At 55.0% G+C, this 40,890-nt stretch carries 38 protein-coding genes and 3 pseudogenes; 14 read left to right on the top strand and 27 right to left on the bottom strand.

Annotated elements, in window-relative coordinates; all coding sequences use genetic code 11:
• Positions 1-135: 135 nt before the first annotated feature.
• Complete coding sequence (locus RYB66_RS22625) at positions 136-2,310, bottom strand: TonB-dependent siderophore receptor (RefSeq protein ID WP_005746263.1); 2,175 nt, start codon at positions 2,308-2,310, stop codon at positions 136-138.
• Positions 2,311-2,611: 301 nt separating this feature from the next.
• Here RYB66_RS22625 and RYB66_RS22630 point away from each other — a divergent pair, with 301 nt between their 5' ends.
• Complete coding sequence (locus tag RYB66_RS22630) at positions 2,612-2,920, top strand: PepSY domain-containing protein (protein ID WP_004657615.1); 309 nt, start codon at positions 2,612-2,614, stop codon at positions 2,918-2,920.
• A 92-nt stretch (positions 2,921-3,012) separates the two neighbouring features.
• Here RYB66_RS22630 and RYB66_RS22635 read toward each other — a convergent pair whose 3' ends face one another.
• The 8 genes from RYB66_RS22635 to RYB66_RS22670 all read right to left on the bottom strand — a co-directional run bounded on the left by RYB66_RS22635 (position 3,013) and on the right by RYB66_RS22670 (position 10,540).
• Positions 3,013-4,176 (bottom strand): PQQ-dependent sugar dehydrogenase, encoded by a 1,164-nt coding sequence (locus RYB66_RS22635; protein ID WP_005746264.1) that lies wholly within the window; start codon positions 4,174-4,176, stop codon positions 3,013-3,015.
• A 62-nt stretch (positions 4,177-4,238) separates the two neighbouring features.
• Positions 4,239-4,559, bottom strand: coding sequence for a hypothetical protein (locus RYB66_RS22640; protein WP_002552537.1), 321 nt, complete (start codon positions 4,557-4,559; stop codon positions 4,239-4,241).
• Positions 4,560-4,799: 240 nt separating this feature from the next.
• Positions 4,800-5,984 carry a GAF domain-containing sensor histidine kinase gene (locus RYB66_RS22645; protein ID WP_005746265.1) on the bottom strand — a complete coding sequence of 395 codons (1,185 nt, stop codon included), beginning with the start codon at positions 5,982-5,984 and terminating at the stop codon, positions 4,800-4,802.
• A gap of 116 nt (positions 5,985-6,100) precedes the next feature.
• Positions 6,101-7,276 (bottom strand): PAS domain-containing sensor histidine kinase, encoded by a 1,176-nt coding sequence (locus RYB66_RS22650; protein WP_005779559.1) that lies wholly within the window; start codon positions 7,274-7,276, stop codon positions 6,101-6,103.
• On the bottom strand, positions 7,266-8,087 hold the full coding sequence (locus RYB66_RS22655) for an alpha/beta fold hydrolase (RefSeq protein ID WP_005746268.1): 822 nt from the start codon (positions 8,085-8,087) through the stop codon (positions 7,266-7,268). Before RYB66_RS22655 ends, RYB66_RS22650 begins: the two co-directional genes overlap by 11 nt.
• Positions 8,088-8,425: 338 nt before the next feature.
• Positions 8,426-8,863 carry a nucleoside deaminase gene (locus tag RYB66_RS22660; protein ID WP_002554393.1) on the bottom strand — a complete coding sequence of 146 codons (438 nt, stop codon included), beginning with the start codon at positions 8,861-8,863 and terminating at the stop codon, positions 8,426-8,428.
• A gap of 28 nt (positions 8,864-8,891) precedes the next feature.
• Entirely contained in the window at positions 8,892-9,392 is a 501-nt protein-coding gene (locus RYB66_RS22665) for a hypothetical protein (RefSeq protein WP_005746270.1), read from the bottom strand.
• A gap of 134 nt (positions 9,393-9,526) precedes the next feature.
• Positions 9,527-10,540 carry an ABC transporter substrate-binding protein gene (locus RYB66_RS22670; RefSeq protein WP_005746271.1) on the bottom strand — a complete coding sequence of 338 codons (1,014 nt, stop codon included), beginning with the start codon at positions 10,538-10,540 and terminating at the stop codon, positions 9,527-9,529.
• Between the two features lie 121 nt (positions 10,541-10,661).
• Between RYB66_RS22670 and RYB66_RS22675 the strand changes: the two genes are divergently transcribed.
• Entirely contained in the window at positions 10,662-11,072 is a 411-nt protein-coding gene (locus RYB66_RS22675; protein ID WP_002554396.1) for a GNAT family N-acetyltransferase, read from the top strand.
• 24 nt (positions 11,073-11,096) lie between these two features.
• On the opposite strand, the gene def is transcribed toward RYB66_RS22675, so the two are convergent.
• The 3 genes from def to RYB66_RS22690 form a co-directional block, all read right to left on the bottom strand.
• Positions 11,097-11,636 carry a peptide deformylase gene (gene def, locus RYB66_RS22680; protein WP_005746272.1) on the bottom strand — a complete coding sequence of 180 codons (540 nt, stop codon included), beginning with the start codon at positions 11,634-11,636 and terminating at the stop codon, positions 11,097-11,099.
• 46 nt (positions 11,637-11,682) lie between these two features.
• Positions 11,683-12,651, bottom strand: a complete 969-nt coding sequence (locus tag RYB66_RS22685) for a YihY/virulence factor BrkB family protein (RefSeq protein WP_002554398.1) — start codon at positions 12,649-12,651, stop codon at positions 11,683-11,685.
• Between the two features lie 226 nt (positions 12,652-12,877).
• Positions 12,878-13,069: a CsbD family protein gene (locus RYB66_RS22690; RefSeq protein WP_002554399.1), complete on the bottom strand. Its 192-nt coding sequence runs from the start codon at positions 13,067-13,069 to the stop codon at positions 12,878-12,880.
• A 245-nt stretch (positions 13,070-13,314) separates the two neighbouring features.
• Here RYB66_RS22690 and RYB66_RS22695 point away from each other — a divergent pair, with 245 nt between their 5' ends.
• Positions 13,315-13,695, top strand: a complete 381-nt coding sequence (locus tag RYB66_RS22695; RefSeq protein ID WP_002554400.1) for a hypothetical protein — start codon at positions 13,315-13,317, stop codon at positions 13,693-13,695.
• Between the two features lie 78 nt (positions 13,696-13,773).
• On the opposite strand, the gene RYB66_RS22700 is transcribed toward RYB66_RS22695, so the two are convergent.
• Both RYB66_RS22700 and RYB66_RS22705 read right to left on the bottom strand, forming a co-directional pair.
• The gene (locus tag RYB66_RS22700) at positions 13,774-14,175 is read right to left on the bottom strand and encodes a DUF2177 family protein (protein WP_002554401.1); all 402 of its coding nucleotides are present in this window, start codon (positions 14,173-14,175) and stop codon (positions 13,774-13,776) included.
• Positions 14,176-14,213: 38 nt separating this feature from the next.
• On the bottom strand, positions 14,214-15,050 hold the full coding sequence (locus RYB66_RS22705; protein WP_002554402.1) for a S1 RNA-binding domain-containing protein: 837 nt from the start codon (positions 15,048-15,050) through the stop codon (positions 14,214-14,216).
• A 306-nt stretch (positions 15,051-15,356) separates the two neighbouring features.
• On the opposite strand from RYB66_RS22705, the gene RYB66_RS22710 reads away from it, so the two are divergent.
• The 4 genes from RYB66_RS22710 to RYB66_RS22725 all read left to right on the top strand — a co-directional run bounded on the left by RYB66_RS22710 (position 15,357) and on the right by RYB66_RS22725 (position 18,031).
• On the top strand, positions 15,357-15,545 hold the full coding sequence (locus RYB66_RS22710) for a hypothetical protein (protein WP_002554403.1): 189 nt from the start codon (positions 15,357-15,359) through the stop codon (positions 15,543-15,545).
• Positions 15,546-15,712: 167 nt separating this feature from the next.
• The gene (locus RYB66_RS22715; protein ID WP_004657591.1) at positions 15,713-16,225 is read left to right on the top strand and encodes a hypothetical protein; all 513 of its coding nucleotides are present in this window, start codon (positions 15,713-15,715) and stop codon (positions 16,223-16,225) included.
• A 144-nt stretch (positions 16,226-16,369) separates the two neighbouring features.
• Positions 16,370-17,098: a TorF family putative porin gene (locus RYB66_RS22720; RefSeq protein WP_005734007.1), complete on the top strand. Its 729-nt coding sequence runs from the start codon at positions 16,370-16,372 to the stop codon at positions 17,096-17,098.
• A gap of 69 nt (positions 17,099-17,167) precedes the next feature.
• A complete protein-coding gene (locus tag RYB66_RS22725) occupies positions 17,168-18,031 on the top strand; it encodes a DUF6279 family lipoprotein (RefSeq protein WP_316895512.1) in 864 nt (287 codons plus the stop codon).
• 254 nt (positions 18,032-18,285) lie between these two features.
• On the opposite strand, the gene RYB66_RS22730 is transcribed toward RYB66_RS22725, so the two are convergent.
• From RYB66_RS22730 to RYB66_RS22745, 4 genes are all read right to left on the bottom strand, one after another.
• Positions 18,286-18,588 (bottom strand): hypothetical protein, encoded by a 303-nt coding sequence (locus RYB66_RS22730; RefSeq protein ID WP_005734009.1) that lies wholly within the window; start codon positions 18,586-18,588, stop codon positions 18,286-18,288.
• Between the two features lie 198 nt (positions 18,589-18,786).
• Entirely contained in the window at positions 18,787-20,124 is a 1,338-nt protein-coding gene (locus tag RYB66_RS22735) for a DEAD/DEAH box helicase (protein WP_002554408.1), read from the bottom strand.
• Between the two features lie 168 nt (positions 20,125-20,292).
• Entirely contained in the window at positions 20,293-21,528 is a 1,236-nt protein-coding gene (locus RYB66_RS22740) for a HAMP domain-containing sensor histidine kinase (protein WP_316895532.1), read from the bottom strand.
• A gap of 11 nt (positions 21,529-21,539) precedes the next feature.
• The gene (locus RYB66_RS22745) at positions 21,540-22,229 is read right to left on the bottom strand and encodes a response regulator transcription factor (RefSeq protein ID WP_002554410.1); all 690 of its coding nucleotides are present in this window, start codon (positions 22,227-22,229) and stop codon (positions 21,540-21,542) included.
• A gap of 216 nt (positions 22,230-22,445) precedes the next feature.
• On the opposite strand from RYB66_RS22745, the gene bamA reads away from it, so the two are divergent.
• Complete coding sequence (gene bamA / locus RYB66_RS22750) at positions 22,446-24,818, top strand: outer membrane protein assembly factor BamA (protein ID WP_010201095.1); 2,373 nt, start codon at positions 22,446-22,448, stop codon at positions 24,816-24,818.
• A 120-nt stretch (positions 24,819-24,938) separates the two neighbouring features.
• Complete coding sequence (locus RYB66_RS22755; RefSeq protein ID WP_057405538.1) at positions 24,939-25,352, top strand: hypothetical protein; 414 nt, start codon at positions 24,939-24,941, stop codon at positions 25,350-25,352.
• A gap of 19 nt (positions 25,353-25,371) precedes the next feature.
• On the opposite strand, the gene RYB66_RS22760 is transcribed toward RYB66_RS22755, so the two are convergent.
• On the bottom strand, positions 25,372-26,271 hold the full coding sequence (locus tag RYB66_RS22760; protein ID WP_057405536.1) for a LysR family transcriptional regulator: 900 nt from the start codon (positions 26,269-26,271) through the stop codon (positions 25,372-25,374).
• A gap of 88 nt (positions 26,272-26,359) precedes the next feature.
• Here RYB66_RS22760 and RYB66_RS22765 point away from each other — a divergent pair, with 88 nt between their 5' ends.
• Complete coding sequence (locus tag RYB66_RS22765) at positions 26,360-27,160, top strand: NAD(P)H-dependent oxidoreductase (protein WP_002554414.1); 801 nt, start codon at positions 26,360-26,362, stop codon at positions 27,158-27,160.
• Positions 27,161-27,242: 82 nt separating this feature from the next.
• On the opposite strand, the gene RYB66_RS22770 is transcribed toward RYB66_RS22765, so the two are convergent.
• Entirely contained in the window at positions 27,243-28,271 is a 1,029-nt protein-coding gene (locus RYB66_RS22770) for an alpha/beta hydrolase (protein ID WP_316895517.1), read from the bottom strand.
• Positions 28,268-29,530 (bottom strand): MFS transporter, encoded by a 1,263-nt coding sequence (locus RYB66_RS22775; protein ID WP_316895519.1) that lies wholly within the window; start codon positions 29,528-29,530, stop codon positions 28,268-28,270. Before RYB66_RS22775 ends, RYB66_RS22770 begins: the two co-directional genes overlap by 4 nt.
• A 106-nt stretch (positions 29,531-29,636) precedes the next feature.
• Between RYB66_RS22775 and RYB66_RS22780 the strand changes: the two genes are divergently transcribed.
• On the top strand, positions 29,637-30,530 hold the full coding sequence (locus RYB66_RS22780; RefSeq protein ID WP_003363413.1) for a LysR family transcriptional regulator: 894 nt from the start codon (positions 29,637-29,639) through the stop codon (positions 30,528-30,530).
• Positions 30,531-30,604: 74 nt separating this feature from the next.
• Here RYB66_RS22780 and RYB66_RS22785 read toward each other — a convergent pair whose 3' ends face one another.
• A complete protein-coding gene (locus RYB66_RS22785; RefSeq protein WP_144433533.1) occupies positions 30,605-31,522 on the bottom strand; it encodes a hypothetical protein in 918 nt (305 codons plus the stop codon).
• 277 nt (positions 31,523-31,799) lie between these two features.
• Here RYB66_RS22785 and RYB66_RS22790 point away from each other — a divergent pair.
• Together RYB66_RS22790 and RYB66_RS22795 are read left to right on the top strand one after the other, a co-directional pair.
• Positions 31,800-32,504, top strand: a pseudogene (locus RYB66_RS22790) (mechanosensitive ion channel domain-containing protein); the annotation flags it as partial.
• Between the two features lie 395 nt (positions 32,505-32,899).
• Positions 32,900-33,019, top strand: a pseudogene (locus tag RYB66_RS22795) (IS5/IS1182 family transposase); the annotation flags it as partial.
• 702 nt (positions 33,020-33,721) lie between these two features.
• Here the strand turns inward: RYB66_RS22795 and drt3b are convergent.
• The 3 genes and pseudogenes from drt3b to RYB66_RS22810 form a co-directional block, all read right to left on the bottom strand.
• On the bottom strand, positions 33,722-35,701 hold the full coding sequence (gene drt3b / locus RYB66_RS22800; protein WP_316895523.1) for an antiviral reverse transcriptase Drt3b: 1,980 nt from the start codon (positions 35,699-35,701) through the stop codon (positions 33,722-33,724).
• Positions 35,701-36,963 carry an antiviral reverse transcriptase Drt3a gene (drt3a, locus tag RYB66_RS22805; RefSeq protein WP_316895525.1) on the bottom strand — a complete coding sequence of 421 codons (1,263 nt, stop codon included), beginning with the start codon at positions 36,961-36,963 and terminating at the stop codon, positions 35,701-35,703. Before drt3a ends, drt3b begins: the two co-directional genes overlap by 1 nt.
• Positions 36,964-37,192: 229 nt before the next feature.
• Positions 37,193-37,500, bottom strand: a pseudogene (locus tag RYB66_RS22810) (transposase); the annotation flags it as partial.
• A 469-nt stretch (positions 37,501-37,969) separates the two neighbouring features.
• Here RYB66_RS22810 and RYB66_RS22815 point away from each other — a divergent pair.
• Complete coding sequence (locus RYB66_RS22815) at positions 37,970-38,551, top strand: hypothetical protein (RefSeq protein WP_316895527.1); 582 nt, start codon at positions 37,970-37,972, stop codon at positions 38,549-38,551.
• An 82-nt stretch (positions 38,552-38,633) separates the two neighbouring features.
• On the opposite strand, the gene RYB66_RS22820 is transcribed toward RYB66_RS22815, so the two are convergent.
• Positions 38,634-39,053 carry a hypothetical protein gene (locus RYB66_RS22820; protein ID WP_316895529.1) on the bottom strand — a complete coding sequence of 140 codons (420 nt, stop codon included), beginning with the start codon at positions 39,051-39,053 and terminating at the stop codon, positions 38,634-38,636.
• A gap of 166 nt (positions 39,054-39,219) precedes the next feature.
• Complete coding sequence (locus tag RYB66_RS22825; protein WP_316895530.1) at positions 39,220-40,818, bottom strand: hypothetical protein; 1,599 nt, start codon at positions 40,816-40,818, stop codon at positions 39,220-39,222.
• Positions 40,819-40,890 lie beyond the last annotated feature (72 nt).

A 40,890-nucleotide genomic window follows, 5' to 3' on the forward strand; every position in this document is an offset into this window, starting at 1 on the left:
CGCGTCGCATGCCGTTTCTGGACGCTCCGCGTCCTCTTGACGACGCAGAGCGTCGAGAACTGCACTCCCACGCTGGAGCGTGTGGAACGAGAATCCCGACGATCGTGCCAACGCTCCGTGCAGTAGAGCCCGTCACTAAAAGTTGACAGTGGCCGACAATCTCGCCGTTCTGGGTGCGCCCATGAATAGGTAGTCGTCACCCAGATACTCCCCGGCATCACGCCAGTAGCGTTTGTCGAAAAGGTTGTCGACGGTCAGGCGCAGGACAGTGTCGTAGCCGCTGATTCGGGTGCTGTAACGGCTGCCGATATTGAACAGTGTGTAGCCATTGACCTGCACGGAGCCTTCACGGTCAGCGTACTTGCTGGCGCTATACTGCATCCCGCCGAGTAAGGCGAGCCCGGTCACCGGCAGGCTATAGTCAGCTTGCAGGGTGCCACGGTATTTGGGCACATTGAGGGCCTGGTGATCGTCGTAGGCGTCGGTGCCGCTGCCCTCGACTCGCGCCCGGATGGCCGCCGCACTGGCGGATATCTGCAGGCGGTCGGTCACCCAGCCACTCGCGCCCAGTTCAAGCCCGGTGTTTTTCTGCTCGCCTTGCTGCACATAGGTAAACGTGCCGTCATCGTTGGGCCTGGAATACTGGTAAGCCTGACGGGCTTGAAACACTGCGGCCGTCAGGCTCATACGCTGCCAGTCATACTTGATACCCGCTTCCAGTTGTCGAGACACGGTGGGCGCAAGAATTTCACTGGCGTTGGTAGTAAACCAGGCAGCTGTCCCGCCCAGCGAGAGGCCTTTGCTGTAGCTGGTGTAGAGCGAAACGTTGTCCACCGGTTTGTAGATCAATGCCGCCTGCGGCAGGAACACGTAACGCTCGGTGTGTCTTGCGTCGCTGCCGTCTTCGGTAAACGCCTGCTCGTCGAGCCGCACTTGTCGCCCGCCCAGCACGGTCTGCCAGTGCTCGTTGAAACTGATCCGGTCGGTGATAAACAGCCCGTACTGGCGGCTGTCCAGACGGCGCTCGGTATGTGGCAGTGTCAAAGGCGACGGTGCCACCGATTCAGGCGACTCGTTGATCGTGCCTGAGCCGACGAATTCATTGAAGGTCCCGCGCGTGTCCACGGTGCGGCGGTAGGCGCTGGTGCCGAAGGTCAGCTCGTGCCCCAGTGATCCGGTATTGAACGTACCGGACATTGCCGCTTCGACCTCGTCGTTACGGCGCGTGTCGTCCGGGCTGCGGAAGTCGTAGATGTCGTAGCCACCCTCGGCGCTGAAGTGGTTGGGTACCGCTTCGGCTGCGCAGCTGGCCGAGCCGTAACAGCCCCACGCGAAGGCGCTGTAGTCATCAATGACCACGCGACTGCGCGACGCACTCAGGCTGCCCTTCCAGCTGTCGTTGAACCGGTATTCGAAACGCCCGTTCATGTTCAGCGAGTCGATGCCCACCGGGTTGGACCAGTGTTGATAGCCCAGCAGCTTGCGTGGCGAGGCGTCGTGAGGCAGCACCGTGCCGCCGAGCAATTGATAACCGGGCACCGAGCGCTGCTCTTTGCTCTGATACTCGATGTCGAGTTGCAGCAAGGCGCGCTCGCTGATGTTCCAGTCGAAGGCCAGCGAGGCGAAATCACGCTGGCCATCGGCGTGCTCGACGTACGAGCGAATGTCTTCATGGGCCAGGTTGGCGCGCAGCCCGAACTGCTGTTCGCTGCCGAACCAGCCGCCGACATCGGTCGCGAGGTAGCGCTCGCCGTGTTCGTTGGTAGAGACCGTTACCGAGCGGACATCCTGCGCGCGCTTGGTCTGGTAGTTGATGACACCACCGGGCTCTGAAACGCCGCTCTGCAAGCCGGACAGCCCCTTGAGCAACTCGACCTGCTGCTTGTTCTCCAGCGCCACGTTCTGCTCGCCGGCAATGCTGCGGCCGTTGATGCGATAACTGTTGGCCGCGTTCAACGAGAAGCCGCGCACCACAAAGTTTTCGTAATAGCCTACCGGCGCATAGCCGTCGCCGACCGAGGCATCGTTGCGCAGCACGTCACTCAGCAGTTTTGCCTGACGGTCCTTGATCAGCGCTTCGCTGAACACTGAAACCGAGGCAGGCGTGTCCAGCAGCGAAGCCTGATCAAACCCGTAAATCGACGCCCGACCAGCTTTATAGTCGCTGGCACCTTCCTGTTCGCTGAACCCGGTCACGTTGACCGCGTCCAGAGTGAGCGGATCCGCAGCCATTAGCGGCGAGGCAACAGCCATGCCCAACGGTAACAATCGCCAGGCATGACGCATGGCAGGTCGGTAGGGCGTACTCATCGATCAGACTCCGCAAGGACAGGTGCCTGGACAGACGCGATGCACCTTCCGGCAGGGGGCCAACCTTTTACGTTCACTGCCGGTTTTTTTCAACCTTTACGTGACGGTCTGCCGGTAAACGAATGACGCGGAAAAACTCTACTTACGTATCAGGGGAAAGAAGCCACCGCAAAACACGTTGCGCACCGGAATAATTAAGCGTGAATTAAGTAAGTGTGGCTAATCTGAATTCAACAAAACCGCTGAACCAATCAGCGTGTCACGAATCCATTGAAACAGATCAATCAGAAAGGAATACCCTATGAAACTTATGCCTGCCGTCTTCGCCGCTGTTGCCCTCACTGCTGTTGCAGGTGCCGCCCAGGCCGACGTTGGTCCCGATGAAGTGATCCGCCTTTACAAGTCTCAGGCATTGGGTGACTTTGAACAGTTCAACAAGCAGGCCGTTGCCAAGCACACAGGCTTCACGGTCCACGATACCGAGCTGGAAAAAGAACGCGACGGCCGCCTGGTCTATAAGATCGAACTGAAAGACGCCAAGGGTGTGGAATGGAACTACGACGTCGATGCCAAGACGGGCGAAGTAGTACGTGACGCAAAGGATAACTGATCCGACTGCCCCAACAGTTATCGCTCCGAGAAACAATAAGAAAACTCCCACTACATTGTGGGAGTTTTCTTTTTCAAAGGTTTAACAGGCTATTACTGAGCCAACCCGACTTTCAGTAACTTCCCCTTGTCTTCATCCGTCAACAAATACAAGTAACCGTCAGGCCCCTGACGCACATCGCGTATCCGCTGTTTCATGCCTTTCAACAGCCGTTCTTCATGAACGATCTTGTCGCCATCAAATTGCAGCCTGATCAATTCCTCAGTGGCCAGCGCGCCGATGAACAGATTGTGATCCCACGCCTTGAACAGGCTGTGGTCATAGAACGCCATACCGCTGATGCCCGGTGACACTTCCCAGACCTGAAACGGTACTTTTGTGCCTTCGACAAACTTGCCTTTGGCTTCCGGAATCGGCTCGCCCGAATAATTGATACCGTGGGTCGCAATCGGCCAGCCGTAATTCTGGCCACGCTCGATGATGTTCAATTCATCGCCGCCCTTGGGCCCATGCTCGTTGGTCCACAACGTACCGGTCCACGGGTTGAGCGCTGCGCCCTGCTGGTTGCGATGGCCGTAGGACCAGATCTCGGGCCGGACGTTTTTCTGCCCGACAAAAGGGTTGTCTTTCGGCACACTACCATCCGGGTAGATACGTACGATCTTGCCTTGCAGCTTGTCCAGGTCTTGCGCAGTAGGACGATCATTGTTTTCGCCCAGCGCGATAAACAGATAACCGTCGCGATCGAATACCATCCGCGCGCCGAAGTGGTTGCCCACCGAGAGTTTCGGTTCCTGGCGGAAGATAACCTCGAAGTCTTCCAAACGGGTCATGTCTTTGGACAGACGACCACGCCCTGCCGCAGTACCCGCAGTATCTCCCTCGGCAGCGGTTTTGCCACTGCCTTCGGAGTAGGTCAGATAGACCATGCGGTCCTTGGCGAAGTCCGGGGAAAGCACAACGTCGAGCAGACCACCCTGCTTTCTTGCCCAGACTTGCGGCACACCGGAAAGCGGCTCGGATAATTTGCCGTCCGCCGACACGATACGCAGGTTGCCGGAGCGCTCCGTCACCAGAATGCCCTGCTTGTCAGGCAGAAATGCCAGTGCCCATGGGTGATCCAGACCTTCGGCAACCGGGGTGACCGTGACGGTGCCTTGTTCGCTTTTGTAGGTTTCCGGGGCGGCGCTTGCCGTCAGCGGCAGGCTCAGAATGGCAGCAGCACACCAAGTGGCGATCAGGGTTTTTCTAAGCATGAGCGTTTCCTTATGCATTGAGTCGACGTCCCGCGGTGAAACGGGCTCGCTTGGTTGAAGATTCAGTTGGCGCGGCTGGGGTCGGTTGTCGGCGTAGAGGGACGCGGAGCATTCTGGCGCGTGGGGTAGCCGTTGCCGATACCGCCGTTCTCCAGCGTAGGCCTGCGCACAGGCGGCGCAATATTGGAGCCGGGCGCGCGGGGCGTGATTGACTCGGTGCCCTGACGGCTGTTGGGGTTGGAGCGCTTGATCGGGCTGTTATAGGGGTTGCTGCTGGCGCCGTTGTTGAGTGTGCTGTTTGGCAGTGTCTGCGCCTGAACAGCACCGATGCCACATGACGCAACCAGCACGCCCCCTACAAGATTGCGCAAAAAACTGTTCATCACTACCTCTTGACAAAGGTGAAACTGCGGGGTAACCGTGAAGACTCAGGCCTTTGACGGCAGCCCAGGCCTCAGGTTCGACCCGACAGTGTCGATGAGCAAGCATAGCGGTGTGAGAGTTTGTAACAAGGATGGTCAAAGCGCATACCTTCAGCCATGCGCGACGCCACGCAGGCTTGGCCCTGGCGCAGGGCAAGGAAGCGCCACGCACAGATCACACATCGTGGTTTGCGGGCGTATCTACGCCGACTTCAAAGGCATCCTGAACGTGAAGACAGTGCCCTGCTCTTGTGTCGAGCACACTTCAAGCGTACCGCCATGCGCCACGGCTATCTCGCTGGCGATATAGAGCCCCAGGCCTAGCCCGGCTTGCGGCGCGTCGGTGATTGGCCGTGAGTAAGGGAGGAACAACTGCGAACGAACGGACTCGGGTATCGGCTCGCCCTGATTGGTAACGCTGAGTAGAAACAGATCACCGCGCACGCCCGCTGTCACCTCGACCGGGCTTTGGGGATCGCCGTGACTGATCGCGTTGGACACCAGATTGGACAGCAATTGTGCGATCCGCTCGTGGTCGCAGCGAATACGCTCCAGCATCTTTATATCCGACTTGATCAGCCGGGACGGGTGAACGCGGCGTATCTCTGACACAACATGCTCAAGCGTTTCATCCAGCCCGTGTGCATCGTGCATGCTCAGCGGAATACCATGTCCCATGCGGCCACGGGCAAAGTCGAGCACGTCGTCGACCAGTTGCGAGGCGCGTTTGCCAGACGTCAGGATGTGTTGCACGACTTGCAGGGCCTTTTCATCCAGTGGCCGACGCAGCAGCAATTCGGCACTGGCATTGATCGCAAACAAAGGGTTGCGCAGGTCGTGCCCCAGAACGGCGATGAACTGCTCGCGCAGCTCTGCCACCTCACGCTCGGCCAGAAGGTCTTCACGCACTTGCTGCAGGTTTTCCTCGGCCTCGATCTGCAGTGCCAGAAGACGCGCAAAAGACGCCATCATCGACTCGATGGGGGTACCCGTCAGCTTGGCGGGTTTGGGGTCCAGCGCACAGATAGTGCCGAAAAAGGTGCCATTGGAGAGGAAGATCGGCACCGATATGTAACTCTGGAAGTTGTATAACCGCGGCGTATGGTGCTCACAAAACAGCGGATCCTCAGCGACATGATCAATCACCACAGCCTTCTGGGAGCTGCGAATCTCGTGGCAGATTGTGCTGCTGAGTTCCAGCTCGCCGCCGGGTTTCAAACCAAAATCCAGCTTGTCCAGAACCGCGCAGGCCATCCAGGTACTTTCGGTGACACGCGCCACGGCGGCAAAGCCCAGGCCGGTTGATTCGGTGATGACTTGCAGGATGGCCGGAACCGCGCTGATCCGGCTTATTTTGGCTACATCATTTGAAATGGATTGCCGCATGGAGAACCTGTATCAGCCTTGAGGTAATAGCGCAGCGTTTAGTTTAGGTCTGTAACGATCATTGTGCACCCGTGAATACGCCACGTTGACCGAAAAAAACCTGGCCGCACGTTCACTCATGCAGGAGGACGCGGGAAGGCCACGGTGAACGTTGTACCCTCCTCAACCGACGAGCGAACCGTCACCTCACCCAGATGGGCTCGAACGATCTCACGAACAATGAACAGGCCAAGCCCGACTGTGCGGGTTTCGTCACTGTCACTGACCACCCGTACGACGGGTTCGTACAGGTCGTCCACCTTCTCCATCGGTATCGGTTCGCCGACGTTGTGCACCGACAGCTTGATCAGCCAGGTATCGAAGGACGACGTGATCAAAACCTCGCTGCCGTCCGTGCCATAGTTGATGGCGTTGCTCACCAGATTGCCGAGCATTTGCAGGAGACGATCCGGATCCGCCAAGCACGCACCCTGTCCTTCGCTGCGATGCGTCAGCACCCTGTGCGGGAAAACCTGGCGCAGCTCTTCGACGCCTCGAGCAACAACCGCGTGCAGATCGATAGCCTGAGGGACCACGGCAATACCGCTGCCGACGCGGGCATGAGTAAAATCCAGCAGATCCACAATCATGCGGTCGGCCCGATCAGTGGAGTGGTGGATGTGCCCGAGGATTCGTTCTTGTCGCGACTCGAGTTGCGTGCGCTCCAGCAGCCCGGCCGCCATCTTGATTGCCGCCAGCGGGTTACGCAGGTCGTGGCTGACGATGCCAATCATCTGCTCGGCAAAAATGGCCCGTATTTCAGCCTCGGCGTGAGCCAGACGCAGGCGATTGCGTGCCGAGGTAAGTTCTGTCTGAACAGTCATCTGTTGCTGCAACAGCTCTTCGGCGATCTTGCGCGCAGCAAGCAGTTCACGTTCGTACTTGTTGCGCTCCTCGGCCATGAACACCGCCACTTCATGCAAAACCCCGGTCGGATGCTCGCGGCGTACGGCATTGAGCATCATGGGAATGGCGCGGCCATCGGCATGGATCAATTCAACCTTGACCTCGGCAATCGACCCTTGGGTCTGTAACAGCGGCGCCCAGTGGGTTTGCAGGAAGACTTTGCCTGCCAGACTCAGCAGGTCTTGAAAGCGGCGACCCAGAACAGTTTCACGCTCAAGGCCCAGCCAGCGGCAGAACGTCAGATTGGCACGCTCAATGGTGCCATTGGGCAAGGTAACCAACAGACCGCAGGCCGCATGTTCGTACAGGTCTTCTGGGACTGGCAGACTCACCTGTTCAACCGTCATGTGCAGCGCTCTCGTAAGACGCCAGAAACTGATTCATGGCGGTTATGCATTCCTGCGGCGCGCTCATGTGCGGGTAATGCCCCACGTTGTCGATCATGTGCAAGGTGCTGTCGGCAATGACACGGTGCAGGTACTCGCCAACCTGCACCGGCACCACCAGATCGTCACTGCTTTGCATGATCAGCGTCTTGCTTTTGAGTTTCGCGACATCGGCACGATGGTCGGAAAGAAAGGTTACGCGGGCAAACTGCCTGGCAATCTCGGCATTGGTACGACGGAAGCTGCTGGCAAGCTCTTCACCCAGTTCAGGCCGGTCAGAGGCGCCCATGAGTGTCGGCGCCATGGTGCTGGACCAGCCCAGGTAATTGCTTTCCAGCGTCTCAAGCAACGAGTCGATATCAGCGCGAGTGAAGCCGCCGACGTAATCACCGTCGTTGAGGTAATGAGGCGATGGACCCACCATGATATGGCCGTCGAACCGGCCGGGTGACTGAAGTTCAGCAAGCACCGCAATCATGCAACTGACCGAGTGCCCGACATGCACAATCGGCCCGTCTCCGGCGAACTCGTCGACCAGTTCCAGTAAGTCGCTTGCATAGCCCTTGAGTGACGCATATTTGTGCGGGTACCAGGCCGACACGTCGGAATCTCCGCTGCCTACCAGGTCGAACAGAATAACCTTGAAGCGTTCGGCGAAGTGCGGAGCCATGAAGCGCCACATGTGCTGATCACAGCCGAATCCATGAGCAAAAATCAGAGTGGCCGGTCCGTCGCCCACGATATTGACGTTATTGCGCTGTTGGACCGACATATCGGGCTCCGAAAATAACCAGGCAATCGGCCTGTTGTGTATACCGTAATGATGATGAGAGGAGATTATCACCGTTAAAGGCACACTAGTGGCACAAACAGCACTTTAAGTCCGGAGCGGAAGAAGATTATTGATCGATGATCAGGGTCGGGCCATTGAGGCCTGAGCGTCGGTTATGCACGCTGCCTCGCCAGGCTGAGGATGTGTGACGCAGAATCTCACCAAAGGCATGCCAACGCAGAGCATTGGCACGGCAGGCAAGTATCGCGATGACTATTGTGGCAATTGCGCTGGTCCGAGCCCGTTCTCGGACTCATGACCTGGAGGTTTCACCCCCCTTACTCGCCGATATCTTCGTTCCACAACTCAGGCTTGCTGGCGATGAAGCCCTGCATCATGTGCTTGCACTCCTGGTTATCAAGCACCTCGATCTGCACGCCACGCGAGCGTAGCAATTCTTCCTCGCCCATGAACGACTGGTTCTCGCCGACGATCACCTTGCGAATGCCGTAGAGCAGGATCGCCCCGCTGCACATCGCACAAGGAGACAGCGTGGTATAGAGCACCGCGTCACGGTACACGCGGGCCGGTTGGCGACCGGCGTTTTCGAGGGCATCCATTTCGCCGTGCCTGGTTGCACTGCCCTCTTGCACACGGCGGTTATGCCCCCGACCAATGATCTTGCCCTCGTGAACAATGACCGAGCCGATGGGGATTCCACCTTCCTTCAGCCCTAGTTGTGCCTCATCGATTGCAGCCTGCATGAATGCGTCCATGGTTTTGCCTCATATCATCGAATGGATGTCAGCGTTGCAGTGCTGCCTGAGCGTTGCCCAGCGCACGACTTACGAATTGTCCCAGCAGCTCCGAGGACCGGGCTTTCATGTCGGCACTGACCTGGGTGTTTCTGGCTCTGAATCTGCTCACCAGGGAAGGCGAGTCCTCGCCCTGATTGAGCGAACGCAATTCCTCGGCCGTAAATGAATGGGCATAGGCCGCTGCCAGATTGCGGTCCCATTGCGATTGATACTCAGGTTTCAGGCGCTGCAACTCTTTTTGCACCAGTTCCTGAGCTTCGGTCTTGCCAATTGCTTGCACGATACCGGCAAACGTCGCTGTGCGCGAGGCGACCTGATAACCCAGCCACGCCAGACCTTCGCCCAGATTTCGCTGTTCCACCAACGCCAGCGCCATGTCATCCGCTTCTTCAGCATTGACCGGGTGCATCGCGTCCAGGCACAGGCAGGCCATGAGTGCCAGACAGGTCTGCCACGCACCTCGCGAGCCCTGGATGTAATCAGCCATGGCTCCTCCTGAGCATGAATTGACTGAGTCTTGAACTTAACAGCTCGGCAGGGCTTTACCACCCGACACGTCGTATACCGGCCATTGATGACGTTATCAGCTATGCCCCTTCCATGATCCTTGCAGCGCAACAGTCACAGACTGTGACTGACTTTGGCGGCAACATCGGCTGGTAACCAGGCTTTCCAGACCTCGGGGTGCTGCTTGAGGAACCTGGCGGAGGCCACGCCGGGGTCCTCATGTTTGTCACTCATTTCACCCAATGTCCGGTTGAGCAGATCAATCGGGAAATCGACGTTTTTGAAAACACTCACCAGCTCAGGGTATTGCTTGCTGAATTCTGCCGACACACCAATAGACAGCGTCGCCGCCAGCGAAGAGGTGCCACGCGGGTTGGGATTACTGGCGTCGGTCAGGGTTTTCCAGGCTTCTGCATCGAAAGCGGGCTCTTCCAGCTTGATCAGCTTGTACTTGCCCAGCAGGGGTGTGGGTGACCAGTAATAGAACAGCACTGGTTTGCCACGGCGGATGGCCGATGCGACTTCGGCGTCCAGCGCCGCGCCCGAGCCGGTGCGAAAGTTGACGAAGCTGTCTGTCAAGCCATAAGCCTTGAGCTTCTGGGTGTTGACGATCTCCGAAGTCCAACCGCTCGGGCTGTTCAGAAAACGGCCCTTGTCGGGCGATTCAGGGTCTTTGAAAACGTCCTTGTAACGCGCCAGGTCAGCAACAGACTTCAAATCGGGCGCTACAGGTTTGATACCTTTGGCGGCATCGCCCTTGATCACGTACTCAGGCACCCACCAGCCTTCGGTCGCGCCTTTGACGATGTTGCCCAGGCCGAGCACCTTGCCGTCAGCTTCAGCCTTGACCCACACCGGGCTGCGTCCGGTCCACTCTTCAGCGATCACCTGAATGTCGTTTTTCGCCAGCGCGGTTTCCAGGCTGACGGTGCTGCCGGGCAAGGTATCAGTACGGTAGCCATAGCCTTTCTCGACAAGGGTACGCAGCACCTCGGTGATCAGGCTGCCACTTTCCCAGGTAAGCGCACCGAACTGGATAGGCGCGTTTTTTTCAGCCGCCCCTGCTGTCTGCCCAAGCAGCCCCAGCGCCAGAAGTGAACAGCCCAACAGTCGTGTTATCGATTTCATGCTCACCTCAAATGGCGCGAAAAAAAACGGGTCTGAAACTATCGACAGCAGCCGTTGGCGATTAGTTGTGACGGCTTTAGCCTCTGTATGATGCGCAGCCCACGTACCGAGCCTGTCCGCGATGTCTGAAATCCGCTTTTACCCGTTACCCGATGCGTGCCGCCCGCTGTTGGGCAAGTTTTACCGCGAGCACCAGTCATCGATGCGTGCGGCCAGCAAGGGGCAGGCGTGGGTGGCGAAGCAGGCAGAAATCATCGGTGCCTTGTGCCTGACGCCCGTCGCTGAGGGACATTGGCTGACCGGGCTGTTCGTAGCGCCCCCCATGCGCGGGAAGACAGTGGCGCGAAGCTTGATCGATGCCGCGCTGCAACCGCTGGCCGGGCCGGTGTGGCTGTTCTGCCATCCTGATTTGCTGGGGTTTTACCAGCTCGCCGGGTTTGAGACAGCACAACGTCTACCACACACCCTCGGCGAGAAATTCATGCGCTACAGCCGCAGCAAACCGCTGATTGCGCTCTGTCGGGAAGCCTGACGGTTTTGCAGAGCCGTCGGGTGATCACTCATCGGCATTGGGGTCCATGTCCGGGAACATTACGTCCATGAAGCCGAACTTGCTGAAATCGGTAATGCGCGACGGGTAGAGACGACCAATCAGGTGGTCGCATTCATGCTGCACGACCCGCGCATGAAACCCATGGGCAACACGCTCGACAGGCTGGCCTTCAGGGTCAAAACCTTCATAGCGAATGCTCTGGTAACGATTCACCATACCCCGTAACCCGGGCACCGACAGGCACCCTTCCCAACCCTCTTCCAGGCTCGGGCTCAATGGGGTAATCAGTGGGTTAAGCAGGATCGTCTGCGGGACCGCCTCGGCCTGGGGATAGCGCTCGCTGCGCTCGAAACCGAAAATGACCAGTTGCAGATCAATGCCGATCTGCGGTGCGGCAAGGCCCACACCGCCCACGCTGTGCATGGTCTCGAACATATCGGCAATCAGCGTGTTGAGTTTGCTGCTGCCGAACATGTCTGCGGGCACCGGAGGGGCGATGCGCAACAGGCGCTCATCGCCCATTTTCAGGATGCTACGGATCATGGCTGCGTGTTCCTTGCCTAAAAAGCAATCTTGCCACAGAACGCGATCAGGTTTCGTCAGCCTTCTGCAGTGGCACCGAGTGATCGCGGCCCAGGCCGGAAACGTGCTGTTTGCCTGTTTCGCTGCTTTCCTCGCCCAGCCCGTCACCGGCTTCCTTCTCGCCTGCGTCCTTGCCTTCGGCGGACATATGCTCGATCACCGCATTCATTTCAGCCCCCAGCAACAGCACGGCAGCCGAAATATAGAAGTACAGCAACAGGACAATGATCGCGCCGATACTGCCGTACATCGCGTTGTAATCGGCAAAGGTCTTGACGTAAAAACCAAACGCCAGTGAAGCAACGATCCATACCACCACCGCCAGCACCGAGCCTGGGGTAATAAAGCGAAACTCCTGTTTGACGTCAGGCATCACGTAATAGATCAGCGCCACCGCAACCATCAGCAGAATGATGATCGCCGGCCAGCGCAGGATGGTCCACAGCGTCACGATGAAGTCTTCCATGCCGATCTGGGCTGCAATCCAGTTCATCACTTGCGGCCCCAGCACCATGAAAGCTGCGGCCGCGAGCAACATGCCGGCAATGCCTACGGTATACAGGATCGACAGCGGGAGGCGCTTCCAGATAGGCCGCCCTTCGACCACGTCGTAGGCAGCGTTCATGGCACTCATCATCAGGCGCACACCTGCTGAAGCAGTCCACAGCGCGATCACGATACCGATGGACAGCAGGCCACCCTTGGACTGTTGCAACTGGTCGATGACCGGGTTGACCTGCTCGAGCGCCTGGGGCGGCAAGAGGAATTCCGATTGCAGCCGCAACCAGGAAAAAAAGTCCGGCAGGTGCAGAAAGCCGATCAATGCGATCAGAAACAGCAGAAACGGAAACAGAGAGAACAGCATCTGATAAGCCAGTGCCGAGGCGTAGGTGGACATCTCGTCGTCGAGGAACTCGTTGACGGTTCTCACCAGCACCTTGCTGACTTTCAATTTACGCAAATGGGGGAAAATCATGGCGCTTCCTCTCGCTCCCTTACTGGAAAACCTCACATCCTGAAAACCGGTACTTCATGCATGCAGTGTCCCGTATGTGGCGCAGAGATGCGAATACCGATGGCACATTGACTGGACAGGTCGTGAAAGGTTTCAGTCCCGCAGAGCAGAAAGCATAACGGCCATCCGCGGATGGCCGTTATCGGTCTTGCCTGATCCCGAAATGAAAGCCCCGGGACCACTCGACTCAAGCCTTGTCCACGCCCTTCTTGATCGCGTCCTTGGCTTTGCCTTTGGCTTGCTGGCCTTCGCCTTTCAGCTCTTGCGCCTTGCCTTCAGCCCGCAGTTTGGTGTTGTCGGTAGCCTTGCCAACAGCCTGCTTGACGTTACCAACGGCTTCGTTGGCCATACCTTTGGCTTTATCGCTGGTGCTGCTCATCGTGAATCTCCTGGGTCTGAAGACCGCGCTGGAATCGGATGTCGTACTCGACAAAATGGTTGACCTGCGGCTGTCGCGAAGAGTTTCAACTATTTTCTGGCCGGCTGATGCCACTCGTCTGCCATGTGCAATGGCGCGTTTTTAGCGCCGCCGACGGCGAGTTTGCATCGAAGTTTGTGCGAGAATGCGCGCCACTGTTGTCCGGCAGGGCCGACACGCTGAACAAACCGATGCACAGGAACGTTATGAAACTCGATAAAAAGCTGGCCATTGCACGCAGAAACCAGGACTTGGGCGGCGCGGTGCTCGGCGTCAATAACACGCACTTCGCCGTGCTGGACCCAAAAAGAAACATCTGGTGGTTCGACCTGCCTGTGCCGCGCCTGCAAGTGGGTCAGTACGAATGGCTGCACTTGCTGCTGCACACACCTGAAACCGACCAGTTGCTGCACCTGAAAGTGACCACGGTGTTCATGCGCGATCACATGGAAGGCCTTGAAGTGCGCAATGCGGACAAACGCAAGCCGACCGTCAGCCTGGAGCTGAGCGCCGACAAGGATTCATTCCTCAAGGACATGCGCCCCAAGGGCAGCAACCTGGGTTTTGCCGCCTTCTTGCAAAAATAGCTCCACCAGCAGTCGTCACGTTCCCGCACGGCTCGGGATGAAAGTTGCCAATCGGCAACCTCATCCCGGCCTGCCGCTTCACGTAAACCGACGCACCGCCAGATACCCCGCCGTCCCGGCCAATGCCGACACCACCGTGCCCCACGCAAGGTCTATCAGCGCCAGTTGCGCAGGCCAGCCCTGCAAGGTGGCCCAGTTGGTCAGGTCATAAGTACCGTAGGCAACCAGCCCCAGCAGCCCGCTGAACAAGGTCGCACGGCTCAGTCGCTGCTCTCTGACCGCGGGCATTACGCCGAAAACCACGACGCCTGCCCCGTAGAGCAGATAGAACGCTATTGCAGGCCCAGCCACGGGCGTGGCAAGCATCAGCGGTCCGAGCCATTCACGGTAGGTCGGCCCCATGAGGACGCCCAGCCACAACCCGTCGAGGATCAGAAACGCCAGTAACGTGCCGAGGTAAGCCGTGAGTATTCTTTTCATGGGACGTCCTTGATGAAATTCCGGGCCCGGGCGATCTATCAGACCAGGTCGATACGGTCAGCGTGAATCACGATCTGCCCCTGTTTGTACAACGCACCGATAGCTTTCTTGAAGTTACCTTTGCTGACCCCGAACAGGCCGCTGATGACCTGCGGATCGCTTTTGTCGCTGACTGGCAATGTACCGTTGTTCTCACGCAGCTTTGAGAGAATTTTCGAATTCAGGCTGCTCGCTGCTTCTGCGCCCACCGGCTGCAGGCTCAGGCTGATATTGCCGTCGGCACGGATTTCCTTGATGTAGCCCTTTTCCTGCTTGCCGGCGCGCATGAACTTGAACACTTCGTTCTTGTGAATCAAGCCCCAATGCTTGTTGTTGATAATCGCCTTGAAACCCATATCGGTCGCTTCGGCGACCAGCAGGTCAACCTCCTGGCCGACGCTGTAACTGGCCGGGGTTTTGTCCAGATAGCGATCCAGGCGCGCGGTGGCGGTAATGCGCCGCGTGTGCTTATCGAGGTAAACATGAACCACGCAGTATTCACCGGCCTGCAAGGTACGCTTCTCTTCGGAGTACGGCAGCAACAGGTCCTTGGGCAGGCCCCAGTCGAGGAACACGCCGATGCTGTTGACTTCAACCACCTTGAGGCTGGCAAACTCACCGACCTGCACTTTGGGTTTTTCAGTGGTGGCGATCAGCTTGTCTTCGCTGTCCAGATAGATGAACACATTGAGCCAGTCTTCATCTTCAGTAGGAATATCCTTGGGGATGTACCGATTGGGCAGAAGGATTTCACCATCCTGCGCACCGTCCAGATACAGACCGAAGTTCGTGTGCTTGACGATTTGCAAGCTGTTGTAGCGCCCGATTAAAGCCATTTCCAGATACCCTCATTGCGTGGGCGGCATTCTACCCGACTTTACCGCCGGGTTCGCGCCGCGTGGCAGAAGGTGCCGACATAGCCTCCACTCGTCAGTTTCCCCGATCGAAACGGCTTGACTCGCTCGGGCAGCACAAAGGCTACCAGTCATAAACTTGTCTTTTAAAACAGAGTGTTAGATTTAAATCGCGCAGAGCCCAGGCAGCTCCGCCAAACGGCCGACCTCGGGCGAATGCCATATTTGCCAAGCAATAATCAAGCGTTTCCTGTACTCTGGCTGGCCGTATTACGTTTATGAAGGTAAATGGCAGCCATGCGTATCAAAGCATCCCACTCGAAAGCCAAACCCGCCCCAGCCGTTGAAACGAGCGATTCGATCAACGCGCAGATTGCAGCTTTCCTGAAGTCCGGCGGTGAAATCCAGCAAATTGCCAAAGGCGTGAGTGGCCAGACCTTCGCACCTTCCAAGCAGATCAATCTCGGTAAAAAGTAAAACCGCGCCCTGCCTGTCGATCTCTATGCGCCTTGACGCTCAAGGCGCTAGATTGACGATCCTTCGCTGGATATTCTTCCGGTCACGCTGCTACTCTCTCCTCTGATATCACTATGACCACGAGCTGGATCACGCTCTGGACGTTATCTCCTTTGTGGAATGCTCGAATGAAGAACTGGATGCTTTTCGGCGCACTTGTCTACCTTGGCGGCTGCGCATCGCACCACTGCGAAAACGGTCCCAATGACAGTCAGCTCACCGACAGCCCATGCCGGGCGGGGCATCTGCTTTATCAGAACGACATGCTCCAGGCCAAGTTGCTGATCAGCGAAGATGACCGCGAAAACTACGAGCTGGCCGAAGCCATGCTGCGCCGTGCCGCACTCGACGACGCATCGGGCGAAGCCGAGTTCTACCAGGCCGTACTGTTGATCCGCCAGCAGGCCGATCAAAAACAGATTATCGAACTGCTGCAGACTGCGGCAAAGCACAAGCATCCACTGGCCATCGCCCTGCTCTCGCAACAGCTGAGCGTCAGCGACCCGAAGCTTGCTGAACGTTACCAGGCCGAGTACTCCCAACTGGACGTTGCCAAGAGCGGCTACCCGTCATTTCAACAGGCGCTGGTAGTGATTCGCGGCCTGGTCATCCCCTCGGCGCGCACCACTGCGGCTAACTGACACACAACGGATCGACGAACGGTGCGCCCGCGGTCCATTTCAACGGTATCCTTGCGAGGCTCTAGCTCGCGGCTTGTGTCGGCTCCTGAGCCATTTTTGATACGCCATCCCTGACCACACTCCTCGCAGATCAAGGAGTGAGCCATGCTCAGCCATCGCTTACATGTGCTGTCTTTCAGCGCCATGCTTGTCTGTCAGTCTGTCTCTGCCCAGGTTCTGGAGCGGGATTTGGGCGACTTCGACCTGAAACTGGCAACTACGCCCACGCGCAGCATGGCGCAAGGCCTTGTGACGCCCAGCGGCGGCTCGGGCTCTTTTCATGGCGGACTGGACCTGACCCACGAGAGCGGCTTCTACTTCGGCCAATGGGCACCGAACATGGGTTTTGCTTCCGATTCAGGGATGGAACTTGACTCCTACATGGGCTTCAAGAAACCCTTCGATAATACCTTGGGCTATGAACTGGGGATGATTCGTTACAGCTACCCCGATACCAGCCAGATCGACAGTCACGAGTTCTACGCCGGACTGCGCATGCGAAACAGCCGCATCGGCGCAGCATTCAGTAACGATGTTGGCACACGCGACAGCACGGTATTTGTCGACCTTGGGGCTATCGAGCAACTGGGTGTGGGCGTGCGCATGCAATACGCCAATCATCAGTTCGACACCCCGCAGTCTTCCGCCGACGGCGGGTTGATCAACGGTTTCAACGACTGGTCGCTTAACCTGTCACGCCCCTGGCTGGGCATTGACATGAACCTCATCTACAGCGGCTCAAGCCTGAGCGGCGGCGATTGCAGTGTCTACAGCGGCCACAACGCGCGCTGTGAAGGGACGTTTACGCTCAAAGCGGTGCGCTCGTTCTTTTAAAGGCTCAAACCGGTTGAACTGCCAGACGCTACACTCCTCTACTGCACGTCAGTACGCCAAGGAGTTGTCATGCAGTCTTTATTCAAAGCCCTCATCACCCTGTTGATGACCGTTGCGCTGCTTGCAGGATGCAATCAGGTTGGACTGGCGTATCGCAATCTCGACGTCATCATCCCGTGGACGCTCAGCGACTACCTGGACATGAATTCGGAACAGAAAAGCTGGCTGGATGTGCGCCTCAAGCAACACTTGAGCTGGCATTGCAGTACCCAGTTGCCGGAATACCTGACCTGGCTGGACAAGCTTGAAGACATGGTCAAGACCGACCAGGTGACTTACGAAGGGCTGCAAGCCCGTACCAGCGAAGCCAAAGAGGCGATAGCCAAGATCTCGAAGGAAATCACCCCGTCTGCCGTGGAGTTGCTGTCGCGCTTTGACGACAAGCAAGTGCAGGAGATGCAGGAGTCGTTCGCCAAGGACCAGCGCAAGCGCGAAAACAAGTACCTCGACCAGCCACTGGAGCGCCAGATTGCAGAGCGTGCCGACCGGATGGAGAAACGCGTGACACCGTGGGTCGGCAAGCTTAATCAGGCGCAGAAGGATCGCATTCAGGTATGGTCTGCATCACTGGGCGAGCAGAACAAGGCGTGGATTGAAAACCGTACGCGCTGGCAGAACCTGTTCCTGTCCACGGTCCAGCAGCGTCAGGCCAGTGACTTCCCGCAACGCATCGCCGCGCTGCTGCAGGACCGCGAGACGTTCTGGACCCCTGAATACCGCAAGGCCTACGACCAGACCGAGAAGGCCGCGATATCGCTGATCGTCGACATCACCGTCCTGAGCACCCCGGAACAGCGCGCCAAACTGCTGAGCCGCATCGCCGACATGCGCAAGGACTTCACTGACCTGGATTGCCTGAAGTCGCAGAAGTAGTCCGCTAGCCCTATCACCATGACTATCGTGCCCATGCTCTGAAGTGGGCATGCCGTTCCGGACGCTCTGCGTTCTGCCTTGAGTGCGCGGCGCAGGATCGTGACGCAGAGCGTCACCCAATGCATTCCCACGCTGGAGCGTGAGGAACGATGGTCATTTCAGCACAACTATGACTATCGTACCCATGCTCCGCGTGGGTATGCCGTTCTGGACGCTCTGCGTCCTCAGAATCGGCATGTGCAGTGTCAGCGGTTTCAGGCGATCTGCGGCTTTTTAGCGATGGTGTCGAAGAGCGCGGGGTCAAGCGGGTCGCCTGCCTGCTCATTCAGCACCTGACGAGGGTGATCATTTCCCGGAATGCTGCTGTCGATCAAAGAAAGCAGGCTTGCGCCGCGCTTTGTCAGCATGTAGCTCGAGCCATCACCGCCCTCCTCGCCAGGACGAGGTTCGATGTAACCGCGATTAAGCAGTGTCTCAAATTCAGTGGCTGTCGATTTGGCGCCGTCGTTCTGCACTTCGTGCAACAAACGCTCGATAAGGTCCCAGTTGTAAGTCATTTTTCTAAACCTCCGTCCAGCATGGATTGATCGCCCATGACATCCAGCCACAGGCATACGACTCAGAAAATGTGACCTGCGGGGTTTGTCGCGGTTCAGAGAAGCTGCTGGAGGGTATAACGGGGGGGGTTGTTCTGCGCAGGTGGCAGACAGAGGAGAAGCTGACCGCTCCCGCCTGCGCGGGAGCGATCATGGCAATCACTCGGCAGCCGGGGCCGGGGTGCTGCGTTTTTTCAGCGGCGCCATACCGTCCTGGCTGACCAGATCGGACTTGGGACGGTTGACCGTCTTGCGCTTGGTCGGCCCCTTGGCCGCTGTCTTTTTCTTGTCGCCCTTGGCGTCAGTCTTTTTCTTCTTCACGCCTACAGCCTTGCCCGATGCCTTGACCTTCTTCGGCCCGCCGTAGGTGCCTTTGACTTCCTTGATGACACGACGCTCAAAGCTCTGCTTGAGGTAGCGCTCGACGCTCGACATCAGGTTCCAGTCGCCATGACAGATCAGCGAGATCGCCAGACCGTCGCTACCCGCACGGCCGGTACGACCGACGCGGTGGACGTAATCGTCACCGCTGCGCGGCATGTCGAAGTTGATCACCATGTCCAGACCTTCAACATCAAGACCGCGAGCCGCCACATCGGTCGCGACCATGATCTTGGCGCCGCCCTGCTTAAGACGGTCGATGGCCGCCTTACGGTCCTTCTGGTCCTTGTCGCCGTGCAGCACGAACGCCTTGTATTCCAGCGCAACCAGACGGCCGTACAAACGGTCGGCCATAGCCTTGGTATTGGTGAAGATAATGGCTTTCTGGTAAGTCTCGTTGGCCAGCAGCCAGTTGAGGACCTGCTCTTTGTGCACGTTGTGATCGGCGGTGATGATCTGGTGGCGTGTGCCGGAAGCCAGCTCACTGACGCTGTTCACTTGCAGGTGCTGTGGATCCTTGAGCACCTTGCCGATCATTTCCCGCAGGCCAGCGCCGCCGGTGGTCGCCGAGAACAGCATGGTCTGCTCACGACCGGCACATTCGCCGGCCAGACGCTCGACGTCTTCGGAGAAGCCCATGTCCAGCATGCGGTCGGCTTCGTCCAGTACCAGCACTTCAACGTGCTTGAGGTCCAGATTGCCTGCGTTCAACTGCTCCAGCAGACGACCCGGCGTGCCGATCAGAATGTCCGGCACCTTGCGCAGCATCGCGGCCTGAACCTTGAAGTCCTCGCCACCGGTGATCAAACCGGCCTTGACGAATGTGAACTGCGAGAAGCGCTCGACTTCCTTGAGGGTTTGCTGAGCCAGCTCACGGGTCGGCAGCAGGATCACCGCACGGATGTCGACGCGAACCTTGGCCGGGCCGATCAGACGGTTGAGGATCGGCAGCACAAATGCGGCGGTCTTACCGCTACCGGTTTGCGCTGTCACCCGCAGGTCACGCCCTTGCAGTGCGAGCGGAATGGCGGCCGCCTGCACAGGCGTAGGCTCGACAAATTTAAGCTCGGCCACAGCTTTAAGCAGGCGTTCGTGCAGGGCGAATTCGGAAAACACGGGTGCTACCTCGACGAAAAACAAAAATACAGCTGCATAGCGTAACGGTTTCGAGCGCCGGGGCCGAGTTTCTTTACCACCAAAGGTCGATTTTGTTTATGAATTGCCCGGTGAAGCACCGCCGCAAGCAGCACAATCGAACCGCTGAAGGTGATCAACCAGCACGCCTCAGCACACCGGCAGCACAATATCCACAACCAACCCACCGCCCGGCCGATTGCGCGCAGCAATCTGGCCACCGTGCATTTCAACGGCACGCTGCGCGATGGCCAGGCCCAGACCGAAGCCTTGCGCGGTATTGTCGGGGCCACGCTCAAAGGGCTGAAAAATACGTTGCAGGCAATCGTCATCCACGCCCGGCCCCTGATCAATGACATTGACCGTCAAGCACGGCGGCTGCGCCTGAACATTGGCAACCACCACTACATCAGTGCCCACCGCCGTGTGGCGAACCGCGTTGCGGATCACGTTTTCGAATGCCCGGTAAAGCAATTCGCTGTCGACCTGTGCCACAAAAGGTTCGGGGGCCTGCAGCCTGACCCGACACTGTTTCAGGCCAGCCTCGAACGCGGCATCCTCGACGATGGCGGCCAGCAGGCTGATGACATCGACCGTCTCTCGCTCCAGGCTTTCGGCATCGCTCTGCATGCGCGCCAGGGTCAGCAGCTCCTCGATGAGTGCGTCCATCCGTTCCGACTCGCGCTCGATCCGCTCGAGCATGTCCAGTTGCGTCGGCGCCTGGCGCAGCAGGCCAATGGCGGCGCTCATGCGGGTCAGCGGTGAACGCAGCTCATGGGAAATGTCATGCAATAGTTGCTGCTGAGAGTCGGCCATGACTTTGAGCTGATTGGCCATACGGTCGCAGTCCTCGGCCAGATCGACTATTTCATCGCGCCGGCCGCCCATGTCGGGTTTCACCCTGGTGTCGAAACGACCTCTGGCGACCTTGCCCATCGCCTCACGCAACTTAATCAGCGGTGCCACCAGATAGGCGCTGAGGAACCAGCTGAACAGCGCACTCATGAAGGTGCCGGTGATCAGTGGGTTAAGGTGGGAAGGCCGATCTTCGTGGTTGGGCCGTTGGGTGGCCCTGATGTTTACAACTGTGCCTTCCCTAGTGTGCACGGCCATTTCGAAACGCGGATTATCTACCGGCTCGCCCGCCAGCAACCGGGCCTTTTCATCGTACAGCCCGACCCGGTCCTGCCCGTCAGGCTGCCAGGCATCGAGCAACGCCTGCCCTGCGGGAATGCCCGACTGTTGAAGCATGCGCACTTCGTTGTCGAACACGGTGCTGAACGAGGGATCGCCTGGTCCTGACCGTGACAGCATGAACAAGCCCGCACCGACCATGAAGGTCAGGCTGGTCGCCAGCCAGAACGCCAGAAAAAGCTTCCAGAACAACCGGCTCGGTCTCATGGCGTAATCAACAGGTAGCCCAGATTGCGTACGCTCTGTATCCAGCTCTGGTTATCGTTGCGCGGCCCGAGTTTGTGGCGAATGCTGCTGATGTGCACATCGATGCTGCGGTCATAGCGGGCCAGCGGCCGCCCCAGTGCGTTCATCGACAGGTTCTGCTTACTGACCAGTTGCCCGGCATGACGCGCCAGCTCCTCCAGCAGGCAGAACTCGTTGCCGGTCAGCTCCAGCGTGACGCCCTGCCAGCGTGCTTCACGTTTGCCCGGCCAGAGCGTCAGGTCACCGGCCTGAATCACCTCCCTGACCGTCTCGACCACCGGCACCGCCCTCACCCGGCGCATGATCGCCCGCAGACGCGCCACCAGCTCACCCGGCGAGCTGGGCTTGGGCACGTAATCGTCGGCGCCCAGTTCCAGACCGGAAATACGGTCGATATTGTCGCCACGGGCCGTCAGCAGAATCACCGGCACCTGGCTTTGCGCGCGGATGCGCCGAAGCACTTCGATTCCGGACATGCGCGGCATCATGATGTCGAGCACAACAATGTCGTGACGACCGGACAGCGCCTCGATTTCCCCTTCTTCCGCACTGTTGGTGCAGGTCACAGTGAAGCTTTCACGGGTCAGGTACTGGCTGAGCATTTCGGTCAGTTCCCGATCATCGTCGACAAGCAATACGCGAGTCATGGCAGGCCCTTGATTGGTGGTTGCCGATTATCCCGGCGCCGCTGCAGCATGTCAGCCAGGCCTGATGATCTTTACCTAACCTTACACCGCGTTAACCGTCCCCAACATGCCCTCCCCCTATGCTGCGCAGCCAACAGCGCCTGCCGGACCGGCCCTTTCTGGCGTGTCATCGGCAGCGCTCAAATGCCTTTGTCGCCGCTTTCTGGAAAGGGTTTGATGATTTCTTCGCGTCTGCTTCTATCGTTCTGCCTGTTATTCAGCGTCCCGCTGGTACATGCCGACACTTTTTCCATCTCGGACATCCGCGTCAACGGCCTGCAACGGGTGTCTGCCGGCAGCGTATTCGCTGCACTGCCGCTCAATGTCGGCGATCAGGCCGATGAACAGCGTCTGGCCGACGCGTCGCGCTCACTGTTCAAGACCGGTTTCTTTCAAGACATCAACGTTGCCCGCGATGGCAATGTGCTGGTGATCAATGTCGTCGAACGCCCTTCTATCGCCAGCATCGAGATTATCGGCAACAAGGCAATCAGCACCGACGACCTGATGAAAGGGCTGAAGCAGTCGGGCCTCAGTGAAGGTGAAATCTTCCAGCGCGCTACCCTGGAAGGCGTGCGCAATGAACTGCAACGTCAATACGTCTCTCAAGGCCGCTACAGTGCCTCAGTCGATACCGAAGCGTTACCTGCGCCGCGCAACCGCATCGCGCTGAAAATAACCATTGATGAAGGCACCGTGGCGTCTATCCAGCACATCAATGTGGTCGGCAATACGGTGTTTTCAGATGAGGAGCTGGCCGACCAGTTTCAGCTCAAGACCAGTAACTGGCTGTCGTTTTTCAAGAACGATGACAAGTACGCCCGCGAAAAACTCTCCGGTGACCTTGAGCGGTTGCGTTCCTGGTATCTGGACCGCGGCTACATCAACATGGACATCAACTCGACGCAGGTATCACTGACGCCTGACAAGAAAAGCGTGTTCATTACCGTCAATATCACCGAAGGCCAACGGTACACCGTGGGCAGCGTCAAGCTGGGCGGTGACCTGAAAGTGCCGCAGGAGCAGCTCGAACAACTGATTCTGGTCAAACCGGGCCAGGTGTTTTCACGCAAGGTCATGACCGATACCACCAATCTGATCACCCGCCGCCTGGGCAACGATGGCTATACCTTCGCCAACGTCAACGGTGTGCCGAAAGCCAACGATGCCGACCATACCGTAGACATCAGCTTTATGGTCGACCCCGGTAAGCGGGCCTACGCAAACCGCATCAACTTTCGCGGCAACACCAAGACTGCCGATGAAGTGCTGCGCCGCGAGATGCGCCAGATGGAAGGCGGCTGGGCGTCGACCTACCTGATCGACCAGTCGAAGGTGCGTCTGGAGCGTCTGGGTTTCTTCAAGGAAGTAAACGTCGAAACGCCTGCTGTCCCCGGTACCGACGACCAAGTGGACATCAACTACGCCGTGGAAGAACAGGCCTCGGGCAATATCACCGCCAGCGTAGGCTTTGCCCAAAGCGCCGGGCTGATACTCGGGGGCTCGATCTCGCAGAACAACATCCTCGGCACCGGTAACTTCGCCAGCCTCGGCATGACGCGCTCCGAGTACCAGACCAAGTACAACTTTGCATTCACCAACCCATACTTCACGCCTGACGGTGTAAGCCTGGGCTACAACGTTTTCTACAACGCCACTGATTACAGCAAGTATTACGACGATGATGACGAGGTGTCCTACTACTCGCTCAACAGCGTCGGTGCGGGGGTCAACCTCGGCTACCCGATCAGCGAAACCTCGCGCCTGACCTACGGTTTGTCGATCCAGCACGACACCCTCGACCCCGGCAGCTACAGCGCCGACGAGATTTACGACTTCATCGAGCGTGAGGGCTCGTCATTCACCAACCTCAAGGCCAGTGTCGGCTGGTCGGAATCGACCCTCAACAAAGGCGTGCTGGCCACTCGCGGTCATTCACAAAGCCTGACCCTGACCAGCACCGTGCCGGGCAGTGACCTGCAGTTCTACAAACTCGACTACAACGGCCAGACCTTCCTGCCGCTCAGCGACGCCACATCGCTGCGCCTGCATACCAAACTCGGCTACGGCAACGGTTACGGCGAAACCGACGGCCTGCCGTTCTACGAAAACTATACGGCGGGCGGCCAGGCCACCGTGCGCGGCTTCAAGGACGGCACGCTGGGACCACGCAATACCCCGTCGACCGGCACCTACGCCAGTCAGGGGCAGATTTACTACTCGGACCGCGACACAGAAGCGCTGGGCGGCAACATCCTGATCACCGGTGGCATGGAATACCTGTTCCCGATGCCTTTCGTCAAAGACCAGAAATCCCTGCGCACCTCGCTGTTCTGGGACTTCGGCACGGTCTACGCCGACAAGTGCTACCTGAGCACCACGCAGAACTGCGGCAACATCAATATCGACCAGATGGCCAGTTCGGTCGGCGTCGGCGTGACCTGGTACTCGCCGCTCGGCCCCCTGAGCTTCGACCTCGCCGTGCCGATCAAAAAGCCCGAAGACGCCGAGACCCAAGTGTTCCAGTTCTCGCTGGGCCAGACCTTCTGAAACACTGACCTTTTAAGCATGAATCAGGCGGTCTTTACCCAGCATTACCTGGCCCGGACCGCGCTTTACATCCCGTCGTTGAATACTGCCTGCACTACTCATCAGGTCAGGAGTCGTTACATGAGCCGCGAAGTCAGACAGATCACCCCCGATGTGCAGGAAATCATCCAGCACGCCCTGCGCTCACTGCTGGGCAAAGGCTTCGTCATCGCGCTGTTCGGCAGCGAGGATGCAACCGGGGCCATGCACTACCACCTGCGTATCGACCACGACGCCACGGGGCTTGGCATCGAGCATCACGACAACGTCGAAGACGGTTTCATCGACGACATCTTCCTGCTGGCCACACGCATGAAAGCCATGCTCAAACAACGTGAAACCCTGAATCGCATGCACGGCGGTAGCCAGGCTACGGGTCAGGTGCGGGTGCTGACCTGGATCACCGAGGACAACAGCCAGGCAGTCATGCAAACCGCCGAGGCTGCGGGACGCGAGTGTTTGAGTGCGTTACGCGAACGCAGGCTGCGGGCTTGAATCATGAGCGCCGCACGGCTCAATCAATGGCCGAAGCCATCAGTTCTCGCAGCCACATATGAGCCGGATCACGGTGCAAACGCTCAGGCCACAGCATGAGCATTTCAAACCCGGAAATCGAAAGCGGCGGTTCCTGAACCACAAGCGTCGGCTGGGCGCGCACCAGCCGTTCGGGTACTACAGCAACCAGATCGCTGCAGACCAGTGCAGATACCAGCGAGCCGAAATGCGGCGCCGACAACACGACCCGTCTGCTTAACCCCTGCGCCGCCAGGGCCTGATCGGTGCTTCCAGCGAACCCGCCGCCGTTGGGAGACATGACCGCATGCTCCAGCTCACAGAAACGTGTCAGCGATACGGGCTGCACAAAATCCGGATGATCATGCCGGGCAGCAAGCACATAACGTTCATGGATCAACGACCGCTGACGCAGCTTGGGCGGCGCCTCATCGCGGGTGTGCAACGCCAGATCCAGTCGACCGCTTTCGAGATCCGCGGCAAGGCTGACCGGGTGCTTGTTCAACAGGGCCAGGCGCGTGCCCGGTGCACTGCTGCGCAACCTGCCGAGCGACGGCCATATCAACGCGATGGTCGCGTAGTCGCTGGCGGCCACGCGCCAGGTGTGATCGGCCTTTGCCGGATCGAAATCCCGGCCGGGCAGCAAAGCGGACTCCAGCGCTGCAAGCGCCTGCCTGAGCGGTTCGCGCAGTTGTTCAGCCCGCGCAGTCGGGGTCATGCCCCGCGGTCCCGGCAACAGCAATGGATCATCCAGTACCTGCCTCAGCCTGCCCAATTGCAGGCTGACCGTCGGCTGAGTCAGGTTCAGCAGATGCGCCGCGCGGGTCACGTTCTGCTCCGAGAGCAATGCATCCAGCGTGATCAGCAAATTGAGGTCGATACGCCGCAAGGTATTGTTCATGCACATACCCAGTGTTTGTGAGATTGATTTCCAGCATACCCGATCGAGTCTGTAGCGTTGCCTCATTACAGACAAACCGGAGCCCCTCATGAACGTACTTATTGTCTACGCCCACCCCGAACCGCGCTCGCTGAATGGGTCGTTGAAAGACTTCGCAGTCGATCATCTGCAGAGCAAAGGCCATCAGGTGCAGGTGTCCGACCTTTACCAGATGGGCTGGAAGGCGACAATCGACGCCAACGATGCACCTGGCCTTGAGAGCAGCAGCCGCTTTGACCCTGCCCTTGAGTCGCAACGCGTATTTGCCGCCGGTATTCAACCCCCGGACATCGAGGCCGAACAGGCCAGATTGCTCTGGGCAGACGCCGTCATATTTCAGTTTCCGCTCTGGTGGTTTTCGATGCCGGCGATCATGAAAGGCTGGATAGAGCGGGTGTACGCCTGTGGCTTCGCCTACGGCGTGGGCGAGCACAGCGACCATCACTGGGGTGATCGATACGGTGAGGGAACGCTGGCAGGCAAGCGCGCCATGCTGACGGTGACCATGGGCGGCTGGGAGTCCCACTACAGCGAGCGTGGCGTAAACGGAGCGCTGAACGACGTGCTCTTTCCTATCCAGCACGGCATCCTGTTCTATCCAGGCTTCGAGGTGCTCGCGCCCTTCCCCGTGTACCGGGCAGGCAAAGTGGACAGCGCAACATTTGCCCGTATTTGCGCCGATTACGGCAACCGCCTGGATACCCTGTTCACCCTTGAGCCCTTGCCGTTTCGCAGGCAGAACGACGGTGACTACGAGATCCCGGCACTGACATTGCGTCCTCATCTTGCAGCGGGTCGGCAGGGGCTGGACATTCACCTTCGCGATGAGGATGAGCCTGCGGATCTTTAGGCAGATTTGAAACCACCAGTGACCGATCACAAAAAAGCCCTGCTTGTGCAGGGCCTTTTCATGCGTAGCGCTTTCAGGCGGATTACTTCAGGTTGTTCTTGAAAAACTCGCCCAGCTTGTCGAACGGGATGAGATCGACCCGATCGTAAAGATCCACATGCCCGGCCTCTGGCACGATGATCAATTGCTTGGGCTGGCCGGCCAGTTTGTACGCTTCCTCGCTGAACTCCAGCGAGTGCGCCTTTGAACCGGCGATGAACAACATCGGGCGTGGCGAGATGGTCGCGATGTCGTTGAACGGATAGAAGTTCATGAACTTGATGTTGCTGGTCAGCGTCGGGTGAGTGGTCAGTTCGGGGGACTGGCCTTCAGGCGTGAACTCGCCCCGTGGCGTGCGATAGAAATCATAGAACTCGCGTTCGATCGGGCCGGATTTGTCAGTCAGTTTGTGTACAGTGCCGCTGGTGTAGGCCGTATCGCCACCGCTGTATTCCACGTCGCGTTGCAGTGCCGCCTGCTCGATGATCTTCTTGCGCTGAGCCAGGGTTTGCGAATGTTTCAGGCCGTTGCGGTTGGCGGCGCCCATGTCGTACATGCTCACCGTGGCGATGGCTTTCATGCGCGGATCGATCTTCGCGGCACTGATGACAAAGCTGCCACTGCCGCAGATGCCTAGGACCCCGATGCGATTCTTGTCCACAAAGGACTGGGTGCCGAGAAAGTCCACTGCGGCGCTGAAGTCTTCGGCGTAGATATCCGGTGAAACGGCATTACGCGGCAGGCCTTCGCTCTCGCCCCAGAACGACAGGTCCAGCGACAAGGTGACAAACCCCTGCTCGGCCAGTTTCTGCGCGTAGAGATTGGCGCTTTGCTCCTTCACCGCCCCCATCGGATGGCCGACGATGATTGCCGGAGCTCTAACGTTCGGGTTCGAGCCTTTGGGTACAAACAGGTTGCCCGCGACTTTCATCTTGTACTGGTTATTGAACAGCACTTTTTGCGCAACGACCTTGTCGCTTGTGTAGAAATTATCGGCACCGTGAGACATGTCTGCTCCTGTCGCAGCATATGAGCTGATTAAAAGCCCAAGCATCAAAAGAATCTTTTTCATGGCGTGTTACCTCGTTGAGAAATTGACCCGCGTTTATCTGCCCGGCCCTGACCGGTGTTGCTTTCCTGCAGAGACGCGTTGTCTCGCGCCGTCCAGGCCAGCGCGGCCGAACACGCCAGTAACACGCCACCGAATGCGAACGGGCTCCACCAACCGAGGCTGTCGAACAGCGCGCCACCGATGCCGGCACCGGCGGTGATCGCCAATTGAATGGTCGCCACCATCAGGCCGCCGCCTGCCTCGGCATCGTCGGGCAGCGTGCGGCTCAACCAGAGGCCCCAGGCGACCGGCGCAGGTGTGGCAATCAGCCCCCAGACGGCAAGCACAATGGCGACGGACTGAGGTGAATGGCCCAGGCCGGTCAGCGCCACGGCCAGCACCGCCATCAGCAGCGGAATGCCGATCAGGCAGGCATACAGGCCTTTGTGCAGCAGCCTGCCGATCAGGTAGGTGCCGGCCAGCCCACTGGCCCCCAGCGCCAAAAGCATCAGGGACAGCGAGTTGACGCTGACACCGGTGATCTCTTCCAGAAACGGGCGCAAATAGGTGAAGACGGCGAACTGGCCCATGAACAGCAACAGGATCGCGCTCATGCCCACAGCCACTTGCGGGTTGCGCAGCAGGCGAAAAGGATTGCGTGCCCGGTTGTTCGGCTGGCTGCGCATGGCCGGCAGGCTCAGCCACTGCCAGGCAAACGCCAGCGCCGCGAGCGGGATGACCAGGAAAAACGCCCCGCGCCAACCGATGTACTGGCCCATGAAGCTGCCCAATGGCGCGGCGACCGTCGCCGCCAGCGCATTGCCGCCGTTGATCAGTGCCAGGCCCTTGGCGACCGATTGCTTCGGCACCAGCTTCATCACGGTGGCGGTCGACATCGACCAGAAACCGCCAATGGCAATCCCGAGCAATGCACGGCCCGTCATGAACAACCAGCCGTTGGACGCCAGCGTGACGATCACGCCAGATACCAGCAACAACAGGCTGAAGCCCAGCAGGACAGGCTTGCGATCCAGATGTCCGGTCAGCGGCGTGTTCAGCAGGCTGGTCAATACTGCAAAGAAACCCGAGATCGATATTGCCTGCCCTGCCTGGCCCTGGCTGATGCCAAGATCCTGCGCGATCGGCGTCAGCAGGCTGACTGGCATGAACTCCGAAGCAATCAGCACCACCACACACAGCGCCATCGAAAACACGGCGCCCCAGGCTGGCGGATGAGTGGTTATTTCGAACTGCTTCAGGGTTGAATCAAATACTTGCATGCGTCCTGACCTGGCGACGTTAAAAATTAGTCGGCACAGGTTAGGGCAAAGGTATTAGGATTATTAGACGCCGTAATTTCCACGCCCTTGTGAGAGATACTCAGCAATGAGCACACCCAAACTCAATGACCTGCAAGCCTTCCTGCAGGTGGCACGCGATCAGAGCTTTACCAAGGCCGCGACCAGACTGGGCGTTACGCCTTCAGCCCTGAGCCACACCATGAGGGGCCTTGAAGAGCGCATGGGCCTGCGCCTGCTGGCGAGAACCACCCGCAACGTGGCCCCGACCGAGGCTGGCGAACGCCTGATGCGCTCGATCGGGCCGCTGCTGGATCAGATTGCCGCAGAAGTCGAAGTGCTGGGCGAACTGCGCGACAAACCCGCCGGCACCATTCGCATTACCTGCTCCGATGACGCCGCAGAAGGCATCATCCGCCCGATGCTTGCAGGGTTTCTGGCGCAGTACCCGGATATTCAGATCGAGATCTGCATCGACTACGGCTTCACCAATATTGTCAGCGAACGTTTCGATGCCGGCATCCGTCTGGGTGAATCCATCAGCAAGGACATGATTGCCGTGCGCCTGGGGCCTGACTGGCGCTTGTCAGTGGTCGGCTCGCCGGCCTACTTCGAGCGACATCCCGTCCCGCTGCAGCCTCAGGACCTGACTCAACACACCTGCATCAACATCCGCCACTCGCCAAACGGCAGTTGCTACGCCTGGGAGTTCGAGAAGGACAGCCGCAAGCTCAACCTTCGAGTCAACGGGCAATTCACGTCGAACAGCATGATCCATGTGCTCAACGCCGCACTGGACGGCGTGGGCCTGGCCTACGTGCCGGACTCCATGGCCGAGCCGCACATCGCCAGCGGCCGCCTGAAAGAAGTGCTGGTCGACTGGAGCCCGTATTTCGAAGGCTTTCACTTGTACTACCCGAACCGGCGACAGGCGTCGCCGGCATTCAGCGCGTTTGTTGAGGCGGTGAGGTATCGGGGATAATCAGGAGGCGACATTCAGATCCACCCATTGCGTTTGCAACCGACGTCAGCGGCGCATCAAAAGATGAGGTTGCTTCACAATGCGGGTAAATCAATATAAATAAAATGCGGGTGCTTCACCACCAATTCGGACTGACTGGCACCAGCGTTATATTTAAAAGAGCCATAACAAAACAGATAGACTTTTTGGGCCAAATCAAACGTATTCAGCTGGTTCAGCAATGCGCGCCCGGCTGCTCCCACCTCAAAGACTTCTGACTTTAGCACGACAACCTTCGGAGCTTGCCCAAGGGCTTTCTCTTGTAGACCTAGATAAAAATCTCCCCCGACCTTATCTACGGAAATAACTGGAGCAGTAAATATCTTGGTACCCACTTTCCCAAGAAATTTGGTGCTATTGAGCTCAAACGAGTAAAAAGCAGAATCATAGGTGCCTTCAGGGTTCCATGGTGCTTTCAAGAGATTGCTTTTTCTGGACTGCACCGTCATTTTCAGCCATGCCCTCGCAAACTTTCCCACCACCCCAGAATGACCTTCGCTGGTACCAAAACCCTCTCTGGAGCGCCCGCCAACCCCGGATCCTGACCGCAATTCACCGTTGTTCGCAGGCTCAAGCAGCCGTCCAGATGAGTTCACTGCTGCAGTGAGTGGATCTATCCATACCTGTGGAAACTCTTTTTTCACCGGGTTCGCTTTGAGCTGCGAGGATGCGCTGGTAGTTGTTGTAGATGAGGTTTGGGGCTTCCTATCGCACCCCTCAGGGTGATGCCCCCGGAAGTGAGCAGAGGGTGAAGTTTTTCTGCCTGCTTTTTCCTTGTCTGGTATGACGATGCTTACCTTGACGCCACATGAGGAATTAGCACATTTCACTTTGACAGCATTATTGGCTGATACCGATGTCTTGTATAACTCTTCGATTTGGTCTATTCCGACTAACGCACCGGCATTTCCAAGACTTGGATGATCTTCTGTCAACAACGCTTGTTCATGCATATTTGAAATCCCTATAGAAATTTACTATATCTTCCATGATAGCCAGCATGGAATTCAACCCTTAGCAATATTGGAACAGGCCTCTCTGCCTGTTTCCTTTTTAAATTTGAATTCTAACGTATCGGCGGAGCACGAGACAGAATGGCGGGGGATCAAAGAGTTCGACCGACCATCATGACAGCGATTATTGTGTGTCATGTCATAAGGGGCTCGCTCCTTCTGATCCGTAAGTGCTTTAATCGCGCTCCCCTCTTCGCTCAACGAGCCCGATGCTTTTATGGATATTCACTCGCTTTGGCTCAAGACCCAGGAACTCTGGGACATGCTCGACCAGCACCCGTGGGTACGCACCGGGCTGGCACTGGTCCTGTTGCTGACCGCCGCGCTGGTACTTGGTCGTGTCGCGCGCTTTGTGGTCCTGTACGCGGTGAAGATGCTCGGCCGTCAGCCGTCCCTGCACTGGGTCAACGACTTCCGCCACAACAAGGTCTTCCATCGACTGGCGCAGATGGTACCGTCGCTGGTCATCCAGTTCGGACTGACCCTGGTCCCGGGCCTGAGTGCAGCAGGCAGAAACGTCATTGGCAATATAGCCATGGCCTTCACCATCCTGTTCATGACCCTGGCCATCGGTGCCCTGCTCAACGCCCTGCTGGATATCTACGCCCGCACCGAACACGCCCGCACGCGCTCCATCAAGGGTTACGTGCAACTGTCGAAGATGATCCTTTACGTCTTCGCCGGGATCATCATCGTCGCCACCCTGATCGACCGTTCGCCCCTGCTACTGCTGTCCGGCCTTGGCGCCATGTCGGCGGTTATCCTGTTGGTCTACAAGGACACCCTGCTCTCCTTCGTCGCCAGTGTGCAGCTGACCAGCAACGACATGCTACGCGTCGGCGACTGGATCGAAATGCCGCAAGTGGGCGCAGACGGCGACGTAGTGGACATCACCCTGCACACCGTCAAGGTGCAGAACTACGCGTGAGTGAAAGACAAATTTAACGATTTGTGAGTTCCTACTGATAGACAGACATCCACAACAGCTTCCTTGACAGCCACGACACTGCGCGCCCTTATGCTGTATACCACCACCGAAAAGGCACAACGAACTGGGCTGTAGCAAGTGCTTCAATAGGCTCCTCACACTGGCAAGGCACCTCCTCAAAGACACTTAGACACCGATCAGGCCTTAAAACGGTCCTCACCCGACAGCGAGACTACAACATCGACATAACATAGCGGCTATAAAGGAATGCGGAATAGGGCGAGTAGCTAAGAACCATAGGTTGAGCCACATCGAAAGTGGAGGTAAATGCCAAGACCTAGACAATGAAGTATTGGCATGCACCGTTATGACTTCAGTCCCAGTCGTGCAAGTTACGCTTCCGGGGCCTGGTGAAGATCACCGCACAGATGGTGACGCTGTTCGCCCTGTCAAACTTGTGGATGGCACGCCGACTTTTGCTCACCAGTGCAAGAGAGGTGCGTCCGTAATAAGGGAAATGGCTGAAAAGAGCTGCACGCGGCAGCAACAACGTGAAATAGACGGTAGACTTGATCGGATTTTGATCAACCGTCCCTTTTCAAAGCGCCGATGGCGAAGTAGGTGGAAAACAAGGGGGCTGCTTCAGACCAACCCTCGCTGGAATTGGAATTCGCTTACATCGCTTATCATAAGGCGGCGTAGACCTGACTAGCCCGGTAGGCAAGATGGCAATGCAGGTTTTGAACGCCGCAGCTAGTTTGAACGTGACCTGCTGATAGAACGTACTCACAAAAGGGTTGATACGTGCCAAAGCTGAAGCAAAGCAGGTTGCTCGCCCTCTGGCAGTGAATACTACAATTAAAGTGCAACGATTAAAAAAGCAGGGGTTATCAGATACGGGTTGCCAGCGAACTAGGCATTGGAATTGCCACAGTGAAGCGCCGTCGGAACGCAAAAACCGCAGCTAACAGTAGAATATAAAAACGAAAAAACTGCGCTTTAAATAAGAAGATTAGTGCAAGGTGCCCGATAAGTATAGTGTGTGCGAACTATTAACATTCGCCACTTCAAAAAATGCAAGCGAGACTTTAACATAGCTTTCCAAGGGGCCTTCCTAGCCCCCTCAATAAAACTTTGAAAAAGTATTCTGACAGCTCTGATGCTGCTGCCATAAAGCTTATCGGTACACCTTGCATGACAATGCTATAACATCAATAGCTTTTCAGCAATTCTTTTTTCTCAAGCAGAGTCAAAAGTTCCGCTCCATTCCATGAAACGAACCATGGAAATTTGCTTATCTTACAGCGCGCATCAATTGTCTCAGCCTGAGATGGTACTTTGTGTGTTACTTGCTTTAAAAGCTTTTCAACCAATGAGTTTTTCAACTGATTGTCTATATTCGGGCAGGTAAGGACATCCATTAGCAAATACGTTTTTTCAGCGTCCTGTTTTATATCGGTCAAATCTAAAAGTTTGCGCTTAACACTCTTCATAACCAGTGTCCTTATCTGTGGGTATAGATTGGACGAGCCAATATAATACAGAAGCGTTATTGTCTCAAAATAGGAAAGATCACGTTCATTTTTCATATCTATTATTGAGGAAAGAGTTTCTCTGGGCAGACTAAACTCATCACCCAAATTCTTTAAAGAAATTAGCAAGTTCAATGCTTCAAGCAAAGTGTAATCTTTATTTCGCTGGAGTTTTATAAAGTCACTGCTTTGAAAGAATTCTGAACCTAGGATATAGATTAAACTTTTGATTGCGTTTACGTCGTCAACCATATGCGCTTCGAAGAATGAACACGCTAAGGTAGAAGCCGTATAGATTCTTACTGAACCTTTATGGCTGGGACTTACGGTATAGAAATGAAACATTAGCTCAATTATTATGTGAAAGAAATCGGAGTACTTGCTCTTGTTTTCAGCCTCATCAAAAACTCGTCCAATATTTGCTTCAGTTACTTTAGTCAGAAGATTGCACAATGCCGAAATAACATATCCGCAAGCCAGTTCATATGCACCATGCTCACCTATGCATGCAGATTTTACGTCATTAAGAAAGCTCACCTTTAACTTATTCCGGTTAATAATTCTTCTTGGAACAAAAATTCTACTTCCCTCTTGATCGCCACGCCCTGTCAAACTATCGGTCAATCGAGCCAACGTTGCCTTGACAAGTGTCAGCGACTTGGTTTTTTGGGTTACAAAAGGCCTAGAAGCCTTAACTGTTTTGTTGGAGTTAAGATTTAACTTGTATTCCTTAAAGCATGTTGCAACGACCTTTGATATTTTTAACGTATCAGATTCACTGGTAGTAAATATGAAAATATCATCTACATATCGTCTAATGACATATGAATCACCATAGGTCAGCCCTTCGTCAAACAACTTTTTTTCTACAACTTGATCAATCTCTTGAAATATCAACTCGGCAAAAATTCGACTTGTCTCTGGACCAATGACTATCCCCGCGGTTTCGTTATAGTTGCAAGCCTGCATCACTCTATCAAAAACACTACCTAGAGAGTTCTTAACATTGGAGTGCTGCTTTGAATAGACCTTTGTCTTTAATGCCCAAGTAATTGAATGGGTATATATACTATCGAAGCACTTTGATATATCAAGCGACCAGAACGAAGAAAAACGCTGTTCCAGCCTGAGAAATTCTTGCGAGTCAAAAAACTTATAAAGGCGCGTATAACCGCCATATGAAAAGTATGAAGACAAAAACTTATGCCTTGATTCATCTCCAGTATTTGCGATATTTTTTGTGCGGTATTTACTAATATTTTGTTTCGCGTTTTTTATATAATACTTGCTGGCAATCTTTTCCGGAAAACGAATACTGAACAGACTTTTTCGACACTCCATCAATATCTGCTGATCGAATACCTGATATAGATCAACAAACTTCATCTGCGCACCAGGATGTAGCAACGCAAGCGTACGAAACGAATCATCATCCTTTCGGATTTTATACATCAAAGGTATAGAATATTCTGAATGCTCATGACCCGCGAAAAGGTATTCAATCACATTGGATATGTCACTTCTACCATCTCTGTATTTTTTGATATGCCAATAGAAACCCAGATTGCTAAAAAGAACTGGAACTTCATAGGGGCACGTCTCGGTTAAAAGGATACGACTATAGTCTTCTTTATGAACGCGACGCATATTACCTATCATTATATCCAACACTCCTTTACTGACTTCAGGATTTGGTAGGTAAACGAATGAAACCGCGCTTTTTTAAAGCCTGAAGAAAAGCTATAACCTGCCAACTCTCTTCGCCGAGAAAGTGTTAAACACTGAATTATACGAAAAGACAGAGGGTGAGACGTCGAGAAAAGCATTCCATGCAAAAAACCATCAAGCGTTTTCAATGCACATCGGTGATTATTGTTCTTATGGATGTAATTATAATATATACCCGTCTTTATGTTTATGCCTGATATCGGGTCAGTAATATGATAATTTCCTGTCAATGCTTTAATTCGGCACTTCAACAATTGGTACTCGGTATAACCTTGCGCTCCAGAAATATAGCTACAGAATGAAGATATGAGTCGTGCTTTGATTTTTTGAACTTTCGACGAGGAAATATCAATAAGAACCTTTCTTTGCTTATACTTGGATTGATTAATTGAGTTATTGCGATTAAAAACTTTGAACTCATACCCCAAAAACTCAAAACTGTTAAAGACTTCTAAACTAGCGTCATCTTTTGACTTTGGCACGGCTATGTAAGTACGTTTGTTACCCTCATGAAACTCAAGCCCATCAAACAAAATTGCATCAAGTTCGCCCTCGAAATTTTTCCTTGAAGTGTGGCCTGACGTAATTATTAAAATATCATCTACAAAACGACCATAGTAAAAGACTTCCGGCATATGTTTGATCTTTGAATCAAAATTATGCAATGCCAATTCAGATAGAGCAGAACTAATACCCAATCCTCTAGGCAAGCCATCAATTCCTAGCGCACTCAACACATCAAATAACTCTGAAAGCAATGTTAGTGTTTGCCATGAGCACTTTGCATCAAGCATTAACTTGGTGAAAATCAACTTTCGATCAATATTCTCATAAAAACTTTTAATGTCAAAACGATATACATGGTATGCCCCACCTTCTTTCAGCAGCGATATAGCATTTCCAATTACTGTTTGGCGATTGGCTTGCTTTATTTTGTAGTTGATTTTTATGTTGTTAGCAACCAATCGCGATATTAGCTCGGATTGTAAGTTTGTAAAAACGTATCCTTGCTTTCCTGCGATACTAATAGGCCGAAGCGCATTTTGAAATGCATTTTTTTTTGAAATTTTTACAAGTGCGGCTGTTGCTTTTTGTCTGCACTCATCCGAATTAAATAAAGACTTATCGGAAAGTTTATCTTTATAGCCGATACAGTTGAAAAGATTTTTTTGAGTATAGGGAATTTCAATCATTTGTCATCCTTTGACAACAGCTCGCAGCCAAGTCACATGTGTGCCTCTCTTTATGTCAAAACAATATCACAGTGTTCAAGAGTCGCACACCGTCCAGCCAGTCTGAGCATGCCTGATCAGACGCACAGATTCACCTTCAGGATGCAAGACACCGAGGCTGGCCGTCACTTCAGAACCTACTCACCACATTGAGTTGCTTTCCGGTTCGGCATTGACCGTTGAAGCTTTGTCAGTGGGCTAATTTGAGGTCTTCTGCTTGAAGCAGGCACAACTGTCTCTTGGCGGGCGGCCCTTGAGTTGTAAATTTGGCCAGTCGCTCCAGGTTCTGCGCAGCTGCCGCCAGCGTGAATTCATCGATTGCCCCGCTCATCCCATGTAGTCTCAAGCTATCCATTTCCAGGATGTGCTTGAGGTGGGCGAACAATATTTCGACCTTCTTGCGTTCGTGCCGAGCGCGCACTCCGGCGTCGCTGCGATTCGACGTGCCACCTCACGAGCGGCTTCATGAACGCTGCGGACGATCTTACGAAACGTAGTGGTCAGGCAAATCCGATGTGGCCGTCGGTCAGAATGGATGCAAGGGACTGGTCATGTCGAATACAAGGGGTGGACAAATGAGCGCAATTTCGCACCATGATGTGTCATTCGCCTTATACGGCGGTTCAGACACTCGCTGAGACAAGGAGCGTCGACGATTCGGTCAGATCGAGGCGCATTGCGATTTGGTCTGCAATGTGCTGTGCTACGCTTACTGGGTTCCACGTTGATTCTAAAAGACCGTTTTCACGCGGGAGATACGTGCGACAAGGGCTGATGAGCACTTAGGTGATCAAGCACAATGCGTTGTTCATGCCAGCGGCCTGTCCCGCTGGTGCGGCACTGGATTGTTTCCCCAGTTCAGGTCACGTTACGCTTCGCAATGAACGTTTCCTGGGCGATGGATTGAGAGCGTTTGAAAAAAACCTTTATTCCATATTCCTTTTACCCAACCATAGAACGGTGCATTATGACTGTCGTAATTCGAGGTATCGCATTTGAAATGGACTCCACAGATGAAGCGCTCATAAAAAAATTAGAATCTGAAATCGAATTCATCGAGCAGATGCCGTTAGAAGCAAAGCTTAATGCTGTTTACGTTTTAGAAGACGATTTGGTTAACGCTTTAGTTTCATCGACCGTGTATGGTGCATATAACTATAGCGAAGATTGGCTAATCGACGAATTCATACGTTACCAAAATCGCTTAAAACTTTTTAAAGATATGGTTTTGCATTCCAATCAAACGATGCCGAAGTACTCGGCGCGATACGCGGAGCTGGAAACGTTAAGTTTGATTGAACTTGTATGTCGCCGAGTTGCGCAGCTTCGAGCTGTGGTAGGAGGAATTCAGCAAGGTATATATCCGGTAATCGAACCCGAAGTTATGGGTAAAATTATTGCAACAAATGAAATTCAGATGAACGCGGTGCTGGAAGTTTTAACAGGCCGGATAGGTGAAGGTGCTTGTGTAGAATACAAAAAAGCTCTAGCCGAGATTCCTTTGATAATGGCGGCAATTATTGAAGCCGATCAGACGACAAAGCATTGATAATTGCGGGAATTTTTGCTTTCCCCAGTTACGATAGGCAGCCGGTTCGCTGCCTTAGCTACCGTCGGCTAGTTTCTGCATCTTATCGCTTACGAGCCGGACCGAATGGAATGACATTGGTTTGATTTCTGAGTGACCGTTCTTTGTCATCAAGCTGTGCCAAAAGCATAAGCTCTCTTGACAATGCCTCCTCATATAAAACTTTGTAATTCTGAGCCTTAGCTTTGGTTTCTCGATGACGTTCGTTCGCGTCAGATAATTTTCTTACGCCAGGAGATATTTTTTCAGCCTGTTCCTTTGCTGCAATATCGATTGCAGCAATTAATCTTGTGAATACTGCGCGGCTCTTTTTGATAGCGCTTTCGCTTTTTCCGGCTTCAATCGCTACAGTTTTAGCCGAAATACGCGTCCCTGGTGAAAGTATGAGTGTTTCGTCTTTTATCATCCGCTGTAGTGCATCATAGTATCCACGTAATGTGGGCGTGTCTTGGTAGTTATACATAGTGCTCGCTCGGTATGTGAGGATGACAAGCATGCAATCAGCTCACGTGCTGGAACTTTATTCTCGACCACTCCATTTTTCAAAAGAAAAATTAGTTTATAAAAACTCGCTGAGTCGAAAATCGTGCTCAGGCTAGGAGGTGTCTGTTCGTTAAATTCAACTTAAGTTAAGCTTTGGAAATTAGTCTGTACCGCATTAACTCGTAGTCTCTAAGATTTTGCTCTTCTGCTCTGTATTCTACGGTTCCTGGCTTCAAGTGCTTAAGATCCCATGCTAACTCAGTAATAGTCGCGTCGATCTTAGAAGGAATCACTGTGCACCATTCGCAACCAGAACATGAGGTGATATCAGAATGTGCTCGTTTGTCGCATTTATGGGGGCAAGAGCATCCGCCAAAGCACGTTAACTCAAAGGGCTGGAGGCCCTGTTTTACGCTACGGTTGAATTGATTCTCGTCCTGAAGAATCCAAACGTTCTCTAATCTTTGTTGTGTGGCTCTCTTTCCGTGAAGGCCACCTAATATTTCTTTGGACGTAATGACGCTGCGGAGATAGAGCGCGTTATCTGCCTCAGCTTTAGCTTTAATCATTTCCTCCACTAATGCAGGATTTGCGAGGCCCATAATGTAATTCTCCGCAGCGCAACCTTTTTGATAATGAATTGACATGGTTTCCGTGAGGTGCTGAAGTAATCTCTTCAATGACTGTATAGTGATTAATCCTGACTGGCCTGCGAATACTGAGATAGAGCGGCGAAATTGATGAGACTTGATGATCCAAGGTTGGCCTATTCGATATTTTTTGTCGGCGCGCCAGTTTCTAGTAGGGTCGATGCTTTCTAACTCAATGATGTCTCTTTCAGTAATATAGACTGGTGGTAACATATCTCTTTCAAAGTTAAGCTGAATTCGCTCGTCGTTTGCGTCAATCCCAGAACTTGGCAAAAAGCTTGGAGAAACCATAAGCCATTGTTTCATTTCCTCGTTTTTGATATAGGGAGCGATAAAGCTATGAATAGACTCGAGTGCTTTAAGCGGGGCTTGTACCGCACTTATCGTTATCCACTCAAGAGTCTCCGGTTTTCCTGTCAGCTTAGTTGTTGTGGATATAATATAAAGAGCTTCGCCGTTCCACCCCGTTATATTTTTTATACTGCCTGATTTTAAGTTAAGTGCTTCATGGTCGCGCATAAGTGTGTATAGATGGATAAGGTTTTTAGCACAGCACTGAACTCTTCGGAGGTGCTTGGTTAAGCTTCGAACGTTATGCCAAGAATATTTTTGGGCTAATAAGGTGAGCCCGTGAGCCTCTACCGCTTGGGCGAAATCTACCTGCGATTTTCGTGCGGGTGTTCCTTTAGGGCCTCGCCCATAATATCTGTCATTGCAGCAAGCTATAATTAGGTCTTGAAGTCTCCCCTTATAGCGCTCGTATTCTTTTAAGCAAGTCTTATATTGTGTATACTTAATAGCCAATATGCGACTTGGTATAATAGGTGTCTGCTCAGATTCGTTTAAGCTACGAGCGGTACGTGCAACTTCCTCTATAAGCGAAAAGACATGTGAATGAATAGTGATGTTATGCATCGAAATATCATTGTGAGATATCGTGCGAGCGATAATTTTGAGAATTCTGAATTCAGATGGTGCACATTGAGAAATATACTTCGCCATAAGATCTTTGGAGTTGAAAAGGTCTTGGGCGGGAATATTTATTTTTTCAGCATAATCTACCAGATTTCTGAGTGATAAATTTAATGCATGCATCGAAGTGAGACGCCTAAGGAAGGTCTGAAGTAGCCGGATGTTTTCCGGCTACCGAGTCCTCAGCACTTTCAA

Source organism: Pseudomonas syringae group sp. 243L2 (assembly GCF_032587875.1).
Classification (GTDB): Bacteria; Pseudomonadota; Gammaproteobacteria; order Pseudomonadales; family Pseudomonadaceae; genus Aquipseudomonas; species Aquipseudomonas amygdali.

What these genes read in the sequence shown, in the direction of transcription:
- RYB66_RS22625 (WP_005746263.1), bottom strand. Translation starts at nt 2,310, where the DNA reads ATGAGTACGCCCTACCGACCTGCCATGCGTCATGCCTGGCGATTGTTA.
- RYB66_RS22630 (WP_004657615.1), top strand. Translation starts at nt 2,612, where the DNA reads ATGAAACTTATGCCTGCCGTCTTCGCCGCTGTTGCCCTCACTGCTGTT.
- RYB66_RS22635 (WP_005746264.1), bottom strand. Translation starts at nt 4,176, where the DNA reads ATGCTTAGAAAAACCCTGATCGCCACTTGGTGTGCTGCTGCCATTCTG.
- RYB66_RS22640 (WP_002552537.1), bottom strand. Translation starts at nt 4,559, where the DNA reads ATGAACAGTTTTTTGCGCAATCTTGTAGGGGGCGTGCTGGTTGCGTCA.
- RYB66_RS22645 (WP_005746265.1), bottom strand. Translation starts at nt 5,984, where the DNA reads ATGCGGCAATCCATTTCAAATGATGTAGCCAAAATAAGCCGGATCAGC.
- RYB66_RS22650 (WP_005779559.1), bottom strand. Translation starts at nt 7,276, where the DNA reads ATGACGGTTGAACAGGTGAGTCTGCCAGTCCCAGAAGACCTGTACGAA.
- RYB66_RS22655 (WP_005746268.1), bottom strand. Translation starts at nt 8,087, where the DNA reads ATGTCGGTCCAACAGCGCAATAACGTCAATATCGTGGGCGACGGACCG.
- RYB66_RS22660 (WP_002554393.1), bottom strand. Translation starts at nt 8,863, where the DNA reads ATGGACGCATTCATGCAGGCTGCAATCGATGAGGCACAACTAGGGCTG.
- RYB66_RS22665 (WP_005746270.1), bottom strand. Translation starts at nt 9,392, where the DNA reads ATGGCTGATTACATCCAGGGCTCGCGAGGTGCGTGGCAGACCTGTCTG.
- RYB66_RS22670 (WP_005746271.1), bottom strand. Translation starts at nt 10,540, where the DNA reads ATGAAATCGATAACACGACTGTTGGGCTGTTCACTTCTGGCGCTGGGG.
- RYB66_RS22675 (WP_002554396.1), top strand. Translation starts at nt 10,662, where the DNA reads ATGTCTGAAATCCGCTTTTACCCGTTACCCGATGCGTGCCGCCCGCTG.
- def (WP_005746272.1), bottom strand. Translation starts at nt 11,636, where the DNA reads ATGATCCGTAGCATCCTGAAAATGGGCGATGAGCGCCTGTTGCGCATC.
- RYB66_RS22685 (WP_002554398.1), bottom strand. Translation starts at nt 12,651, where the DNA reads ATGATTTTCCCCCATTTGCGTAAATTGAAAGTCAGCAAGGTGCTGGTG.
- RYB66_RS22690 (WP_002554399.1), bottom strand. Translation starts at nt 13,069, where the DNA reads ATGAGCAGCACCAGCGATAAAGCCAAAGGTATGGCCAACGAAGCCGTT.
- RYB66_RS22695 (WP_002554400.1), top strand. Translation starts at nt 13,315, where the DNA reads ATGAAACTCGATAAAAAGCTGGCCATTGCACGCAGAAACCAGGACTTG.
- RYB66_RS22700 (WP_002554401.1), bottom strand. Translation starts at nt 14,175, where the DNA reads ATGAAAAGAATACTCACGGCTTACCTCGGCACGTTACTGGCGTTTCTG.
- RYB66_RS22705 (WP_002554402.1), bottom strand. Translation starts at nt 15,050, where the DNA reads ATGGCTTTAATCGGGCGCTACAACAGCTTGCAAATCGTCAAGCACACG.
- RYB66_RS22710 (WP_002554403.1), top strand. Translation starts at nt 15,357, where the DNA reads ATGGCAGCCATGCGTATCAAAGCATCCCACTCGAAAGCCAAACCCGCC.
- RYB66_RS22715 (WP_004657591.1), top strand. Translation starts at nt 15,713, where the DNA reads ATGAAGAACTGGATGCTTTTCGGCGCACTTGTCTACCTTGGCGGCTGC.
- RYB66_RS22720 (WP_005734007.1), top strand. Translation starts at nt 16,370, where the DNA reads ATGCTCAGCCATCGCTTACATGTGCTGTCTTTCAGCGCCATGCTTGTC.
- RYB66_RS22725 (WP_316895512.1), top strand. Translation starts at nt 17,168, where the DNA reads ATGCAGTCTTTATTCAAAGCCCTCATCACCCTGTTGATGACCGTTGCG.
- RYB66_RS22730 (WP_005734009.1), bottom strand. Translation starts at nt 18,588, where the DNA reads ATGACTTACAACTGGGACCTTATCGAGCGTTTGTTGCACGAAGTGCAG.
- RYB66_RS22745 (WP_002554410.1), bottom strand. Translation starts at nt 22,229, where the DNA reads ATGACTCGCGTATTGCTTGTCGACGATGATCGGGAACTGACCGAAATG.
- bamA (WP_010201095.1), top strand. Translation starts at nt 22,446, where the DNA reads ATGATTTCTTCGCGTCTGCTTCTATCGTTCTGCCTGTTATTCAGCGTC.
- RYB66_RS22755 (WP_057405538.1), top strand. Translation starts at nt 24,939, where the DNA reads ATGAGCCGCGAAGTCAGACAGATCACCCCCGATGTGCAGGAAATCATC.
- RYB66_RS22760 (WP_057405536.1), bottom strand. Translation starts at nt 26,271, where the DNA reads ATGAACAATACCTTGCGGCGTATCGACCTCAATTTGCTGATCACGCTG.
- RYB66_RS22765 (WP_002554414.1), top strand. Translation starts at nt 26,360, where the DNA reads ATGAACGTACTTATTGTCTACGCCCACCCCGAACCGCGCTCGCTGAAT.
- RYB66_RS22770 (WP_316895517.1), bottom strand. Translation starts at nt 28,271, where the DNA reads ATGAAAAAGATTCTTTTGATGCTTGGGCTTTTAATCAGCTCATATGCT.
- RYB66_RS22775 (WP_316895519.1), bottom strand. Translation starts at nt 29,530, where the DNA reads ATGCAAGTATTTGATTCAACCCTGAAGCAGTTCGAAATAACCACTCAT.
- RYB66_RS22780 (WP_003363413.1), top strand. Translation starts at nt 29,637, where the DNA reads ATGAGCACACCCAAACTCAATGACCTGCAAGCCTTCCTGCAGGTGGCA.
- RYB66_RS22785 (WP_144433533.1), bottom strand. Translation starts at nt 31,522, where the DNA reads ATGCATGAACAAGCGTTGTTGACAGAAGATCATCCAAGTCTTGGAAAT.
- drt3b (WP_316895523.1), bottom strand. Translation starts at nt 35,701, where the DNA reads ATGATAGGTAATATGCGTCGCGTTCATAAAGAAGACTATAGTCGTATC.
- drt3a (WP_316895525.1), bottom strand. Translation starts at nt 36,963, where the DNA reads ATGATTGAAATTCCCTATACTCAAAAAAATCTTTTCAACTGTATCGGC.
- RYB66_RS22815 (WP_316895527.1), top strand. Translation starts at nt 37,970, where the DNA reads ATGACTGTCGTAATTCGAGGTATCGCATTTGAAATGGACTCCACAGAT.
- RYB66_RS22820 (WP_316895529.1), bottom strand. Translation starts at nt 39,053, where the DNA reads ATGTATAACTACCAAGACACGCCCACATTACGTGGATACTATGATGCA.
- RYB66_RS22825 (WP_316895530.1), bottom strand. Translation starts at nt 40,818, where the DNA reads ATGCATGCATTAAATTTATCACTCAGAAATCTGGTAGATTATGCTGAA.